The sequence below is a fragment of the Streptomyces sp. NPDC058246 genome, from assembly GCF_042881985.1.
GTDB lineage: Bacteria > Actinomycetota > Actinomycetes > Streptomycetales > Streptomycetaceae > Streptomyces.
In genome coordinates, this window is record NZ_JBHVWZ010000008.1 from 57,451 (window position 1) to 114,675 (window position 57,225).

The window sequence follows — 57,225 nt, forward strand, 5'->3', positions numbered from 1 at the left end:
GAAGAGCATCCGCTCGCGCAGGATGCCGGCCACGCACACGACGCCGTCGATCCGCCCGTACGACGTCAGCGCCGCGTCGACGACACGGCGGCCGCCCGCCATGGTCGAGATGTCGTCGGCCACCGCGACCGCGTCCCCGCCCGCCGCCTCGATCTCCTTGACGACGGCGTCGGCGATCGAGCTGGTCGGCTCGGCGCCCTCGATGGAGACGCCGTAGTCGTTGACGACGACGCGCGCGCCCTCGGCGGCCGCGGCGAGGGCGACGGCCCGGCCGATCCCCCGTCCCGCGCCCGTGACGGCGATGACCTTGCCTGCCAAGAAGTTCCCCACGCCCGGCCCCTTCCCGCAGTTTCTGACGGTCCGTTAGATTCAACTCGGATTCTACGACCCGTCAGATACCTGGAGACAAGCCCCCGGGGAGGACTCATGTCACTGCCGGCCGAGTTCCATGAGATCGCCAAGCGCGTGAACAACTGGGGGCGTTGGGGAGCCGACGACGAGATCGGGACACTGAATCTCATCACCGACGAGGTGGTACGGGAGGCAGCCGCCTGCGTCCGCAGCGGCCGTCGCGTCCCGCTCGCCCTCCCCCTCCAGCAGGACGGCGTACAGACCGGCATGATCCCCGGGCGGGTCAATCCGCTGCACGCCATGGTGCAGATCAACCAGGAGATCTTCGGACCCGGCACGGTCGCGTGCAGCGACGACGCGGTGACCATGGGGCTTCAGGCGGGTACCCATTGGGACGCGCTCACCCATGTCTCGCACTCCGGGAAGCTCTACAACGGCCGCCCGGCCGACACGATCACCCCGCACGGCGGCGCCGAGTTCAGCGGTATCGACAAGCCCCGGCACATCGTCTCGCGCGGCGTGCTGCTCGACGTGGCGCGGGCCCGCGGCCAGGACAGGCTCGACGGCGGGTACGCGGTGACACCCGAAGACCTCGACGCCGCGGAGGAGTTGGCGGGCACGCGGGTGCGGGCGGGCGACATCGTCCTCGTACGGACGGGGCAGATGCAGGTGTATCTCGCGGGCGACAGGAACGGATACGGGTATCCGTCGCCCGGACTGTCGGTGCGCACTCCGGAGTGGTTCCACGCGCGCGATGTCGCCGCGGTCGCGAACGACACCCTCACCTTCGAGATCTTTCCGCCGGAGATCGAGGACCTGTGGCTGCCTGTGCACGCGCTCGATCTGGTCGAGATGGGGATGCTTCAGGGCCAGAACTGGAATCTCGAAAAGTTGTCCACAGCCTGTGGAGAAGAAAGTTGCTACCGCTTCCTCCTCTCGGCGATGCCCGAGCCCTTCGTGGGCGGCACAGGGACACCGGTGGCACCGGTCGCCCTGCTGTAGTCGCCCTCCACCCAGGCCAACGGCCGTAGCCACAGGCCGCCCAGGAGGGGGTCGGCTGGCGGCGCGCCACTGCTCGCCCCGAGCACGGCACCGCGCGCCGCCATCCGGCTCCGGCGTGCCCGCCCTGCTCCTCCTGGCCATGGAGGAGCCGACGCCGAATCGCGACCCGCACTCGCCGAGGGCTCCCGTCACCGAAACCCTCGCCGTCCCCTCGCGGCGAATCGCTGAACACAAGCGTGATCAAACGGACACGTCACGTCAACACCCGTTCGGGGAATCATCACTTCACATCCCCTTTGTGACGGCGCGTACGGAAGCACGTCAGGGCGCACTCGGCCACAGCCGAGACCCGGGGAACGGAGTTCGTGCGGGTATGCACGAACTCATGCACCCGTGCCCCGGAGCCAGGCGACCGCCTCAGCCACTGAGCGCCGCCTCAGCGCCCCAGCGCATCCCCGCATCCGCGCTCTAGACCGCCTCGTACGCGAAGTCCTCGTAGGCCGGATACGCGAGCCTTGTCGCGGCACCCGAGGCACAGCGGTCCACCTCGCACCAGATGCGCTTGCCGGCGCCCTCGGGGTTCCAGCCCCACCGGTCCGCGAGGCCGTCGACCAGCTCCAGGCCTCGGCCGTTGGTGTCGTCGCCTTCGGCATGCCGGGGGATCGGGGGCCGGGCGCTGGAGTCGGCCACCTCCAGGCGGACGGTGGCGGCCTCGCCCCCGCCCGGCAGGGACAGCCGCAGCACGGCCGGACAGCCGGTGTGCACCACGGCGTTGGTGACGAGTTCGGAGACGAGCAGGATCAGTGTCTCGGCGAGTGGTTCATCGGCCTCTATCCCGGACCCGGCGAGCCGCGAGCGGGCCCACCTCCGGGCTCGCCCCACCTCTGCGGGGTCGGGCCGGATCTCCAGCTGCACTTGAAGCACCTGCACCGCTCACACCATCCGAACCGGCGGACACATCGCCTCGCGCCTCACAAGGGCCACGATCGTAGCCATTTTCTGCATGGCCAGAACAAGGATCACGGAACGTGATTCCCTTGCGAGACAGCATGGTTGACGTACAGTCACCCCAACAAGCGCTTCGGGCATATTCCAGCGCGAAGGAGTACGCGTGCGGCATACTGTGCGACGCTCGCCACGGGGAGTCGAACAGGCAGGCGCGGGGGTCCGCCCTGCCTCGCGAGCGGCGTGCATCGCCGGGTCCGGAGCCGCCTCAGGGGCAACACCGGGATGGCTCAGCCTCAGAACCACTCGCATCCCACACAAGGTACCGGAGCCCGGCGTCGACTCCAGGCCGTGACAAGTCACGCCTAGGACACAACCCGATATCAACGCTCCGTGATTCCGGTATGCCACGATCCGCGACATTCACTGCAGCCCTTCCCGCGCCGTGCCTGCACAGGGCCCCTTCAGCCCGTTCCGGCCAGAAGATCGCCCGCCAACAATTCCTCACTCTCCGTGACGCCACCGGGACGCTGCGTCCGCAGCCACGCCCTCTTGAGATACAGGTGAACGTCGGACTCCCAGGTGAAGCCCATGCCGCCGTGCACCTGGAGGCAGTCCCGGGCGCCCCGCACGGCGGCCTCGTCGGCCAGCAGCCGGGCCGCGGCGACGTCGGTCGGGTCCGCGGTGACGGCGGCCGCGTAGACGGCGGCCCGCGCCACCTCCACCCGCACCAGCATCCGCGCGCAGAGGTGCTTGACCGCCTGGAAGGCCCCGATCGGCTGCCCGAACTGCTCACGGGTCCGGGCGTGTTGCACCGCCAGCTCGCAGGTGCGCGCGGCGGTGCCGAGCTGCTCGGCGGCGGTGAGCAGGGAGGTCAGCAGCACGTCCCCGGCCGCCTGGGCGGAGGGCGCGGGCACCCGGTGCACCGGCGTCAGCGGATCGACCGACCTCAGCGGCTCGGCGCCGGCCGCGTCTCCCCGTACGACATCGGCGTGGTCCAGCCACTCCACCAGCCCCCCGGCACCGTCGACGGCGGTCACCACGGCCTCGCCAGTGGCCGCCCCCTCCACCGCGCCGGCCGCGAGGTGGGTGGCGATCAGCGGGCCGGGCAGCAGCACCCGGCCCGCCTCCTCGAAGACCAACACGGTCTCCGGCAGTCCGAGTCCGACGCCGCCGTCCGGCTCCGGCAGGCGCAGCGCGAAGAACCCGGCCTCGCCGAGTTCGCGCCACAGCGCCCGGTCGAGGTCCGGCGGCCCGTCGTGCACGGCGGCCCGCAGCCGGTCGCGGCCGAAGCGCGCGGTCAGCAGCTCCCGCACCCCAGCTTGCAGCGCTCGCTGGTCATCCGTGAGTTGAAAGTCCACTTCGGAGACCTCACCGTCCCTTCGGAAGGCCCAGGATCCGCTCGGCCACGATGTTCTGCTGGATCTGCGAAGTGCCGGCCGCGATGGTGTACGAGAGCGACGAGAGACGGTCGAGGGTCCACTCCCGGCCGAGGTCGAGCGCCTCGGGCCCGAGGACCTCGGCGGCGGCGTCGTACAGCTCCTGACGCGTGTGCGAGTAGCGCAGCTTGAAGACCGAGCCGCCGACGCCCGGCACTCCCCCGGTCCGCTGCGACTCACTCACGTTCCACTGGGTGAGCCGCCACAGGGCGCGGAGCTCGGCGTGGAGCCTGCCGAGACGGCGGCGCAGTGCGGCATCGTCCCAGCGGCCGTTCTCGCGTGCTTCGCGGGCGAGTTCGCCCAGGACGCGGCGGCAGGCGACCACCTCTCCCACGAAGGCGGTACCGCGCTCGTACGACAGGGTCACCATCGTCACCCGCCAGCCGTCGTTCTCGGCGCCGACGCGGTTCGCCACCGGTATCCGCACCTCGTCGAGGAAGACCTCGGCGAACTCGGTGGAGCCCGCGAGCGTGCGCAGCGGCCGTACGGTGATCCCCGGCGCGTCCATGGGCATCGCGAGCCACGAGATACCGCGGTGCTTGGGGGCGGTGGCGTCCGTGCGGACCAGCAGCTCGCACCAGTCGGCGACCTCCGCGTGGGAAGTCCAGATTTTGGACCCACTCACTACGTAGTCGTCGCCGTCCCGCCACGCGCGCGTGCGGAGCGCCGCGAGGTCCGAGCCGGCGTCCGGTTCGCTGAAGCCCTGGCACCAGACCTCCTCTCCGCGCAGCACGGGCGGCAGCCAGCGTGCCCGCTGTTCGGCGCTGCCTTCGGAGGCGATGGTCGGCCCGGCGTGCAGCAGTCCGACGAAGTTGGCCCCTACGTAGGGGGCGCCCGCCTTTTCGGTCTCCTCCAGGTAGATGAGGTGCTGCGTCGGGGTGGCGCCCCGGCCGCCCGCGTCGACGGGCCAGTGCAGCCCCGCGTACCCGGCGTCGTACAGCATCCGCTGCCAGCCGAGGTCGTACGCCCGTCTGCCCGGCCAGTCGTCCGGGGACGGCTTCGGAGGCAGCGACGGGAGCACCTTGGCGAGCCACTCGCGCAGCCGCGCCCGGAAGTCCTCCTCCTCGGGGGTGTACGCCAGGTCCACTAGCGGTCCAGGTCCAGGTCCAGCATGCGGATCGCGTTGCCGCGCATCAGCTTGTAGACCGTCTCGTCGTCGAGGCCCTTCACGTGGTCGAGGGCGACCTCCTTGGTGTGCGGGAAGGTCGAGTCGACGTGCGGGTAGTCGGTCTCGAAAGTCGCGTTGTCCCGCCCCACCACGTCCAGCGACGCGACGCCGTGCCTGTCGCGGAAGAAGCAGCAGAAGATCTGCCGGTAGTAGTACGTCGACGGGGGCTCGGGGATGAGATCGCGGACCCCGCCCCAGGCGCGGTGCTCCTGCCAGACGTCGTCGGCGCGCTCCAGGGCGTACGGGATCCAGCCCATCTGTCCCTCGGAGTAGGCGAGTTTGAGGCGGGGGAACTTCACGAGGACCCCGCTGAACAGGAAGTCCATCATCGACGCCATCGCGTTGTTGAAGGACAGCGAGGCCTGCACGGCGGGTGGGGCGTCCGGGGAGGCGGCGGGCATCTGCGAGCTGCTCCCGATGTGCATGTTGACGACCGTGCCGGTCTCCTGGCAGACGGCGAAGAAGGGGTCCCAGTAGCCGGAGTGGATGGAGGGCAGCCCCAGGTAGGTGGGGATCTCGGAGAAGGTCACGGCCTTCACGCCGCGGGCCGCGTTGCGCCGGATCTCGGCGACCGCCAGGTCGATGTCCCACAGCGGGATCAGGCACAGCGGGATCAGCCGGCCGCCGCTGTCGCCGCACCACTCCTCGACCATCCAGTCGTTGTACGCGCGCACACAGGCCAGCGCCACCTCCTTGTCGTGCGCCTCGGCGAAGGTCTGCCCGCAAAAGCGCGGGAAGGTGGGGAAGCAGAGGCTGGCCTCGACGTGGTTGAGATCCATGTCCTTGAGGCGCTCGACGGGGTCCCAGCAGCCGCGCCGCATCTCCGCGCGCGTGATGCCCTCCAGCGTCATCTCGTCGCGGTCGAAGCCGACGGCGGCGATGTTGCGTTTGTACGGGGACTTGAGGTCCTCGTAGATCCACCAGTCGGTGGGCGGACCGTCCGGGTCCATCGTGATCCGGTACTTGCCGCCGATGTAGGCGAGTTCACCGATTCCTGCCGTCAGGGGCTGCGGTCCGCGCTCGCGGTACTTCCGCGGGAGCCAGGTCTCGAAGAGGTGCGCGGGCTCGATCACATGGTCGTCGACGCTGACGATCCGCGGCAGTTCCGTCATGAATGGCCTCCGCTGGCTACATATCCGATGCCTCATATCTGATGGCCCGTCAGAAACCAGGCTAGCCCCGCACCTCTGGACCGACAAGGCGGTGCGCCCTACGCTCTGCCACGACCTGACTGTCCGTCAGTTACAGCGCCGGTTACTGGGGGTCGAAGTGAACGACACCGCACACGCACTGGGCACCTCGCGCACCCTCTGGGAACTGGTCACCCGCCGCGCCGGCCTCACCCCCGACCGGCCCGTCCTCCTCCAGGACGACCGCTCCCTGACCTTCGGCGAGCTGCGAGGACGCGCCGAACGGGTGGCGGCGGGCCTGTACGACATGGGCGTACGCCCCGGCACCGTGGTCGCCTGGCAGCTGCCCACCCGCATCGAGACCGCCCTGCTGTCCTTCGCGCTGGCCCGCCTCGGCGCCGTGCAGTCACCCGTCATCCCCTTCTACCGCGACCGCGAAGTCGGCTTCGCGGTACGGGAGTCCAAGGCCGAGTACTTCGCCGTACCGGGCACGTGGCGCGGCTTCGACCACACGCAGATGGCGCGGCGGCTCGGCGCGAAGGGTGTCTTCGAGGCGTACGAGACACTGCCGGACGGCGATCCCTCCGTACTCCCCGCCCCGCCCGCCGACGGCACCTCGGTCCGCTGGATCTACTGGACCTCCGGCACCACCTCCGACCCCAAGGGCGTCCTGCACACGGACCGTTCGCTGATCGCGGGCGGCTCGTGCCTGGCCCACGCCCTGCACCTGTCCGCCGACGACGTGGGCTCGATGGCCTTCCCGTACGCGCACATCGCCGGGCCCGACTACACGGTGATGCTGCTCCTGTACGGCTTCCCTGCCGTGATGTTCGAGCATTTCGCGCTGCCCGCCGCCCTGGACGGCTACCGCAAGCACGGCGTGACGGTCGCGGGCGGATCGACCGCCTTCTACTCGATGTTCCTCGCCGAGCAGCGCAAGCAGCCCGGTGAGAAGGTCATTCCCACCCTGCGGCTGCTCGCGGGCGGCGGAGCGCCGAAGCCGCCCGAGGTCTACCACTCCGTCGTACGGGAGATGGGCGTGCAGCTCACCCACGGGTACGGGATGACCGAGGTCCCGATGATCACGATGGGCGCGCCGGACGACACGGCCGAGAACCTGGCGACGACGGAGGGGCGGCCACCGGAGGGCATGGAGATACGGATCGTGGACGAGGTGGGGACGTCGCTGCCGTACGGCGTCGACGGGGAGGTGCGGCTGCGCGGGGAGGCCGTCTGCCAGGGGTACCTGAATCCCGCGCAGTCGGCGGACGCCTTCGACGCGGAGGGCTTCCTGATCACCGGTGATGTCGGGCACCTGACCGGCAGCGGCCATCTGGTGCTGACCGGCCGCCTGAAGGACATCATCATCCGGAAGGGCGAGAACATCTCGGCCAAGGAGATCGAGGACCTGCTGCATCAGCACCCGGCCGTGGGGGACGTCGCCGTGATCGGGCTGCCCGACGCCGAGCGCGGGGAACGGGTCTGCGCCGTGGTGGAACAGCCTCCGGGGGCCGAGGAGTTGACCCTCGCAGCCGTGACGGCCTACCTGCGCGCGGAAGGGCTGTCCGTGCACAAGCTGCCGGAGCAGCTGGAGGTGGTGGACGCCCTTCCGCGGAACGAGGCCTTGCGGAAGGTGCTCAAGTACAGGCTGCGCGAGCGTTTTTCGCGGTAGCGGTAGGCGGGTGTCGGGTGGGGCGGACGGCTGGGTGGAGCGGACGGTCGGTCGGGGGGACGGCCGGGGACGGCGGTCGGTCGGGGGCGGCCCGGACGGTCGGGCGGTTACTACTCCGGCACCGTGAAGTAGCGGGCGAACGCGGTCACGACCTCCGTCTCGCCGATCCTGCCGTCGGAGTCCGCGTCGAGGGCCGCGGCCGCGACAGCGGCGATGTCGTCGCTCACGCCGAGGGCCTTGAGGACGCGCACGCTCTCCCCGACCGTCGCCAGGCCGTCTCCGTCGGTGTCCGCGACGGCGAGGGCGGCGTGCAGGAAGGGGCGGGCGATCTCGGCGAACCGCTCGGGGTTGTCGCGCAGCCGCTTCACCGCGCCACTGACGAACTCCTCGCGGGTGATCCGCTGATCGCCGTCCCGGTCCGCTATGCCGGCCATGCCCTGCCAGAACGCCTCGGCTCCGACGTACAGGGCCTGGCCCTTGTCAGAACGGGCCGCCGTGTCGAACTCGGCGAGGACCGCCTTGGTCGCGGCGTTGAAATCCTCCCGGTCGATGTAGCCGTTGCCGTCCTGGTCGAAGCCGGCGAACCGGGCGGCAATCCTGCGCTCGTACTCGGTGCTGACCATGGTGTGTTCGGACCGCCTTACATCTCAGCCGGACTCTCAGCCGGACTGGGGTTCATCTGGGACGGAGCGTACGACGCCCGGGCCACCGCGGGAGCGGGAAAACGACGATTGTACCAAGACTGCGGGAATTCTGGGACAACTGTGTGGCGGAGAGCCGCGGACGTGACACGGCCTGCCGCGGGGCCGACTCGGGCCTCATGCGGAGCTGACTCGGGCCTCGCGCTGAGCTGACGCGGGCCTCGCGCGGGCCGGGTGACTGGCGCCGTGCGGGCGGGGGCGCGCGGGTGCAGCGTGGGCGCCGCGTGAGGGGAGGGCGCGTGGGCAGGGCGCGGGCGCGGTGGAGGCGAGGGGAGCGCGGGCAAAGGCGCGGGCGCCATGGGATGGGGCGTGCACGCGGGCGGGCGGGCAAGCGGAGGGCGCGCAAGCAGGCGGCGAGCGCAGGGCAGGGCGGGGAGCGTCACGCCGACAGGGGGCTCGACTCCTCGGTGACGGCCGTGGAGACGTCCGGGTACACGTCGAAGAGGCGGCGGACGCCGAGCGCCGCGAGGACGCGATTGACGTGCGAGCCGTCCACGGCGCCGTGAGCGGGCAGGATCAGGCGCAGGCTGCCCTGGCACGAGCGGATGAGCCGCCGGGTGGCGATGAGCACACCGACGCCGCTGGAGTCGCAGAAGAAGACCTCGGACAGGTCGAGGACGAGACCGTGCCGGCCGTCCGCCACAACGTCGTGGACCCGCTGTCGCAGCACCGGTGACGTCACGAGATCCAGCTCGCCCGACACGCGCAGCACAGCCCACCCACCCTCTTCCCCGTCAGTCACCTTGATCGTCACCGCAACGCCTCTCGCTCGCCTCGCCCAGCAAAAACGGAAGCAGTTCCTACGCTTCCTTTCAGCGCGGCTGCCCCACCCTGGTTCCATGAAACACCGGTCCGCGAAGGAAGAAACGTCGGTCTACGGTCGAAATTGGTGAGCGAGCGAGCTGTTTCGGACGCGATCGGGCGCGTACGGTCTGATTCGATCGGATTCGATGGGGAAGGCGATTGGCTTCTACCATCTACGGCCTTTCCGGGGGCGCACATTGACGTAAAGGGGCGTGCGCTGTCAGACGTGCCGACTACATTCGAGACAGCGGTGCACACAGGCTGGACAGCAGGAACGCAGGGTGAGGGGGCCGTATGGCGACAAAGGACGCACCGCCCCGCTGGGACCGCAAGATGCAGCAGCGGCTCGCACGCGGGGAGGCGGCCGCGCTCGGTGAGCTCTACGACCGATTCGCCTCGCTCGTCCACGGCCTCGCCCACCGCGTACTGGGCGACGAGCGGGCCGCCGACGGCATCACGCGCGAGGTCTTCGCCCACGTCTGGGAGAACCCCGAGGCGTACGACCCCAAGCAGGGCCCGCTGCGTTCCTGGGTCGCCACACTGACCCACCGTCTCGCCGTGCAACGGCTGCGCGCGACCGAGACCGCCGCGCTGGCCCGGCGCGGCGGCCCGGGCACCACCGATGAGCTGGAGCGGAAGGTGCGCAGCGCGTCCGTCGCCGCCCGCGCGGACTACATCGTCACCTCCATGCCCGCCCCCCTGCGCGCCGCCCTGGAGCTCGCGTACTTCCAGCGCCGCGACTACCGCCAGGCCGCCACCGACCTCGGCGTCACCGAGGACGAGGCCCGCCGCCGGCTCCGTCTCGGCCTCCAGCTCCTCTCCACCGCCCACGACGCCGGGCCCGCCGGCGCCCCGCCCGAATACGGGGGTGCGCGGTGAGCGGAGGAGCGGACCGGTCCGAGGCGTGCGGCCAGAGCGGCGAGGGAGAAGGTTTCGAGGGGTACGAGGGGTATGAGACGGACGATGCCGGCGATGTGGGCGGTGCGTACGAAGGACGTACGGGCCCCGGCGGCTTCGCCGGCTCCGCCGGCTCCGGGGATGGCGTAGAACCGGACGGCGCCGATACGGCAGCGGCAGGCGGCGGGACCTCAGAGCCGCACGGACCTGACGGGGCTGAGGGAGCTGCCGGATCTGGGGGAGCCGGCGGATCTGGCGGATCTGACGCCCCTGGTGGCCCTGGCCCCGCTCACGGTAGCGGCGCAGAGCCGGGCAAACCCCCGCGCATACCGCTGCCGCGTTCCTCCGTCGAGGACACCGGGCTGCCGTTGCCGCCGCCCGAGCCGGCCGCCGCTCCCGGACCGGTGCCGCTCGTCCTGGAGCACCGGGTGCTGAAGTCGCTGCTCGGCGCGTGGGCGCTGGCCGCCTGCTCGGCGGAGGAGACGGCGGCCGTCGAGGAACACCTCGGGGACTGCGGCTCCTGCGCGGACGAGGCGCTGCGGCTGCGCGAGGCGGTCGGGCTGCTGCACCCGGCCGAGACACTCGACCTCGACCCGACGCTGCGCACCCGGGTCCTGGAGGTCTGCCTCGACCGGCGCCCGCCGCGCATCCCGGTGCCGGAGTGGGCCGCTCCGTACGACGCGGAGGCCGCGCGCCTCGACGCGCTGTTGCAGGACATAGGCGGCGCCGAGTGGCACGCGCCCGTGCGGCTGCGCTGGTTCGAGGGCGACGGTCCGGTGAACCGCCGTACGACGGTCGCCGGGGTCATCGCCCATCTGCTGAGCGTCGACGGCCTGGTCGCCGTCGCCCTTGGCCTGGAGGACCCGCTGGGCCCGACCGGCCCGGCAGCCAAGTATCCGACCCACCCCGGGGAGCGCACCGAGGCGTACTGGCGCGCCTCGCACTTCCCGCCCACCCGGTCCGTGCGCGTGCCCTGGCGGGAACAGAGCCACAACATCGTCCGTACGGTGGCGTTCGCGGACGGGGGTACCTCCCGCGCGGGCGGAGCCGGACAGGAGGAAGGCTCCGGGCGTCTGCCCGTGTCGTACGGGGGCTTCGAGCTGCCGCTGCGCGACGCGATGCTGGACCGGGCCTTCGAGTGCTGGGTGCACGCGGGGGACATCGCGGACGCGGTGGACTACCCGTACGAGCCGCCGGCGCCGCGTCACCTCCACCGGATGATCGACCTGGCGGCGCGGATGCTGCCGAGTTCGCTGGCCGCCCGTCGCCGGGCGGGGCTCTCCGCCGCGCCGCCGCGTCACCTGGTGGCGGCGGGCGAGCCGGGGCGCAGCCTGCGTCTCGAGATCGAGGGATCCGGTGGCGGGGACTGGCTGATCCCGCTCGACTCGCCCGGTGCGGTGGGCTCCGCCGAGCGGGAGGTGGCCCATGTCGCGCTGGACGGCGTGGAGTTCTGCCGGCTGGCGGCCGGGCATGTGTCGCCGGAAGAGGCGGCCGCCGGCCAGGACGGGGATCGGGAAGCGATCAGGGACGTGCTGTTCGCCGCGGCGTCGTTGAGCCGGATGTAGGAGCGCGGCGAACCGCGCGATCTGTCGGCGGAGGGGGCGGAACCCGCCTACGCGAACACCACCGTGCGTCGGCCGTTCAGCAGGATCCTGCGCTCCGCATGCCACTTCACCGCACGCGCCAGCGCCTGGCACTCCACGTCCCGCCCGATGGCGACCAGCTGGTCGGGAGACACTTCGTGACCGACCCGCTCGACCTCCTGCTCGATGATCGGCCCCTCGTCGAGATCGGCCGTCACATAGTGCGCGGTGGCGCCGATCAGCTTCACGCCCCGGGCGTGCGCCTGGTGGTACGGCTTCGCGCCCTTGAAGCTCGGCAGGAAGGAGTGGTGGATGTTGATGATGCGGCCGCTGAGCGCCTTGCACAGGTCGTCCGACAACACCTGCATATAGCGGGCGAGGACGACGAGTTCGACGTTCTCCGCGCGGACGAGCTCCAGCACCTGCGCCTCGGCGTCCGCCTTCGTCTCCTTCGTCACCGGAATGTGGTGGAAGGGGATGTCGTACGAACCCACGAGTTCGGCAAAATCGGTGTGATTGGAGACCACGGCCGCGATCTCGACCGGCAGTGCGCCGATCCGCGCGCGGAAGAGCAGGTCGTTCAGGCAGTGGCCGAACTTGCTGACCATGAGGACGATGCGCATCTTGTCCTCGGCCCGGTGGATCTGCCAGTCCATGTGGAAGGAGTCACCGATCGCGGCGAAGCTCGCCCGCAGTTTCTCCACCGTCACCGGCGCCTCCGCCGAGAAGTGGACCCGCATGAAGAACAGACCCGTGTCGCGGTCGCCGAACTGCTGACTGTCCTCGATGTTGCAACCGGTCATGAAGAGGTAGCTCGACACGGCGTGCACGATGCCCTGCTTGTCCGGGCAGGAGAGGGTCAGGACGTACTGCTCGGAGGCCGGTGCGGCCTCGCGGACGGACTGCTCATTCATGCAGGACAGGGTCCCATACCCGGGCGCCGGGGACCGACTGCCGTCCCACCACGCGGACGCCGTCCGAGGGCCCCGCGCCCCGCCCGCCTACGCCGACCGGGTCAGGATCCGCAGCACCTCGAGCGTGCGCGGCACGGCGTCCGGGTCCTCCCCGTCGCTCACCGCCAGGCGTACGTGCGCGTCGCGCGCGGCGCGCACGGCCTCCGGCCACGCCTGGTGGTCCAGGTAGGCGGAGACGGGCGCGTCGGGCCCGACCTGGTGCATGATCCGCAGGACGCGCAGCACGGCCGTGTCGACGAGGGCCGCCTCCTGGGAGTCCCGGAAGATCGTGCCGACATACTTCTCGGCGGACCAATTGTCCAGCCAGGTGTCCTCGACCAGGCGGTACACGGCGTCGGTGACGTCTCCGTAGCCCTCGACACCGGCGAGCCAGACGTCACGTTGGAAGGCGGGGTCGGAGAGCATGTGCAGCGCGGAGCGCACATTGCTGCGCCAGCGCCACCACGGCATGTCGTTGAGTGGCATGCCGCCCATGGTGGATGAGCGACGGCCGCGACGGGAAGAGTTCTCCGAACCTTGCACGGTCACCGATCGTACGTTCCCGCCGAAAATCAGATCATCGGCCCCCGTAATTCACCTCTGAGTCACCTCACGTTGACCAACGGTCACACCCGGGTTCGCGGAGTGAGGGAATCGTGCGTGTCCATGACCGGCAGGCGACGCACACGCACGAGCTCACCCGTCCTCCCCCGGCCCGTCAAGGCCACGCTGCTGTCCGCGGGCGCGCTGGTCGCGTGTACGTCGATCGCCGTCGCATGCGGGGTCGTCCCTGGTGCCACGGGGGGCTCCGGGGACGGCTCCGTGACCGTCATGACCTGGGCACCCGAGAAGACCAGCGCCACCAACAAGCCCGGCATGCCCGCCATGGCGAAGGCATACGCCCGCTGGGTCAATTCCCACGGCGGGATCAACGGCCACCGGCTCAAGGTCCTCACCTGCAACGACCACAACGACTTCGTGGCGGCCGCGAAGTGCGCCCAGCGCGCGGTCGACGAGCACGCCGTTGCCGTCGTCGGCTCCTACAGCCAGCACGGCCGTTCGTTCCTCGCCCCGCTGGAGAGCGCGGGCATCCCGTACATCGGCGGCTACGGCGTCACCGACGACGAGTTCAGCAGCCCCCTCTCGTACCCCGTCAACGGCGGAGAGCCCGCGCTGATGGCCGGCCTCGGCGAGCAGCTCGGCAAGAACTGCGGCCCGGTCGCGCTCGTACGCGCCGACACCATCGCCGGCGACGAGCTGCCGGTACTGCTCAACTCCGGCCTGAAGTCGCAGGGGCATACGCCCGCCGCGGACCAGCGGGCCGCCGAGGACGCCACCGAATACTCGGGACAGACCCGGCAGGCACTGACGCGCGCGACCAGCGATCCGCTCAAGGAGGGCTGTGTGGTGCCCGCGCTCGGCGACCGCACCGACACCTTCATGGACTCCTTCCGGCGCGACAGCGACGACTACCCCAAGGTGCACACCGGCACCGTGCTCGGCAGCGTCGACCAGTCGCAGGTCGACACCACCGGCGGCAAGTCGGGCCCGTACGAGGGCGCGTACGTCACCGGCTGGTACCCGAACTCGAGTGACGCGCGCTGGGACGAGATGCGCAAGGTGATCAAGGAGCAGGCCTTCGGCGACAACCGCATCGATCCCGCGGACGCCGGAGTGCAGACCACCTGGATCGCGTACACCGTGCTGAGGACGGTCATCGAGTCGCTCGGCGACGGCGAGATCTCCGCACCGGCGATCCGGCGCGCCCTCGACAACGGCCTCAAGGTGACCACGGGCGGCCTCACCCCCACCCTCAGCTGGCGCTTCGAGGACCTGATCGCAGCCGTCGACTTCCCCCGCCTCGTCAACGCCGACGTCACCTTCCACGTCGTACGCCAGGGCCAACTGGTGGCGACACGACGGGGGTTCGTCAATGTGTCCAAGACCCTGGAGAACGCCGACTGAGGCCCCTTCGGAGGCCCGCCCGCCTCTCGGGGCGACCGGTCGGAGCCGGCCCGGCCGCGGGCAGTAAGGCCGCGGCTCGGGCCTCAGAGCGGAGGCCATAGGTCCGGCCGGGGCAGGAGGTCACAGCCCGGGCCGGGGTGCGGTAGGGCGCCGCCGCGGCGCCAGCCCGCCGGTTACAGCTGGGTGCGAGTGCGCTGGGTCAGGCCGTACTTCGCGGCGATGGAGTTCCACAGTTTGGCTGCTTTCTCCTTTTCCGCGGATGCCGTGCCGCTGGCACGGTTGCCGGCCTGGGTCTGGCTGGTGGTGCGGGCGTGGCCCTTCTTGCAGCCCTTCTTGCCGGCGGCCTGGTCGGCCCATGCCGCGTAGTGGTTGTCGGCCGACGCGGAGGCCTTCCAGCCGTTGGTGAGCGCGGTGGACAGCTCGGCGTGGTTGGGGAGCTTGTCGACGGAGAGGGCGGAGAGCCGGGTGACCAGCTCGCCGCGCTGCTTGGCCGCGTCGCGCAGATCACTGGCCGCCTGGTCCAGGTTGTTGCACGCCTTCACGTCCGCCACGGCATTGATCACCGAGTCGCGGCTGTTGCTGCTGTCCGCCAGGAGCTTGTCGAGCTCGACGGCCTGGGCCTTGACCGGGTCGGCGGCCGGAGACGCCGAGTCGGCCGTGGCAGGCGCCGTCGCCGACACGGTCTTGCTGCTGTCCTTCTTGTTGTTGGAGCCGCCACCGTCGCTGAGCAGGGCGCCGGCGCCGATGCCGAGCACGACGATGCCGATGCCCACGGCCGCGATCACAGGGACACGCGAGCCTCCGCGGCCACCGCGTCCACCACCACCGCCGTCTCCGTCGGACGCACCGGCGCGCCGTGCGGCGGCCCGGCCTCCCGGCGCGCCAGGAGCGTGCGCCCCCGGCGCACCGTACGGAGCCTGCGAACCGTACGGGGCTTGTGCGCCGTACGGGGCCTGCGAACCGTACGGGGCTTGCGCGCCGTGCGGGGGCGCCGACGGATCGATGCGCGGCATCTGCTGCGTGGAAGCGGGCCCCTCCGGCTCATTGCGGAACAGGCTGTCGAACTCCGCCGGGGGCTGCCGGTCCTCCGGCCCGCCCGGACGTATCCCGTACGGCGCCCCGGCCGGCGGCGCGGGCACGGGGGCGATGTACTGCGTGGCCTCGGCGTCCGGGGTCGCGGCGGCAGGCAGCGGTCCGGCGCCGCCCTGCGGCGGCTGCCCCAGAAACTGCGTCGCGTCCGCCGACACCTCGGGCGGCAGCGCACCCGGGGCCACCGGCGGAATGTACTGAGTGGCGCCCTCGTCCGGCGCGGCGGCGACCGGTGGGATGTACTGCGTGGCCCCTTCGTCGCCACCCGGGGCGGGCGGAATGTACGGGATGTACTGGGTCGCACCGTCATCGGCGGCGGGCGGCAAAGGCGCCGGCCGCGCGGCGGACGGCAGAGCGTGCGAGGGGGCCGACGGCCCGGAGGAGCCGTAGGGATCCCCCGCGGCCTGCGGGAGTGCGCTCCCGGCGTGCGGAGGCGTGGCGTGCGCCGCGTGCGGAGGCTGCGCGTGCGCGCCCTGCTGGCTCTGGGCCGCGTATCCGTTGTTCTCGCCGGTGTGCGCGCCCTGCGCTCCCGGCGCGAAACCGTTCTGCGCGCCGTACGACGGTATCTGCGCGCCCTCGGGCGGCAACGGTCCGGCTCCGGGCGCCGGCTGCTGCGCGAAGCCCTGCTGCGCGAAGCCCTGCTGCGGGTAGGCGTTCCCGTCGGGCTGCTGGTGGTAGCCGTTCGCGTCCGCCTGCTGCTGGGGCGTCCAGCCCTGGGATGCGCCCGAGGTGCCCCAGTCCGGGGCGGGGGCGGAGGACTGGGGCGGCTCGTCGGCCCCCCACGTCTGTGCTCCGTTCACCGGCGCTCCCCAGCCCTCGCCGGGCTGCGGGGCGGGCGCGGGTGCGGCCGACTGGTCGGGACCCCACGGCCGGCCCCAGGCCTGACCGCCCGCCGGGGTCGTACGGTCGCCCGTCATCCCCGGCAGCAGGGGCTCGCCGCCGTCGGAGGGCAGCACGATGCCTTCGCGCGCGGGCCGCGCCGAGGGCTCCTCGCCCTGTCCACTCTGCGTCACCGGGACTCCTACGAATGGGGGACCTTCGGGATCGTCGGCTCACGCTACCGGGTCCCCACAACCCGATGCCACGCAGCACAGGGCGCAACCCTCGCCCCCTGTGACATGGGTAACGAAACCGCCCCCCACTGCGCTGTATATGTCTCACCTCGCGCCCCGCGCCGCTGTTTCCCCATCGTTCACACCGGCGCCCGCCGTAAGTTCACGTGCGCCCGCGCACGCAGCACGCCCACGGACGCCCACGCACGCCGCGGGTCAGGAGCGCCCAGGCACCGCGGTGCCTTCACGAGCGTGCACACGCGCCCACGCGCGCGGTGCGCTCACCTCCACGCCCGCACGCCGCATATCAGCGGGCGCCACCACGACACCTTCACGCCGGGCGCCCCCACCACGTACACGCCGGGCGGTCTCGGCACACGTACACGCCGGGCACCACCACACGTACACGCCAGGCGCCCGCGCCCCGAGCTCACGCGGGGCGTGCACTGCCTACGTACACGCCCCGCCCTCAGACTCGCGCCCCTCCCTCACGCTCACGCGGCCGCCTGCAACTCCAGCCGTGCGCCGAACTCCCGTACCACCGGCTCGTCCTGGTACGGCTCCAGTCGCTGCTGGAAGTCCTCGAGGTACTCGGCGCCCCGGTTGGAACGCAGGGTGCCCAGCAGCTCCACCGCGCGCAGGCCGGTGTGGCAGGCCTGTTCCACCTCGCGCTGCTGGACCTGCGCCGTGGCGAGCAGCACGAAACCGATCGCCCGGCGGCGCGCCCGCGACTCGGGGTGCCCGGCGAGGGACTCCTCCGCGCACCGCGCGGCCGCCTCCGCCTGGCCCAGGTCCCGGTGGCAGTGCGCCAACTCGTCGGCGAGATACGCCTCGTCGAAGTGCGCGATCCAGGTCGGGTCGTCCCCGGAGGCCGCGTCGGCGCCCTCCAGGGCGGTGACGGCGCGCCCGGACGCCAGCTGGGCGGCGCGCGCGTCGCCCAGCAGCGCGTGCCCGCGCGCCTCCGCGGCGTAGAACATCGACTCCGCGCGCGGTGTCACCCGCCCGCGCGCCCCCTCCTGCGCCGCGCGCGCCAGCTGCGCGATCTCGCGCGGGTTGCCGAGCTGGGCGGCGAGGTGGCTCATGGACGCGGCGAGCACATAACCGCCGTAGCCGCGGTCGCCCGCCGCCTGGGCGAGCCGCAGCGCCTGGATGTAGTACCGCTGGGCGAGGCCCGGCTGGCCGGTGTCGATGGCCATGTAGCCGGCGAGTTCCGTCAACCGCGAGACGGCGGAGAACAGTTCGCGCCCGACCGCCTCCCGGTAGGAGCCCGCGAGCAGCCCGGAGACGACGCTGTTGAGGTAGTGCACGACGACCGGGCGCACATGCCCGCTGCCGTACTGGTGGTCAAGATCGGTGAGCGCCTGGGTCATCGCGCGGACCGCCGCCACGTCCGAAAGGCCGACCCGCGGGCCCGCCGCACGCGCCACCTGCGAGTCCGGCGCGGAGATCAGCCAGTCGCGGCTCGGTTCGACGAGCGCGGAGGCGGCGACGGACGAGCCGGAGAGGAAGTCCCGCCGCCCCACGTCGCTGCGCCACAGCTCGCAGACCTGCTCGATGGCCCCCAGTACGGTCGGCGAGAACTGGAGACCGACGCCGGAGGCGAGGTTCTTGCCGTTGGCCATGCCGATCTCGTCGATCGTGACCGTACGGCCCAGCTTGCGGCCGAGCGCCTCCGCGATGACGGCCGGAGCCCGCCCACGTGGCTGCTGTCCACGCAGCCAGCGCGCCACGGACGTCTTGTCGTACCGCAGATCGAGACCGTGCTCCGCGCCGCACATGTTGACCCGGCGGGCCAGCCCGGCGTTGGAGCAGCCCGCTTCCTGAATGAGCGCCTGCAACCGTTCGTTCGGCTGCCTGGCGACGAGAGGCCTTGCGGCCATGGCGTACCCCCTGTGGCTGCGGTGCCTGCCCACGCACCGAGTTGACGTGTCCTCAGCGGCCGACCGGATCGAAATGCATCGAAAGAAGTCGGCCATGAAGATCAATGCCCCGCCGACATACCGAAGATGCGAGACATGTGAGGATTGCCGGGGTAAGGGCGGCTGCCCGACCCCTCCCCTGGTTACCCATCCCCCGCTGTCGTTGCCCACGCGCGCCCCCACACGTGCATCCATGCGCCCCACACGAGGAATCGATGCTCCTCCCCCGCGCGCGTGTCCCCCGTAACCCGAGGTGGACCCGGGAGTTGAGTTCAGCGTGGAAGAGACCATCGCAGGCACCGAGACCGCACAGATCCCCCAGCAGCGCGGCGAATCGCTGCAGGAAACCGCCGTGCGCTACGCCGAGGAGCGCCACTGGGACGTGTTCCCCGGCACCTGGCTGGAAGCCGTCGACGGAGTGCAGCGCTGCTCCTGCGGGGACCTCGCGTGCGCCGTACCCGGCGCGCATCCGGCGCGCGAGGACTGGGCGACCCAGGCGACGGGCAGCGCGACCGTCGCGCGCCGGCTGTGGGCGAAGCAGCCGGCGGCGTCGATCCTGCTGCCCACGGGGCGCACGTTCGACGCGATCGAGGTGCCCGAGACGGCCGGCTGCCTCGCGCTCGCCCGGATGCGTCGCATGGAGCTGACCCTCGGCCCCGTCTCCTGCACCCCGGACCGGCGGATGCACTTCTTCGTGCTCCCCGGTGCCGCCGCGAAGGTTCCCGAGCTGGTACGGAAGCTGGGTTGGCCGGCCGCCTCACTCGACCTGGTCACGCTCGGGGAGGGGTCGTACGTCGCCGCCCCGCCCACCCGGTTCGGCTCGCGCGGCGCCGTGCAGTGGGCCTGCCGGCCGACGCCCGCGAACCGGTGGCTGCCGGATGCGGAGGAACTGATCTCGCCGCTCGCCTATGCGTGCGGGCGCGACCGGTGACAGCGCGCTGCCCGACCTGCCCGACCTGCCCGATCTGCCTGGTCCGCCTGGTCTGTCTGTCCGGCCAGCCTGGTCTGCCCGGCCCGGTCGCCCGGCGGCTGCGGACATCCGTGGCGGACATCCGTGGTCGCTCGCCAGGCGCGCGCGGTTCCCCGCGCCCCTGAAGGCAGCCCTTAGGGTGCTCACATGGCCGAGCAAACAAGGACGGATGTTCCCGCCGTACGCGTGCGCGGGCTCTGGAAACGATTCGGGGAGCAGGTCGCCGTCGCCGGCGTCGATCTGGATGTGCCCGCCGGCCAGTTCATCGGGCTGGTCGGGCCGAACGGGGCCGGGAAGACCACCACCCTGTCGATGGTGACCGGGCTGCTCAGGCCCGACCAGGGCACCGTCGAGGTCGTCGGCCACGACGTGTGGCGCGACCCGGTGGAGGTGAAGGCGCGCATCGGCGTCCTGCCCGAGGGGCTGCGGCTCTTCGAGCGGCTCTCCGGGCGCGAGCTGCTGGCGTACACCGGCCGGTTGCGCGGTCTGCCCGGCGCCGAGGTCGACAAGCGCGCCACCCAGCTCCTCGACGTCCTCGACCTCGCGGGCGCCCAGCACAAACTCGTCGTCGACTACTCGACCGGTATGCGCAAGAAGATCGGCCTGGCCTGCGCCCTCCTCCACAACCCCGAAGTCCTCTTCCTCGACGAGCCGTTCGAGGGCGTCGACCCGGTCTCCGCGCAGATCATCCGTGGCGTCCTGGAGCGGTACACGGGATCGGGCGCCACGGTCGTCTTCTCCTCCCATGTGATGGAGCTCGTCGAGTCGCTGTGCGACTGGGTCGCCGTCATGGCCGCGGGGCGCATCCGCGCGCACGGCCCGCTCGCGGACGTCCGCGGGAGCGCCCCCTCGCTCCAGCAAGCCTTCCTGGAACTGGTCGGCGCGGGCGGCCGCGCCGCCGGAGCGGACCTCGACTGGCTGGGCGGCGGGGCTGCCCGATGACCACCAACGCCGGTGCCTCAGCCGACGCTTCAGCCGGTGCCTCAGCCGCGCCGATCACCCCCGTCGCCCCGGTCACCTCCGTGACCCCCGTCCTCGTACGGCTGAAGCTGTCGCTGCTGCGCAACGGACTGCGGCAGTCGGCCGGGCGGCGGGCCGCGTACGTCACCTCCGTCGTCCTCGTCCTCCTCGTCGCCGCTCTCCAGTTGCTCGGCCTGATCGCGCTGCGCGGCAACGCGCACGCCACCGCCGTCACCGTGCTCCTCATCGCGATCCTGGCGCTCGGCTGGGCCGTGATGCCGCTGTTCTTCCCCAGCGGCGACGAGACGCTCGACCCGACCCGCCTGGTGATGCTGCCGCTGCACCCGCGCCCGCTCGTACGGGCACTGCTCGCGGCCTCGCTGGTCGGCATCGGACCGCTGTTCACGCTGTGCCTGCTCGTCGGTTCCGTGATCTCCGTGGCGCACGGCGCGGCGGGGTACGTGACCGCCGTCGTCGCGGTGGTCCTGGCCCTGCTCGTCTGTGTGGCCCTCGCGCGGGCGGTCGCCGCGGCCAACATCCGGCTGCTGTCCAGCCGCAAGGGCCGCGATCTCGCGGTGCTCAGCGGCCTCGTGATCGCGGTCGGCGCCCAGCTGGTCAACTTCGGGGCCCAGCGGCTCGGTGCGGCGGGCGGCCTGTCGCAACTCGATCCGGCGGCCGAGGTGCTGCGCTGGGTACCGCCCGCGTCGGCGATCGGCGCGGTGGATTCGGTGAGTTCGGGGTCGTACGGCGTCGGGGTCGCCCAACTGCTGCTGAGCGTGGCCGCGCTGGTGGGGCTGCTCGCGCTGTGGTCGCGTCACCTGACGCGGCTGATGACCTCGCCGGACGGGTCGACGTTGCAGGCTGCCGAGCCGACCGCGCGGGAGCGGGGCTCGGGCGCATCGGGGCTCGGCCGTCTGCTGCCGCCGGGCCGCACCGGAACGGTCATGGAGCGCAGTCTCCGCTACATCTGGCGGGACCCGAAGACCAAGGCGGCCTGGGTGACGTCCCTGGCGATCGGCCTGATCGTGCCGGTCTTCAACGCACTCCAGGGCACCGGCTCGATCTACTTCGCCTGCTTCGCGGCGGGGATGCTCGGGATCCAGATGTACAACCAGTTCGGGCAGGACACGTCCGCGTTCTGGATGGTCGCGATGACGATCTCGACGACGCGCGACGCGTACGTCGAACTGCGCGGGCGTGCGCTGGCGCTGCTGCTGATCACCCTGCCGTACGCGACCCTCGTGACCGTCCTGACGACCGCGCTGCTCGGCGACTGGCCCAAGCTGCCCGAGGTGCTCGGCCTCTCCTTCGCGCTGCTCGGCGCGATGCTGGCGACCGGAGCGTGGTCGTCGGCCCGCTTCCCGTACTCGATCCCGCAGGAGGGCTACAAGAACGTGGCCCCCGGACAGGCCGGCCTCGCCTGGATCGCCATCTTCGGCGGCATGGTCTCGGCCGCGCTCCTGGCCTCCCCCGTCATCGCCCTCACCATCTGGCTCAACGTGGTGGCCAACGGCGACGAGTGGACCTGGCTGCTGCTGCCGCTGGGAACCGGGTACGGGGCCCTGATCACGGTGCTCGGGCTACGGCTGGCGGCCCCGCGGACGGCGAGGCGCTTGCCGGAGATACTGGCGGCGGTCAGCAAGGGGTGACCGCCGCTCGGCCTGCGGGCGGTCGCACTCTCCCCCTGTTCGAGCGAAGCCGAGAACTTGGGGAGAGGTGGGCGCAGGTGGCGCTCAGCTCCCCGTGAGGACTCCGTCCAGAAACGGTTCGATCGCCGCGCGCCACGCCTCCGGCTGGTCATAGTGCACAAGGTGCCCCGCATCGGCGACCTCCGCGTACTGCCCGTACGGCAGGACCCGGACCATCTCCTGCGACTCGGCCCGCCCGAGCTCGCCGTCCAGCCCCCGTACGACCAGGGCGGGGCACCGCACCTGCGCGAGCTCCTCCCAGTGCGCGTCGTACACCCACGTCTGCCGGGACTTGAGCATCTGCTCGGGTCGGAAGACCGGACGCCACCCGTCCGGGGACTCGTGCATCACCTCGGCATAGAACTCGCCGCGGGACGGGTTCGGGCGCTCCACCCAGGGGTCGTCCTCGCCGAACCACTTGCGTACGTCGGCGAGCGTGGCGAAGGGGACGGGCCAGGCCTTGAACCAGTCCTCCCACTCGCGCTGCGACGCGGCCCCTAACGCCGACGCCCGCATGTCGCAGATGATGAGGGCGCGGACGAGGTCGGGGCGCTTGGCGGCGAGCTGCCAGGCGGTCAGCGCGCCCATGGCGTGGCCCACGAGGACGGCAGGGGCGAGGCCCAGCTGTTCGAGGGCGGCCTCGGCGTCCTCGACGTAAGCCTCGCGTGTGTACTCCGCCTCCGGCGGCTTGTCGCTCTGGCCGTGGCCGCGCTGGTCGAGGGCGACGGCGCGGTGCCGCTCGGAGAGCCAGCGGGCGGTGGACGCCCAGTGCGATGCGCGGCCCATGAGGCCGTGCAGTAACAGCACGCCGGGGGCCTGCGGACCAGCCTCCCCGGCTTGCCCGGCCGGCCCCGGATGCCCGGCCTGGTCCACCCTCAGCTCCGTCTTGGGAGGATCGGCGAACTCCCAGGCAGCGAGGCGTACCCCCCTCGCTCCCGTCACGTCGATGCGCCGCACCATCGGTAATGGCACCCCCCTAGCTCGCTCGGACCGGCTCGCTCCCGCTCGAACCGGCCGGTCCACTCGTACCGCTGCTTCCTACCGCTGTCGTACCGCTGCTCCTGCTGGTGTGCTGCTCTCTACATGTACCGCTCCTGCACCGCCACGTTATCGAATGAGGTTTCGAAAATGGCCTTCCTGGCTGCAACACCCCTCGTTCGAGTGACCACCTTCAAGGATTGACCGCCGTCGCCGAGGGGAGATCTTCAGCGGGGGGCGGACCGCTCGGGGAAAACGGTCCGAGGAGAATGACCCTGAGAGCTCGGGGCTCCGGGTCAGCACAGGGGAGGACAGGCCCCGGCGCCATCTGGCGCCGGGGCCCTCTCCACATCTGCGGCACATCCTCCCCGCCCCCTCCCCGACCGCGCCACTCACTCTCGGACACGGTCAAGAACCCTCAGGTCATATGCCTCACGCGACAGCCTCGCACGCAAACGGTCCCGGCGCTGCGATTCCGCACACTGAATCTTGGTTGCAGTGAGATCGCGGAGTCATCACAACTACCCCTGCGGTCGCGGGAGTTGACATCCCGGGCGCGCGGTGTGCGGCGGGCACCCGGGGCCGACGAGGAGGCCCGGCGAATGCCGGCCCCCTCGGTCGGCTCCCGGGAGCTGCCCCTCGCGGGTGCCGGAAAGTCAGTACCCCCGATCCGCACCTTCGAACAGAAAGTCGGTAGGTCCGGACGGTCGTAGGTCCGGACGCTCGGCGGGCCCGGACGGTCAGTGGGCCCGAGACGGTTCAGTAGCCCGAAGGCCGTGCCGACGCTCGGTGACGGTCACCGCGCTCCCGCGCTCCCGCGATGCCGGCGTCCAGCGCTCGGCGACGAAGACCGTCCAGCGGTCGGCGACGAACCGTCTAGCGCTTGGCGACGAACACATGGGAGGCGACGTCCGCCTCCAGCTCCGCGGCCTCGCCACCGCTGCCCACGAGTACCCCGCCCGCCGACTCCGTCACGCTCACCACGGAGCCGGGCTGCACGCCCGCCCGCCGCAGCGTGTACATCAGCTGGGCGTCCGTCTGGATCGGCTCGCCGATACGCCGTACGACCACGGTCTTGCCGTCGAGACCCGGGTCCAGCTCGGCCAGCGACACCATGCCCTCGTCCAGGAACGGGTCGGCGCCGTCCTTCTCACCGAGCTCCTCGAGGCCAGGGATCGGATTCCCGTACGGCGATTCCGTCGGGTGACGCAGCAGCTCCAGCACGCGCCGCTCCACGGCCTCGCTCATCACGTGTTCCCAGCGACACGCCTCGGCGTGCACCTGCTCCCACTCCAGACCGATCACGTCGACGAGCAGGCACTCCGCGAGACGGTGCTTGCGCATGACCCGCGTGGCCAGCCGCCGTCCCTCCTCGGTGAGCTCCAGGTGCCGGTCGCTGGCGACCGCCACCAAGCCGTCGCGCTCCATCCGCGCCACCGTCTGGCTGACCGTCGGCCCGCTCTGGTCGAGCCGCTCCGCGATCCGGGCGCGCATGGGGACCACGCCTTCCTCCTCCAGCTCGAGGATGGTGCGGAGATACATCTCCGTGGTGTCGATCAGTCCGGACATACGTGCCCCTCGATTAGCTCTGCCGGAGACTCGATGGTCCACCGGCTTGTGCGCTGGCCCTGAACTCAATTCTGACGCATACCACTGACAACCGTGCCTCGCCGTCGAAACCACACGGTTACGAGTGCCTCTGCGGCCGCACGGGCCCGGAGGGCCTGCCGAGGCGAAGGCAACCCAGGCAGATCGTGCCCGGTGCGTGACCCCTGTCCAGCCCGTTGTGGGGCCGGTGTCGTCCCCGGTGCGGGTGCTGGCCGGTGTCGTCCCGTGTGCGGGAGCGGTGACGTCCCCGGTGCGGGGCCGGTGTCGTCCACTGTGCGGGACCGACCGGTCTCGTCTCCGGCGTCGCGCCCGGCTCGTGCCCAGTGTCGCCCCTGCGGGCCGTATTGACAGCGCGCTGGTCCAGACCGCAACGTGATCCGCGACACGACACCGACCCGACGCCGACGAGACTTCTAAGGGGCTTCGCCGATGAGCGACAGCACGCTGGCCGGGCAGTTCTTCGACGCGGCGATCGGCCTGCTGCAGCGCGTGCGGGACGAGGACGCCGCGGACATCGAGGCGGCCGGCGCCCTGATCGCCGACACCGTCGCCGCCGACGGACGCCTCTTCGCCTTCGGCGCCGGGCACTCCTCGCTCGCCGCGCAGGACGTCGTCTACCGCGCGGGCGGCCTCGCCCTGATGAACCTGCTCGCCGTCCCCGGCGTCGTGGGCGTCGACGTCATGCCGGCGACGCTGGGCTCCGCTCTGGAACGGGTCGACGGCCTCGCGAGCGCGGTCCTGGACTCCAGCCCGCTACGGTCCGGCGACGTCCTCGTGATCATCTCGCTCTCCGGCCGCAACGCGCTGCCCGTCGAGATGGCCATGAACGCCCGCGCGCTGGGCGTGAAGGTCATCGGCGTCACCTCGGTCGCCTACGCCTCAGAGACGCAGTCACGGCACGTCTCGGGTACGTACCTGAAGGACCACTGCGACATCGTCCTCGACTCGAAGATCGCGATCGGCGACGCGGAACTCACCCTCGACTCGATCGCGGCGCCCTTCGCCCCCGCCTCCACGGTCGTCACCGCGGCCCTCCTCCAGGCCGTCATGGCCACGGCCGCGGGCGCGCTCGCCGACCGCGGCATCGAGCCGCCCCTCCTCCGCTCGGGCAACGTGGACGGCGGCCACGAGTGGAACGGCCGCGTGATGACGGAGTACGGCGACCGGATCTTCTACCGCCGCTGACCCGGGTTCTTCCCACCGGGGTTGGCTGTGGGCACGGGTTGGCTGTGGGCAGTCGTGCCGCTGGGGGGGGCGGCACGGGTGGGCACTGCAGCACCTTGCGCAGGGCCGGTGAGCCCCCCGGTCTCGGCACCCCCCGGTCTCGGCACTCCCCCGGCCTCGGAACCCACCCACCCCGGCCACGGCACCGGCCGGCCCTGGCACCAGCCAGCCCCGGGTACCGCGTCACCCGAGCCCCAGCAGACCCTCCAGATCCAGCGCCATGGCAATCCGTACGGCCACATCCTCCGCGTACATCGCGTCCGCCCGCTCGAACTGACTGCGCCCCGCCCCCCGCAGAAACGTCACGACACCCAGCGTCCGCCCCCGGCTGCGCAACACCGCGCACAGCGCGTGCATCGAGTCCTGCGGCCACTGCCGCGTCACGGCCCACTCCCGCGCCCGCTCGGCGTCGACGGCGCCCGCGCTGGCCCGTACCGACCCGGCGCGCTCCACGCACTGCAACGCGGGATGCCCGTCCCCGTACCGCACGGGCAGCCCCGCCTTCCCGGTGAGGATGCTCGGCCCGGGGGCACCGGAGGGCGTGGCGGCGGCCCGTACCAGCCGTACGGGACCTTCGCCGTCCCTCATGGAACCCCCCACCACCCGGTCGATCAGCGCGTGATCGGCGAAGCCGGCGAGCGCGAAGTCGAGGTGGACGGTTGCCACCTCCCCCGCGTCCTCGCACTCGGCCGCGGCCCGCGCCGCCCGGTGCAACTGGTTGGCCCGGAAGCGCAGCAGCGCCGCCTCCTGCTCGGTCTGCTTGGCCTCGGTCACGTCCTGGAAGAGCCATCCGACGCCCAGCGGGACGGGCTCCTCCGCGAGCGGCGAGGCCAGCCGCAGGAAGCCACTCCGCCAGCACCGCCGCTTCTCGCCCTCGGCCGTCCGCACGCTCACCCACATCTCGGCCGGCGCGGGCGGCGCACCCTCCGCCAGCACATGCGTGAGCGCGCTCTCCAGCTCCTCCACGCCCTGGGAGAGCAGATCTCCGAGCGGGCGCCCGAGCACCGACGTACGCCCGGTCCCCAAGGCCCGAGCCGCGTGGGCATTTACTACGGCGGGCCGCAGATCGGCGTCCACGAGCACCACACCCCAGCTCGCGTCCTCGAACAACGCCTCGCTCAGCGCGATGGACCGCTCGAGATCGATCTGGGCGTGCACCTCGCTGAACGCGCAGTACACCCCGGCGGGCTTCCCGTCGGGGCCGCGTACGGCGGCGGACTGCGTCCGTACGAGCACCCGCCCGCCGTCCTTGGTCAGGAGGGCGAACTCGTGCACCTGCCGCCCGGGAGCCTGCATGACGGACAGCAGCCGCCCCTCGACCTCCTCGGCGTCCGCGGTCCGCACGGCCCAACCGGCGAACCCGTGCCGCCCCACGGCCTCGGCCGCGGTCCACCCAAGAATCCGTTCGGCCTCCCGATTCCAATGGGTCACGACCCCATCGGCGTCAAAGGCACACAAGGCCGCGTCCATCCCGTCCAACAACGCGGCAAGCAGATCGGAACCATCCCGCTCGGGCTCGTCCGGCCCCAGCTCATCGGTGGTCCCACTACGCCGGGAAGCACTCACCTGGACCCCCTGCAGGCTGCGTCCGCACGTACGGCGCGAAAGTTCGCTCACTCGCAATCATTCAACTCGAACGTGACCCAGCCCACACCGGGTTCCCCAAAGATTGGACGAAATCGTTGTACGCCGGATTTCCGCCCCGCCCGCCCCACCCGACCCCCTCCCCGACCGCCCACCTCCCCCAGCCCACCCAGCTCACGGGTGGCGCAGGGCCGGATCAACGTCTCTCACTGGAACCTACGGCTCGTTCAGCGGGGCGACGGGTACGGGTACTCCACCCGGCGAGAGCTGGTGTGGCCACCGTTTCGAAAAACCCCTTGAGACGCGGTCGATCGGTTCCTAGGGTGGGCCACACGCCGAAGGGAGGTGATCGGGTACATGTATGAAACCCGGACTTGCGAGGTGGCTGCGGGCTAGCGGCCCGTCACCACATCCAGTGCGGTGCCGGACCAGTGCGTGAAACGTGCGTGCAGCCGGCCCAATCTCCAGCAGTCACCCGACCCGCGAGCTCGCCGGTACGTCCGGCCGGCTCCTCCGCCGCAAGGCCGAGGGACCCGAGCTCGCGGGTCGTCTGCGTCTCCGGGACCGCGTCGCTCCTGGGTCGCTGCCTTTCCGGGGGCCGTGCCGCCAGGGTCGCTGCCGTTCCGGGGGCCGTGCCGTCAGGGTCGCTGCCGTCCCCGGGGGCCGTGTGAGGTGGGGCACAGGGGGATCGGTCGCCCCGCAGTACTCTTGCGCCATGCTTCCGATGCTCGTTCGACGCCGCCACGTGGATTTCGTGCGCGTCACGAGCATGGGCTGTCGGCGCTCTGCCTGACCCAGCCCCCGTGCACTTCTCGCACCGCTTCTCACTTCCACTTGGCACCCGTGGCCCCGCCCCACCCTTGGCGGCTGCCCGGGCTCCCGTACACCCCCGCGGACGCGCCTCATGTCGACGAACACGTCATCCCAGTTCCAGCAGCACCAGTACCAGCAGTACCAGCAGCTTCCGATCATTGATCTTTCCGCGGCCGACCGTGGTCCCCAGGCCCGTGCGCTGCTGCACGCGCAGTTGCACAGCGCCGCGCACGACGTGGGGTTCTTCCAGCTCGTCGGGCACGGGGTGACGGACGCCGAGACCGGTGCTCTGCTTCAGGCCATGCACCGGTTCTTCGCGCTTCCGGAGGCCGACCGGCTCGCGATCGACAACGTGAACTCGCCGCATTTCCGTGGATACACGCGTACCGGCGACGAGCTCACCGGTGGCAGCCGGGACTGGCGGGATCAGCTGGACATCGGGGCGGAGCGGGCCGCGCGCGTACCTGGGCCGGGTGAGCCCGCGTACTGGTGGCTGGAGGGGCCGAACCAGTGGCCGGACGCCCTGCCGGAGCTGCGGGCCGCCGCGCTGGCCTGGATCGACCGGCTCAGCTCGGTGGCGGCGCGGCTGCTGCGTGAGCTGCTCGTGGCCATCGGGGCGCCCGGCGACTTCTACGAGCCGGTCTTCGGGGAGCGGGCCCATCCGCATCTGAAGCTGGTGCGGTATCCGGGGAGCGCGGGCGACGGCGCCGATCAGGGAGTGGGGGCGCACAAGGACTACGGGTTCCTGACGCTGCTGCTCCAGGACCAGGTGGGCGGGCTCCAGGTGCAGCGGGAGGACGGGCTGTTCCATGATGTGCCGCCGCTGCCGGGGGCGTTCGTGGTGAATCTGGGCGAGCTGCTGGAGGTGGCCACCAACGGGTATCTGATCGCCACCAACCATCGGGTGGTCAGTCCGGCAGGGGCCACCGAGCGGTTCTCCGTGCCCTTCTTCTACAACCCGCGGCTCGACGCGCGGGTCGAGCCGCTGCCCTTCCCGCACGCGTCCGCCGCGCCCGGGGTGACGACGGATCCGGCCAATCCGCTCTTCGCCGAGTACGGAAGGAACGAGCTGAAGGGCAAGTTGCGCGCTCACCCGCTGGTCGCCGCCCGTCATCACGCGGAGCTGCTCACGCCCGCGTGATGACCGGCGTACGGCATGGGACCGGTTCTCAGTGCGCGATGTCCTCGTAGCCCACGATCTCCTGGGGGCCGCGTGAGCCGGGGCCCACGTAGCGCGCGGAGGGGCGTACGAGGCGGCCCGTGCGCTTCTGTTCCAGGATGTGCGCCGACCAGCCCGCCGTACGGGCGCAGGTGAACATCGAGGTGAACATGTGCGCCGGGACCTCGGCGAAGTCGAGGACGATGGCCGCCCAGAACTCGACGTTCGTCGCCAGGACGCGGTCCGGGCGGCGGGCGTGGAGTTCGGCGAGGGCGGCCTTCTCCAGGGCTTCGGCGATCTCGAAGCGGGGGGCGCCGAGGTCGCGGGCCGTGCGGCGCAGCACCCGCGCGCGCGGGTCCTCGGCGCGGTACACCCGGTGGCCGAAGCCCATGAGGCGTTCGCCCTTGTCGAGGGCCTGCTTGACGTAGGCCTCGGCGTCTCCGGTGCGCTCGATCTCCTCGATCATGCCGAGGACGCGTGAGGGGGCGCCGCCGTGCAGGGGGCCGGACATGGCGCCGACGGCCCCGGAGAGGGCCGCGGCGACGTCCGCGCCGGTCGACGCGATCACGCGCGCGGTGAAGGTGGAGGCGTTCATGCCGTGCTCGGCCGCCGACGTCCAGTAGGCGTCCACGGCGGCGACGTGCTTGGGGTCCGGCTCTCCGCGCCAGCGGATCATGAACCGTTCCACGACGGACTGTGCCTTGTCGATCTCGCTCTGCGGGACCATGGGCCGGCCCTGGCCGCGGGCGGACTGGGCGACGTAGGAGAGGGCCATGACGGCAGCGCGGGCGAGGTCCTCGCGGGCCTGCTGCTCGTCGATGTCGAGGAGGGGTTTGAGGCCCCAGACGGGGGCGAGCATGGCGAGCGCGGACTGGACGTCGACGCGGATGTCGCCGGAGTGGACGGGGATCGGGAACGGTTCGGCGGGCGGCAGGCCGGGGTTGAAGGCGCCGTCGACGAGGAGCCCCCAGACGTTGCCGAAGGAGACGTGGCCGACCAGATCCTCGATGTCGACGCCTCGGTACCGGAGTGCGCCGCCCTCCTTATCCGGTTCGGCGATCTCCGTCTCGAACGCGATGACTCCCTCGAGTCCGGGTACGAAGTCGGACATCAGGCGGCTCCTCGTGATGTGTGCGACAGACAGATGGGTGGTGGGGGTGGATCAGGTGGTTCGTGGGGTGGGTCAGGCAGTTCGTGGGGTGGGGGATCGGGCGGTTCGTGGGGTGGGTCAGGTGGCTCGTGGGGGGTCAGCTAGCTGGTGAGGTGGATCGGGCGGTTCGTGGGCGTGGTTCCGGCGGTTGGTGGGGGTTCAGGCGGTGGACAGGCGGCGCTGAGGTGGTGTCGACCATGGTCGGACGGGGTGTGATCTCGTCCGGTTCGGTTCCACGGCCAGGTACGCGGACGGCTCGCGGTCCGAAACGGTCACCCCGGTGATGCCCCGTGCGGCTGGCGGTCATCCAACCGGAACGGCAGCAGCACGATATCCCTGAGTGTCACCTTTGGGGAGAGTGCGCGGCACTCAGTGCCAGGCAGTGATGAAGTACACGCCCTCCAGGAGTGGGCGCGAATACGGCAAGATGACTGCGTGAACGATCGTTTCCCGGACGAATCCGCCGCCGAACCCCTCATCCAGCGCGCCGCCGCGGCCGCCGAGGCCGACGCCGAGGACCTCGGCGCCGACCCTGCCGCGATGCGTGCGCACTATCGTGCCGAGGGGCTCGACGAGCACGATCTCGCCGTGCATCCCATGGAGCAGTTCTCGCGCTGGTTCAAGCAGGCCGCGCAGGCCGCGATGCAGGGCTTCGTGCACGAGCCGAACGCGATGGTCGTCTCGACGGCGGACGCCGAGGGCCGGCCGAGCTCGCGCACGGTGCTCTTGAAGCAGTACGACGACCAGGGCTTCGTCTTCTACACCAACTACGACTCCCGCAAGGCCCGCGAGCTGGCCGAGAACCCGTACATCGCGCTGCTCTTCCCCTGGCATCCGATGGCCCGGCAGGTCATCGTCACCGGCACGGCGCGGCGTACCGGGCGCGACGAGACCGCCGCGTACTTCCGCACCCGCCCGCACGGCTCCCAGCTCGGCGCCTGGGCCAGCGCGCAGTCCTCGGTCATCTTCTCCCGTACCGAACTGGACTCGTCGTACGCGGAGTTGAGTGCGCGCTACCCGGAGGGCGAGCAGGTCCCGGTGCCACCGAACTGGGGCGGTTTCCGTATCGCCCCGCAGATGGTGGAGTTCTGGCAGGGCCGCGAGAACCGCCTGCACGACCGGCTGCGGTACGTGGCCGAGCCCGACGGCGGCTGGCGGGTGGAGCGGCTCAGCCCGTGAGGCGGACGGTGTCGGCGGCACGGTCCAGTCCTTGAGGCCGACGGTGCCGGCGGCACGGTCCAGATCCTGAGGCCGACAGTGCCGGCGGCACGGTCCAGATCCTGAGGCCGACAGTGCCGGCGGCGCGGCTCAGCCCGTGAGGCCTCAGCGCGCGAGACCTCAGAGCCGGCTCATCCCAGCGCCTCCTCCATCAGCACCCCCCACTGCGCCACCACCCGCTCGCGTCGTCCCGCGTCGTCCGTGAGCAGGTTCGCGAGGCCCAGGCCCCGGGCCATGTCCAGCAGGCCCTGGACCGTCTCGCGTACCCCCGGACGGGATTCGTCGGCGCCCAGCAGCTCGACGGCGATGCGATGGGTCTCGCGGCCGACGCGGGCTTCGAGCTCGGTCACACGGGTGCGGAGCTGGTCCTCGTCGGAGGCGGCGACCCAGAGGTGCAGGGCGGCTCGGAAGAGGGGGCCGGTGTAGAGGTCGACGAGGGCGACGACGACGGCGCGGCGGTCGGCGGCGCCGTCGGGGAAGAGGGCGCGCAGGGCGGTGGAGCGTTCCTCGGCGACGTACTCGACGGCGGCGGTGAAGAGGTCCTCGCGGGTCGGGAAGTGGTGCTGGGCGGCGCCCCGGGAGACGCCGGCGCGTTCGGCGACGACGGAGACCGTGGAGCCCGCCCAGCCGTGTTCGGCGAGGCAGGCCACGGCCGCTGCCAGCAGCCGTTGCCGGGTGGCCCGGCTGCGGTCCTGCTTGGGGACATGCGGAAGACGCGCGGCGTGCTCCGTCGTGCTCACACCACCCATGGGGGATCCCGTCGTTCGAGGAAGGCCGTCATTCCCTCGCGGGCCTGCGCGGAGGAGAACAGCCGGGCCGAGAGCGCGGTCAGGTCGGCCGCGTCCCGGTCGAAGGTTTCCAGCACCTTAGCCGTGAGCAGGGCCTTGGTCTCGGCGAGGCCCTGGGGAGAGGCCCTCCGCAGTCCGTCGAGGACGGGGGCCAGTACGGCGTCGACGTCGTCGCCGGTGGCCGTCAGGAGCCCGGTGCGGACCGCCTCCGCCGCGTCGAAGCGTTCGCCGGTGAGGTAGTGGCGGGCGAGGGCGCGGGGGTCGGTGCGGGGGAGCAGGGTGAGGGAGATGACGGCGGGTGCGACGCCGATGCGTACCTCCGTGAAGGCGAAGGTGGCCTGCTGGGAGGCGGCCGCGATGTCGCAGGCGCCGAGCAGGCCGAGGCCGCCCGCTCGTACGTGTCCGGTGACCCGGGCGACCACGGGTCTGGGCAGTTCGACGATCTGCCGGAGCAGCGCGACGAGGGCGTCCGGGTGCGGGGGGTCGCGCAGGTCGGCGCCCGCGCAGAAGGTGTTCCCGGTGTGGGTGAGGACGATCGCGCGTACGTCGCCGTCCTTGCCGCAGTGGGTGAGCGCGTCGGTGAGTTCGCCCACGAGCGCGCCCGAGAGGGCGTTGCGGTTGGCCGGTGAGTCGAGGGTGAGCGTGGTGACGGCGCGTTCGTGCGCTCTGTGGACGACGGTCACGACAGGCCCCGCAGTTCCCGGCGCAGGATCTTCCCGGAGGCCGCCCGCGGCACGCCCTCGATGAAGGTGACGGCGCGGACCCTCTTGTAGGGGGCGACGCGTTCGGCGACGTACATCATGACCTCTCCCGCGGAGAGGTCGGCCGCGGACGGCTGGCGGACGACGTACGCGTGGGGGACTTCGTTGTTGTCCTCGTTGTAGACCCCGATGACGGCGGCGTCGGCGATGGCGGGGTGGGTGAGGAGCAGCGCTTCGAGTTCGGCGGGGGCGACCTGGAAGCCCTTGTACTTGATGAGTTCCTTGACGCGGTCGACTACGAAGAGCCAGCCGTCGGCGTCGACGTGGCCGACGTCTCCGGTGTGCAGCCAGCCGTCGGGGTCGATCATCGCGGCGGTGGCGTCGGGCCGGCCGAGGTAGCCCTTCATGACCTGGGGGCCGCGGATGGCGATCTCGCCGGCCTCGCCGACGCCGAGGTCCTTGTCGGGGTCGGCGAGGGAGACGATGCGCATCTCGGTGCCCGCGATGAGTTTGCCGACGGTTCCTGGGGGCGCGTCCGGGGTGTTCAGGGGCACCAGGTGGGTGCAGGGGGACAGTTCCGTCATGCCGTAGCCCTGGCCGATGGGTGGCAGGCCGAGCCGCCGTGAGCAGGCCTGGGCGAGCTTGGCGTCCAGGGGGGCGGCGGAGGAAATGATGTGTTTCAGGGAGGACAGGTCGTACCGGGTGACCGCGGGGTGCTTGGCGAGGGCGAGGACGATCGGCGGGGCGACGAAGAGCACGTTGATGCGGTGCTTCTCGATGGCCGCGAGGAAGGTGTCCAGGTCGAAGCGGGGCAGTACGACGACGGTGGCGCCCTGCCGCAGCGGGGCGTTCATCAGGGCCGTCAGCCCGTAGATGTGGAAGAACGGCAGCACGGCGAGGATGCGGTCGCCGGGGCCCAGGGGCATGGACGGCACGAGCTGCGCGAGGTTGGTGGCTATGGACCGGTGGGTGAGCATCACGCCCTTGGGGATGCCGGTCGTCCCGGAGGAGTACGGCAGGGCCGCGACGTCCGCCACGGGGTCGATGTCGATGCGCGGTTCGGGCGCGGTGGTGGCGAGCAGGTCGATCAGCGAGCGGTGGCCCGGTGCCTGGTCGCAGACGAAGATCTCCCGTACGCCGCCCGCGAGTTCGGCCGCCGCCCGGGCGGTGTCCAGGAGGGGTGAGACGGTGACGATCCAGGCGGCCGCGCTGTCGCGCAGTTGCTTGGCGAACTCCTCGGGGGTGGCGAGCGGGTGCACGGTCGTGACCGACGCCCCGGCGCGCGTGGCGGCGTAGAAGGCCGTCGGGAAGGCGATGGTGTTCGGGCTGTGCAGGGCGAGTACGTCGCCCTTGCGGACGCCCGCGTCGGCGAACGCGGCGGCCAGCAGCCGGTGGAAGCGGTCCAGTTGTGCGTACGTGAGCGTGGTCCCGTCCACGCCGTCGACGAGCGCGGGGGTCTCGCCGCGCTCGGCGGCGCGGCCCAGGACGGCGTCGTGGATGGGCTCCTCGACGGCCGGGACGTCTGCGTACTGGCTGCGGAACACGGTTCCTCCTGGAGGGGCTCGTCGAGCGGCTCGCTAGTACGACTTGGGCAGGCCCAGGGTCTGGTGGGAGACGTAGTTGAGAATCATCTCCCTGCTGACGGGTGCGATACGAGACACGCGTGAGGCCGTAATCAGTGAGGCGAGGCCGAATTCGCGGGTGAGGCCGTTGCCGCCGAGGGTGTGTACGGCCTGGTCGACGGCCTTCACACAGGCTTCGCCGGCCGCGTACTTGGCCATGTTGGCTGCTTCTCCGGCGGCTATGTCGTCCCCGGAGTCGTACAGGAACGCCGCTTTCTGCATCATCAGGCGGGCGAGTTCGAGCTCGATGTGGGCTTGCGCGAGGGGGTGGGCGATGGCCTGGTGGGCGCCGATGGGGGCCTTCCATACGGTGCGCTCGCGGGCGTACTCGACGGCCTTGGACAGCGCGTAGCGGCCCATGCCGATCGCGAACGCGGCCGTCATGACGCGCTCGGGGTTGAGGCCGGCGAAGAGCTGGAGCAGGCCCGCGTCCTCGTCGCCGACGAGTGCGTCGGCGGGCAGCCGCACGTCGTCCAGGGTCAGTTCGAACTGCTTCTCCGCGCCCTGGAGTTCCATGTCGATCTGCCGTCGCCCGAAGCCTTCGGCGTCGCGCGGGACGATGAACAGGCAGGGCTTGAGACGGCCGGTCCGCGCGTCCTCCATACGTCCCACGACGAGCGTCGCGTCGGCGATGTCGACGCCGGAGATGAACACCTTGCGGCCGGTGAGGACCCAGGTGTCGCCGTCGCGGCGGGCGGTGGTGGTGATGCGGTGCGAGTTGGAGCCGGCGTCGGGTTCGGTGATGCCGAAGGCCATGGTGCGGGTGCCGTCCGCCAGGGCGGGGAGCCACTGCTGTTTCTGCGCGTCCGTGCCGAAGCGGGCGATCACTGTGCCGCAGATCGCCGGTGAGACGACCATCATCAGCAGCGGGCAGCCGGCCGCGCCCAACTCCTCGAGCACTATGGAGAGTTCCGCCATGCCGCCGCCTCCGCCGCCGTACGCCTCCGGCAGGTTGACGCCGAGGTAGCCGAGCTTGGCCGCCTCCGACCAGAGTTCGTCGGGGTGAGCGCCGTCGGCGATGACCTTGGTGAGGTATGCGCGGCCGTAGCGTTTGCCGAGGGCGGCCACAGCGGAGCGGAGGGCCTTGTGTTCGTCGGTTTCGATGAGAGCGGTCATCGGGGCTCCTCAGGGGGAGAGGGGTTCGGCCGTCTGGAGGGTGCGGGTCTTGTGTGGCCTGTCGCGCCCACGCGGCGGAGCCGCATGTGTCAGCGCCGCGGGGCCCTTACGGGGCGCTTTCCTGGACGACGGCCAGCAGCGCGCCGACCTCCACCTGCTGTCCGGGGACGACGTGCAGGGCGCTGAGCGTCCCTGTCGTCGGCGCGGAGATCTTGTGCTCCATCTTCATCGCCTCCAGCCACAGCAGCGGCTCTCCGGCCCGTACGGCGGCTCCTGCGGCCAGTCCCTCGGCGACCCGGACGACCGTGCCGGGCATGGGAGCCAGCAGGGAGCCGGGGACCCGCTGGGCGGCGGGGTCGGGGAAGCGGGGCAGGGCGGTGAGGGCGGTGGCGTTCACGAACACCTGGTCGCCGTAGCGGGCGACCTCGAAGTTCCGGCGCACGCCGCCCACGTCGAGGACGACGAGACGGGCGTCGGCGTGCACCACGCGCACCCCGTCGGCCTCGGCGGTCAGGCCTTGGCGTGTGTGGTGGTAGTGGACCTCGTGCTCGTCGCCGTGCATCAGGTAGGTCTTGGTCTGCGGCCGCGAGGCAAGGTTCCGCCAGCCGCCGAACCGGGAGCGCCCGTGCGCGTCGGCCAGGGCGGCGGCCAAGGGGGCGTACGGGTCGGGCGCGGGCTCGGTGAGCTCGGCCAGGTGGCGGTCGTAGAACCCGGTGTCCATGCGGGCTTCGGCGAACTCCGGGTGCCGCAGCGACCGTACGAGCAGGTCCCTGTTGGTGACCGGGCCGTGGACCGTGGCCCGTTCCAGGGCGCCGGACAGTCTGCGGAGGGCCTGCGCGCGCGTGGGGGCGTGGGCGACGGCCTTGGCGAGCATCGGGTCGTAGTGGATGCCTATGGGGTCGCCGTCGGTGTAGCCGGTGTCCAGGCGGACGCCGTCCGGGACGGCCAGGCGGTGCAGGATGCCGGTCTGCGGGGCCCACTCGCGTGCCGGGTCCTCGGCGTACAGGCGGGCCTCGATCGCGTGGCCACGCGCGCGTGGGGGATCCTTTTCCAGGGCGGCGCCCTCGGCGACCTGGATCTGCAGGGCCACCAGGTCGATGCCGAACACGGCCTCCGTGACGGGGTGTTCCACCTGGAGGCGGGTGTTCATCTCCAGGAAGTGGGCCGTGCCGTTCGCGACCAGGAACTCGACCGTTCCGGCGCCCACGTAGTCGACGGCCCGGGCGGCGCGCACGGACAGGTCGTACAGCGTCTGGGTGAGGTCGCCCAGCCCGGGGGCCGGCGCTTCCTCGATGACCTTCTGGTGGCGGCGCTGGAGGGAGCAGTCGCGGGTGCCGAGCGGCCATACCGTGCCGTGGGTGTCGGCGAGGATCTGCACCTCGACGTGCCGGCCGCCCTCCACGTAGGGCTCGACGAAGACCTCTCCGTCGCCGAAGGCGCTGAGCGCCTCGGCGCGGGCTGCCGTCAGTTCCGCGTCCAGTTCGGCCAGTTCGCGTACGACGCGCATGCCGCGCCCGCCGCCGCCCGCGGCCGCCTTGACGAGTACCGGGAGGTCGTCCGCGGTGACCGTCTCCAGGGGGTCGAGGCCCATCAGCTTCTTGGCGCGTGTCTTGGAGGCCATCGCCTCTATCGCCTCGGGCGGCGGCCCGATCCACACGAGACCCGCGTCGAGGACGGCGCGGGCGAAGTCGGCGTTCTCGGAGAGGAAGCCGTACCCGGGGTGCACGGCGTCCGCGCCGGCGCTCAGGGCCGCCTTCACGATCAGGTCGCCGCGCAGATACGTGTCCGCGGGCGTCGCGCCCGGGAGCCGTACCGCCGTGTCGGCCACGCGCGCGTGGAGGGCGTTCTCGTCGGCGTCCGAGTGCACGGCGACGGTTCGGATTCCCCACTCACGGCAGGTGCGGAAGACCCGGCAGGCGATCTCGCCGCGGTTCGCCACAAGGACGGAAGCAATCACTGGGACCTCACATCCGGAAGACGCCGAAGCCACCGCGCGCGCCCTCGTAGGGCGCCGTGTGGATCGCGGACAGGCACAGGCCGAGAACGGTGCGGGTGTCGCGCGGGTCGATGACCCCGTCGTCGTACAGCCGCCCGGACAGGAACATCGGCAGCGACTCCGACTCGATCTGCTGCTCCACCATGGCGCGCAGCGCCGCGTCGGCGTCCTCGTCGTACGGCCGGCCCTTCGCGGCCGCCGACTGCCGGGCGACGATCGAGAGGACGCCCGCGAGCTGCTGGGGGCCCATGACGGCGGACTTGGCGCTGGGCCAGGCGAACAGGAAGCGCGGGTCGTAGGCGCGCCCGCACATGCCGTAGTGGCCGGCTCCGTAGGAGGCGCCCATGAGGACGGACAGGTGGGGGACCTTCGAGTTGGAGACGGCGTTGATCATCATCGCGCCGTGCTTGATGATGCCGCCCTGTTCGTACTCCTTGCCCACCATGTAGCCGGTGGTGTTGTGCAGGAAGAGGAGCGGGATGTCCCGCTGGTTGGCCAACTGGATGAACTGGGCGGCCTTCTGGGACTCGGCGCTGAAGAGCACGCCCTGGGCGTTGGCGAGGATGCCGACCGGGTAGCCGTGGAGCGTGGCCCAGCCGGTCGTGAGGCTGGTCCCGTAGAGGGGCTTGAACTCGTCGAAGTCGGAGCCGTCGACGACGCGGGCGATGACCTCGCGCGGGTCGAAGGGGTGCTTCAGGTCGCCGGGGACGATGCCGAGCAGCTCGTCCTGGTCGTACTTGGGGGGCGCCGCCGGGCCGGGATCGCCATGCGCCTTGCGGTGGTTGAGGCGGGCGACCACGCGCCGGGCCTGCCGGAGGGCGTCCTGCTCGTCGGCGGCGAAGTAGTCCGCGAGACCCGACACGCGCGCGTGCATCTCGGCGCCGCCCAGGGACTCGTCGTCGCTCTCCTCGCCGGTGGCCATCTTCACCAGCGGCGGCCCGCCCAGGAAGACCTTGGCCCGCTCCTTGACCATGATCACGTGGTCGGACATGCCGGGGATGTACGCGCCGCCGGCGGTGGAGTTCCCGAAGACGACGGCCACGGTGGGGATTCCGGCGGCGGAGAGCCGGGTGAGATCGCGGAAGATGGCACCCCCGGGGATGAAGATCTCCTTCTGGGACGGCAGATCGGCGCCACCGGACTCGACGAGGCTGATGCAGGGCAGCCGGTTGGCGAGCGCGATGTCATTGGCCCGTAGGGCCTTCTTCAGGCTCCAGGGGTTGCTGGCGCCGCCGCGCACGGTCGGGTCGTTCGCCGTGATCAGGCACTCCACGCCCTCGACGACCCCGATCCCGGTGACCAGCGAGGCGCCGACCGTGTACTCGGGGGACGCGCTCCCCCAGGCCGCCAGCGGCGACAGCTCGAGGAACGGTGTGTCCGGGTCGAGCAGCAGCTCGATGCGCTCCCGGGCGAGCAGCTTGCCGCGCTCGCGGTGCCGGGCCACGTACTTCTCGCCGCCGCCCGCGAGCGCCTTGGCGTGCTCGGCGTCCAGCTCGGCGAGTCTGCCGAGCATGGCTTCTCGGTGGGCCGTGTAGTCGGGGCTGTCGGTGTCGAGGGCGGAGGAGAGGACGGTCACAGGAGGGTCTCCGGTATGTCCAGATGGCGGGAGCGGAGCCATTCGCCGAGGGCCTTGGCCTGGGGGTCGAAACGGGCCTGGGAGGCGACGCCTTCGCCGAGGATGCCTTCGACGACGAAGTTGAGGGCGCGGAGGTTGGGAAGAATGTGTCTGACAACTTTCAGATGACGGCTTTCAGGTATCAGATTCCGAAAGCTGTCCTCCGTCAGTCGATGAACCAACCAGCGCCAGGCGTCGTCCGAACGCACCCACACCCCGACATTGGCGCTTCCCCCCTTGTCACCACTGCGCGCCCCGGCGACGCATCCGAGAGGAGCCCGGCGCGTCGGCCCGGGCGGCAAAGGCTCGGGCAGTCGCGGTTCTTCCAACACCTCCAGTACGAGGGTGTCGTCGGCCGGCGCCACATGGACCCGTTGCCCGTCGTGGAGGATCGCCACATGGTCCACGGCGCCATGGGGGACGTACACATCCTCGAAGACCCCATAGGGCGAGCCCGTCCCAGGGGGCGCCATCACATGGAATCCGGGGTAGCTCGCCAGGGCCAGTTCGATGGCGGCGCCGCTCAGCGCGCGGCCGACCGTCTTCTGGTCCGGGTCCCGTACGACGAGCCGGAGCAGGGCGCTCGCGGTTTCCTCGGTGGGGGCGTCGGGGTGGTCGGTGCGGGCGAGGTCCCAGCGGACCTCCGCCGGGCGGGACTTGGCGTTGTCGAGGGCGGCCTCCATCTGGTCCCGTACGAGGGCGGCCTTCTGCTCGATGTCGAGCCCGGTGAGGACGAACACGACCTCGTTGCGGAAGCCGCCGAGCCGGTTGAGGCCGACCTTGAGCGTGGGGGGCGGGGCCTCGCCGCGCACCCCCTCGATCCGTACCCGGTCGGGGCCCTCCTGGGTCAGCCGGACCGAGTCCAGCCGCGCGGTGACGTCGGGGCCCGCGTACCGGGCGCCCTGCGTCTCGTACAGGAGCTGGGCGGTGACCGTGCCGACGTCGACGAGGCCGCCGGTGCCGTCGTGTTTGGTGATGACGCTGCTGCCGTCCTCGTGGAGTTCGGCGAGCGGGAAGCCGGGGCGGCGCAGGCGCGCCGGGTCGTGGTCGGTGAAGAAGGCGTAGTTGCCGCCGGTGGCCTGGGTGCCGCACTCCAGGACGTGTCCGGCGACCACGGCGCCCGCGAGCCGGTCGTGGTCGCGCGCTCCCCAGCCGAAGTGGGCGACGGCGGGCCCGGTGACGAGCGCCGCGTCCGTCACCCGCCCGGTGACGACGACGTCCGCGCCCTCGCGCAGGCACGCGGCGATACCGGCGCCGCCGAGGTAGGCGTGCGCGGCGAGACTCCCCGCGTACCGGTGCGTCAGGTCGTCGCCCTCGACGTGCGCGACGCGCGCCGGGATGCCGAGCCGGTCGGCCAACTCCCTTACGGCGTCGGCGAGTCCGGCCGGGTTGAGGCCGCCCGCGTTCGCGACGATACGGACGCCCCGCTCGTGCGCGAGGCCGAGGCACTCCTCCAGCTGGCCCAGGAAGGTCTTGGCGTACCCGCGCTTCGGGTCCTTCAGCCGGTCGCGGCCCAGGATCAGCATCGTCAGCTCGGCGAGATAGTCACCGGTGAGGACGTCCAGCGGGCCGCCGGTGAGCATCTCGCGCAGGGCGTCGAAGCGGTCGCCGTAGAAGCCGGAGGCGTTGCCGATGCGCAGCGGCCGTACGGGGGTCACCGCCCGCCCCCCTGCGGCGCGCGTCCGGCGCCCGGCGGGCCCGCGAAGGCCTGTGCGATGTCCAGCCAGCGGTCGGCGTCGGGACCTTCGGCCCGTACGGCGAGATCGGCGCGGTTCGCCCGTTGGGTCACCAGCAGGCAGAAGTCGAGGGCCGGGCCGGTGACCCGCTGGGCGGCATCCGCAGGGCCGTACGTCCACAACTCGCCCAAGGGGCTGACGAGTTCCACGCGGAATTCCTCCCCGGGCACGGCCAGCCCCCGTACCCCGAAGGCGAAGTCACGGGCCCGCACCCCGATGCGGACCACATGCTTCAGCCGGTCCGTGGGGGTGCGCACCACACCCAGAGCGTCGGCCACGTCCTGTCCATGGGCCCACGTCTCCATAAGACGGCCGGTGGCCATAGAGGCGACCGACATGGGCGGCCCGTACCAGGGGAACCGGGTTCCGGTGGGTGCCGCGCGCAGGGCCTCCTCCAGCGCGGCCCGCCCCTCGCGCCAGCCGGCGAGCAGCCGGGCGGGCGGCAGCGCGGCTCCCTCCTCCGCTCCGTCGTCCACGAACCCGTCGGGCGAGGCGAGCGCCTTCTCGACCTCCTTCGCGAAGGCCTCGGCGTCCGTCACGGCGAGCAGCGCGGAACGGTCGGTCCAGGCGAGATGGGCGATCTGGTGGGCGACGGTCCATCCGGGAGCGGGCGTCGCGAGCGCCCACCGCCCTGCCTCCAACTCCCCCACCAACCGGTCGAGTTCCTCGCTCTCCCGGTGCAGATCGTCGATCACGGACGACGGGTCGGACACGATGCGCTCCCCTCGGGGCACGACGTTGTGTGCCCCGGAGCATGACAGCGGCCAGAGAAACAAGCAAGCATGCTTGCATTAATTGGCGCGGATGCAGGACGGATACGGATCCGATACAGATACCGATACCGATACGGATACGCAGACAGCTACGGATACAGCCACGGCTGCCGGCTGTGCTGCGCGCGGGCGCCGGTCGCGGTGGCGGTCGGGCCGCGGATCCAGCTGACGGAGAGTCACCGGCGACTTCGCCATGCACAGGTCACCCCACTAGGATTTCCCGCCATGCTCCCCCCTTCCCCACTCCACCCCGGCCCCGACGCGACCGTCTACCGCTTCGGAATGCGCCGGCTCCGGACCGGCCTGCCGGGCACGCTGATCGCGCTCCTCCTCGCACCGCTCCCGCTCGTCGTCACGGCGGGCAAGGGCGGGGCAGGCGTCGGACAGTGGATCTTCGCCGGGGTGTGGCTGCTGCTCTGGGGCGGGCTCGGGGTGCTGATGGCGTGCGCGCTGTGGGCGGGGCGCGGCACACTGCTGGCCTTCGACGCGCACGGGGTGTGGTGGCGGCACAGCCAAGAGCGGCAGACGGTGGTGCCGTGGCAGTCGCTGGCCGGGGTCGGGCTGTACTGGGCGCACAAGGGCAGCGCCAAGGCCGGCCAGAAGATCATGAGCCTTGAACTGTGTCCGTACGGCGATGTCGACGACGCCGATCCCGTGCTCAAGCCGCTCATCGTGCGGGACCAGCCGCTGCGGCCCGGCCTGCCGGACCGCCGCTACCGGATCGGCGTCCCGATGTACGCCGGCCGCCGCTGGGGGCGCGAACTCGCCCAGGCCGCGTACGAGCGCGCGCCGCAGCTCTGGTTCGGCGAGCACGAGCGGCCGTACGGCTACATGGGGGTCCTGCGGCGCATGAGGTGAACGGCCGGCGCGGCCGGGCAGCCGGTCAGCCGCCGGTCCCGAATTCCCCGTCCGATTCCAGCCCCTTGGCCTTCCCCCGCCCCACCTGCGTCCGCACCGCCCCTATGCTCGCCGCGATGACCAGGGCGATGGCCAGGGCCTCGGTGGCGGAGAGTGCCTGGTTCAGGACGAGGAAACCGGCGGTGGCGGCGAGGGCCGGTTCGAGGCTCATCAGGACGGCGAAGGTGGACGCGGGCAGGCGGCGCAGGGCGAGGAGTTCGAGGGTGTAGGGCAGGACCGAGGAGAGGACGGCCACCGAGGCGCCCAGCGCGACCGTGGTCGGGACGAGGAGCTTCGAGCCGGACTCGACGATCCCCAGGGGCAGGAAGGCCACCGCCGCGACCGCCATGGCGAGGGCGAGCCCGTCGGCCTGGGGGAAGCGTCGGCCCGTACGCGCACTGAAGATGATGTATGCCGCCCACATGGTGCCGGCGCCCAGGGCGAACGCGACACCGGCGGGGTCGAGACTGCTGAAGCCTCCGCCGCCGAGCAGGAAGACGCCGCAGAGCGCGAGACCGGCCCAGATCAGGTTCACGGCGCGGCGGGAGGCGAGGACGGAGAGCACCAGCGGGCCGAGCACTTCGAGGGTGACGGCGGGGCCCAGCGGGATGCGGGCGACCGCCTGGTAGAAGAGCCCGTTCATCGCGGCCATCGTCACGCCGAAGACGACGACCGTGCCCCAGTCGGCGCGCGAGTGTCCGCGGACCCGGGGGCGGCAGACCGCGAGCAGCACGATCGCGGCGACCAGCAGCCGCAGTGTCACGACGCCGAGGGCGCCGACCCGTGGCATCAGGGTCACCGCCAGGGCGCCGCCGAACTGCACGGAGACTCCTCCGGCGAGCACCAGACCCAGCGGGCCGAGGGAGCCGCCCCGCCGGCCCGGGCCGTCCGTCGTGGGCACAGCCGCCGTGGGGACACCCGTCGTAGGCGCGCCGCCCGTGGGCACGGATGCCGTCGCGGGGGCGGCCGGGGCCGGGGAGGACGAGGCGGCGCTGGGCGTGTTCACGGGGCCTTCCAGGGAATCGACTCAGGGTTCGTTCATCATGGTGTACCTGTCGGTCCAGGGTAATGGACTTCGTCAGGTGTGTGAACCCGTTGCGCAACTGTCCTGGGGTGACGGGAGACGGTCAGCCCACCTTCTTTGACACGTCGACGGATGGTCCGGTCAGAGCATCCGGGGCTGGAGACCCGTTCGTAGCCCGAGCCGTGGACCAAAGCGAGCACCACCCTGGTGAATGACGCAACGGTGTTGGGCACCAGCTCCTCAGGCACTCCAGTGCGCCTCGAGGCCTGAAGCGACCTCGGCCGGCTTCTGGAGCACCGTCCAGTTGGGGGATGTCTAGCGGCGGGACATGTACAGCCCCAGCGCCTTGTGCAGCAGCCGGTTGAGGGGGAAGTCCCACTCGCCGAGGTATTCGACGGCCTCGCCGCCCGCGCCCGCCTTGAAGCGGAGGAGGCCGAGGAGGTGGTTGGACTCCTCCAGCGTGTCGGTGATGCCGCGGAAGTCGTAGACGGCGGCGCCTAGTTCGTGGGCGTCGGTCATCATGCGCCACTGGATGGCGTTGTTGGGCTGGACCTCGCGCTTGCGGCTGGTGGAGGCGCCGTAGGAGTACCAGACGTGGGTGCCGACGGTCAGCATGGTGGCCGCCGCGAGGACCTCGCCGTCATGGTGGGCGAGGTAGAGCCGCATACGGTCCGGATCCTCTGCGGTCAGCGCGGTCCACATGCGCTGGAAGTAGGGCAGCGGGCGCGGGATGAAACGGTCGCGTTCGGCCGTCTCCGCGTACAGCTCGTAGAAGGCGGGCAGGTCGTCGTGGCCGCCCCGCACCACCTTCACGCCCGCCTTCTCGGCCTTCTTGATGTTGCGCCGCCACTGCTGGTTGAGGCCCCGGTGGATGTCCTCCACCGACCGCCCGGCGAACGGCACCTGGAAGACGTACCGCGGCTGTCCGGCCGCGAAGCCCTCCTCGCCGCCGGGCTCGGTGCGCCGCCAGCCCATCCGCCGCAGCCGCTCCGCCACCTCCTCGGCCCCCGGCTCGTACGTCGTCGCCGCCACGTCCGCGAGTCGCCGTGCCGTCGGATCGGCGATCGCCTCCTTGACCGCGTCCGCGCTCCACCGGCGGGCGACGACCGGCGGCCCCGTCTTCACCGAGAACGCGCCGCGCGACTTGAGGTACGCGAGCATCGGGGCGAGCCAGCGCTCGGCGAGGTCCGCCGCGTGCCAGTCGATGACCGGTCCCTCGGGCAGATACGCGAGATACCGCTTCACCTTCGGCAGCGGACGCAACAGCACCAGCCCGACGCCGGCCAACTGCCCCCGCTCGTCGAACCACCCCAGGCTCTCCGCCCGCCAGTCCGGCTTGACGTCACCCCACGACGGCACCTGCATATGGCTGACCGAGGGCCGCGTCCTGATGAACGCCAGGTGTTCCTCGCGGGTGATCGCCTGAAGACGGAGACTCATGCGTGCTGCTCCTCGGGGCCTCGTGTCGGGTCGCTCGCCAGCGTACTTACGGCTGACCCTCCGTCAGCTCCGCCGCCAGCACCTCCGCCAGGTGTCGCCCCCTGCGCCCCGCCAGTTGCTCCAGCTGCGTGCGGCAGGAGAAGCCGTCCGCCAGGATCACCGTGTCGTCCGTGGCGGCCCGGACCGCCGGGAGCAGTTGCTCCTCCGCGCAGGCCGCGGACACCTCGTAGTGGCCCTTCTCGAAGCCGAAGTTTCCCGCCAGGCCGCAGCAGCCGCCCGCGAGGGTGCCGGTCAGGCCCGCCGCCTCGCGCAGCCGGCGCTCCGCCGCGTCGCCGAGGACGGCGTGCTGATGGCAGTGGGTCTGGCCGACGACCGGACGGTCGAGGCGGGGCGGGGTCCAGTCGGGAGCGTGCCGTTCCAGAGCCTGCGCGAACGTCAGCACCGCCGCCGCGAGACGCGCCGCGCGGGGGTCGTCGTGCAGCAGCTCCGGCAGGTCCGTGCGGAGGGCGGCGGCGCAGCTCGGTTCCAGGACGACGACCGGGATGCCGTCCATCTCCAGGTACGGCTCCATCAGGTCGAGCGTGCGGCGCAGCACGGCGCGGGCGCGGTCGAGCTGACCGGTCGAGACGTACGTCAGCCCGCAGCAGACGCGGTGGCGTCGGCGGCCGCGCAGGACCGTGCGGATGCCGAGGGGGCCCGACCGCCCGTCCCCGATCGGCCCGTACTTCATCCGGGGCGGCGGCAGCAGCACCGTCAGCCCCGCCGCCTCCAGGACCCGTACGGCCGCTTTGCCGACGGCGGGCGAGAGGTGCTCGGTGAAGGTGTCGGGCCACAGGACCACGGTGTCCCCACCGAAGCCACCACCTTCCGGGGGCGCCCCGCGCTCCGCCTTGCGCGCCTTCGCCCGCGCCCGGTCCCGGAACCCCCGCGACCACCACCCGCTGAACGTCTCCCGGGCCACCCGGGGAATCCCCCGCTCGGGCGCGATGCCGCCCACCCGCTTGCCCACGGCGGCCAACGGCCGTACGGAGGAAAGGAAGTTGACCAGTCGAGCCGAGTGCGTCCGGGTGACTGCGGCCAGCCACACCGGGAGCCACCCCATCGCGTAGTGCGCCGCCGGCCGCCTGCGCCCCTCGTAGTGGTGGTGCAGGAACTCCGCCTTGTACGTGGCCATGTCGACGCCGACCGGGCAGTCGGACTTGCAGCCCTTGCAAGAAAGACACAGGTCCAGCGCGTCACGGACCTCCGTCGACCGCCAGCCGTCCGTCACCACCTCGCCCGCGAGCATCTCGTGCAGCAGCCGCGCCCGCCCGCGCGTGGAGTGCTCCTCCTCGCCGGTCGCCCGGAAGGACGGGCACATGACACTGCCCGAAGCGGCCTCCGTCGTACGGCACTTGGCGACCCCCACGCACCTGCGCACCGCCGCCGAGAAGTCGCCGCCGTCCGCCGGATATCCGAAGGCCACGTCCACCGGCTTTCGCGGCAGCACCGCGAACCGCAGGTTCTCGTCCAGCCGGTGCGGGCGTACCAGCATGCCGGGGTTGAGCAGGTCGTCCGGGTCCCAGAGGTCCTTGGCACGCTCGAAGAGGCCGACCAGTTCGGCGCCGTACATCCTGGGCAGCAGCTCCGCCCGTGCCTGGCCGTCCCCGTGCTCGCCGGACAGCGAGCCGCCGTGGGACACGACCAGTTCGGCGAGGTCCTCGGAGAAGCGCCTGAAGCGGCCCACGCCCGCCGCGGTCATCAGGTCGAAGTCGATGCGGACGTGGATGCAGCCGTCGCCGAAGTGCCCGTACGGCGTGCCGCGCAGGCCGTGGGCCGTGAGCAGGCCCCGGAAGTCGCGGAGGTAGGCGCCGAGCCGGGCCGGTGGCACCGCGCAGTCCTCCCAGCCGGGCCAGGCCTCGCTGCCGTCCGGCATCCGGGTCGCCATACCGCTCGCGTCCTCGCGCAGCCGCCACAGGGCACGCTGCCTGGCCGGATCGGTGACCACCATCGCGTCCAGGACGTCCGCGGCCCGCACGATCGCGTCCGCACGCGCGCGTGCCTCCGCCTCCGCATCGCCGCCGGTCTCCACGAACAGCCAGGCGCCGCCGCGCGGCAGCCCCGCGTCGGCCGGCACGAGGTCCGCGGCCATCCCCTCCACGGTCAGCGGCCCTCCCCCACTCTCGGCTTCGCTCGGGCGGGGGGACCCCCATGGCGACAGGCCTGCCGCCGCCTCCGCCGCCGCGCTCTCGTCCGCGTACGCCAGCACGGCCAGCGCCCGCGCGCGGGGCGCCTCCACGAGTCGTACGACCGCCTCGGTCAGCACCCCGAGCGTGCCCTCGGAGCCGCAGAAGGAGCGGGCGACGTCCGCGCCCTTCTCGGGAAGGAGGGCATCCAGCGCGTACCCGGAGATCCGGCGCGGCAGCTCCGGGAAGCCGGTCCGCAGGCGCGCCAACTCGCCCTCCACCAGGGCCCGGAGGCCGTCCGGAGCGCCAGCCCACCGCTGCCCCAACCGCGCGGACGCCCCTCGGGCGGTGACGACCGACAGCTCCCGCACGCTGTCCGCCGTGGTGCCCCAGGCCACCGAGTGGGACCCGCACGAGTTGTTGCCGATCATCCCGCCGAGGGTGCAGCGGCCGTGGGTCGAGGGGTCGGGGCCGAAGCGCAGGCCGTGCGGGGCGGCGGCGTCCTGGAGGCGGTCCAGGACGACACCGGGCTGGACGACGGCCGTACGGGCCCGCGGGTCGAGCGAGACGATGCGGTTCATGTGGCGGGTGAAGTCCAGGACGATGCCCGTGCCCGTGGCTTGGCCGGCGATCGACGTGCCGCCGCCGCGCGGCACGACCGGCACGCCGTGCGCGCGGCACACGGCGAGGGCCGCCGCCACGTCCTCGGCGTCGCGCGGGGCCACGACGCCGAGCGGGACGCGCCGGTAGTTGGACGCGTCCATGGTGGTCAGCGCCCGTGCGGTCGCGTCGAAGGCGACCTCGCCGCGCACGGCCTTCGCCAGCCCGGCCCGCAGCGCCCGCGCCGCCTCCGCGGAGTCCGTCGCCGACGACGGCACCGATGTGCTCTGGTCCCCGAGATCCGTCATGCCTCCAGGATGCCGCCCTGCACCGACAGCGACCCTCGGCCGCGCGCCTCATATCGCGGCCCGCAGCACGCCTCACACGGGTCACTCCGCAGCCCCCGGGGAGGGGTAGGGGCGGAGGGGGCGAGAAAGCCCCCGGCGTGGACACGGCGTCTCACCGGACGGACTCCGTTTCCGACACGTTTCACAAAACAGCTACGCTCCGTCCGTGGCTGATATCCAGATCCCCGCTGACATCAAGCCCGCCGACGGACGATTCGGCGCGGGCCCCTCCAAGGTGCGGACGGAGGCGCTGGACGCGCTGGCCGCGACCGGCAGTTCCCTGCTCGGCACCTCCCACCGCCAGGCCCCGGTCAAGAACCTGGTCGGCAAGGTCAGGGAAGGCATCAGCGAGCTCTTCTCGCTGCCCGACGGGTACGAGGTCGTCCTCGGCAACGGCGGCTCCACCGCGTTCTGGGACATCGCGACCCACGGTCTGATCGAGAACAAGTCGCAGCACCTCACCTTCGGCGAGTTCAGCTCCAAGTTCGCCAAGGCGGCGGGGCTCGCCCCGTGGCTCGCCGAGCCCACCGTGATCTCCTCCGACCCCGGCACGCACCCCGAGCCGGCCGCGGAGGCGGGCGTCGACGTCTACGCCTTCACCCACAACGAGACCTCGACCGGTGTCGCGGCCCCGATCAAGCGCGTGCAGGGCGCCGACGAGGGCTCCCTCGTACTCGTGGACGCCACCTCGGGCGCCGGCGGCCTGCCGGTCGACGTCGCCGAGACCGACGTCTACTACTTCGCCCCGCAGAAGTCCTTCGCCTCCGACGGCGGCCTGTGGATCGGCGTCTTCTCCCCGGCCGCGATCGAGCGCGCCGAGCGCGTCCACGCGAGCGGCCGCCACGTGCCGGAGTTCTTCTCGCTCCCCACGGCGATCGACAACTCCCGCAAGAACCAGACGTACAACACCCCGGCCCTCGCCACCCTCTTCCTGCTCAACGAGCAGCTGGAGTGGATCAACGGCCAGGGCGGCCTGGCGTGGTCCACGGCCCGCACCAAGGACTCCTCCACACGCCTGTACACCTGGGCCGAGGAATCCAAGTACGCGACCCCGTTCGTGACCGACCCGGCCAAGCGCTCGCAGGTCATCGGCACGATCGACTTCTCGGACGAGATCGACGCCGCCGCCGTCGCCAAGACCCTGCGCGCCAACGGCATCGTCGACACCGACCCCTACCGCAAGCTCGGCCGCAACCAGCTCCGCGTCGCCATGTTCCCGGCCATCGACCCGGCGGACGTCGAGGCGCTGACGAAGTGCGTCGACTACGTGATCGAGAAGCTGTAACTCTTTCGGGTAAGGCGCGTTCCGGTACGCCGACGGGGGCGCCCGGCACTGTCACAGTGCCGGGCGCCCCCGTTCTCGGTTCTCGCGGGTCAGTTGCGCCGCAGCAGTCGCTTGAAGCCGAGGACGACGGCGAAGACGGCGGCGATCGCGATGGCGCCGACCTTGAAACCGTCGCTCGTGCCGTTGCCGGAGCCGCCACCGTCGGCGGCCGAACCGCCGCCCTGGGAGGGCGACTTGGATCCGGAGCCGCTGTAGCCGGGCGCGTCCTCCGGCTGTACGGGGCTGTTCGCGCCCTCGCTGCCGTACATGAGCTTCGATCCGTCGGGGGTGTAGGTGACGGACTCGCCCTGCCCCTGGAGGGGGACGTTGAGCCGGCCCCGCCGCTTGATCTTCCCGCCGTTCCAGTCGTACGCGATCCCGCCGAAGTAGCCGCGTACGGCGAGCTGTTCGCCGTCGGGCGAGAAGGCGCCGTCGGTGACCCAGAGGTCGATGGTGGCGACGGGCTCGAAGATGTTGGTGCCGGAGGCGGAGAGCTGGGCGGGGCCCTCGTAGAGGTGGCCGCCGTCCTCGTTCTTGTCGGCGATGTAGACCCGCCCGGTCTTCGGATGGACCATCAGGGCCTCGGCGTTGCGCGGGCCGTCCGCGTACTTCACGACGTACTGCGTGGCGCGGATCGTCTGGTCCTTCAGGACCTTCGGCTCGGGGAGCTTGTAGATCCACACGTGGTCCCACTTGCCGCCGAGGTTGTCGCCGATGTCGCCGACGTAGAGGTTGTCGTCCGGGCCGATGGAGATGGCCTCGACGTCCCGGGGCGCGCCGACCCCGGTCATGGTGACGGTGGCGACGGTGCGGCCCGTCCTGCTGTCGACGGCGTACAGGTAGGCCCCGTCGTCGCTGTCGTTGTGGGTCCAGTAGATGCCGGGGTGGGCGTGCGAGGCGGCGAGTCCACTGGACTCGGTGATCCTCGGGTCCTTGATGGTGAACCCGTCGTCCCCGCCGGCGGCGAGGGCCGGGGTCGCCAGGGCGACGACGAGGACGGCTCCGGCAAGGCACGGCAGCGATCGGCGCATGGCCCCAAGCTTGCCATCCCGGCCGACGGTTCAGGCGGGCCCGGCCCTGCCCGCCGGCCCGTCCGGTGGCGGGGCGCTCGCCGGCCCGTCCTCGGCGGCGTGCCCGCCCCCCGGGCCGCCGCCGCGGCGTGTCCAGCCTCACACCCGTACGGAGCCCGTGGCACCCCCGCCGATCGTCCATGATGAGCGGATGCTCAGGTTCATGCCCGTCGGCGACTCCATGACGATCGGTAGCGCGGGCGAACACACTTGGCGTTACCGAATGTGGCAGCACCTGCGCGCGACGTACGGAGGCCCGTTCAAGATCGTCGGTCCGCGCGAGACGCTCTACGACCAGGCGACGGAGTCCCCCGACTCGTACGACTACGCCGACCCGGACTTCCCCCGCGCCCATCTGGCCGGCTGGGGCGAGGGCTGGATCCACATGGCCCCGCTGATCCGCGAGGCGGTCCGCGCGCAGCGCGCCGACGTCCTGCTGGTCTCCCTCGGCCTGATCGACCTCGGTTTCTATACCAACGCGCCCCAGACGGCGGCGAACGCCCGCACCTTCGTCGAGGAGGCCCGCGCCGCCAACCCGCGCGTTCGCATGGTGATGCTGCCGGTGATCCCGAACGTCCGCGCCGAGTCCGACGCCCCCTTCGCCGCCGAACTCGCCGCCTTCAACGAGCTCCTCGCCAAGACGGTGGCCGACCTCGACGAACCCCGCTCCCCCCTCCTGATGGCCTCCCCGCCGCCCTCGTACGACATCCACTTCGACACGTACGACGGCACCCACCCGAACGCGAGCGGCGAGCACAAGATCGCGGAGGGCTTCGCGGAGGCGATGTACCAGGCATGGGACCTGGGCGAGCCGTACACGGCCGAAACCGCCTGACCGGATCCGGGCGTGGCCTGGTCACCGTGCGTATCGTTGTACCGCGCGGCTGCACTTGTCGTAGGGGCGGCCGGGGAGGAGCGCCACGATGACCGTCCTTGAAGACAGGATCGAGATGGCCGAGGAAAGCGGCGAGCTGACTCTGGACGTCATGTTCGAGGGGCTCGAGAAGATGCCCATCCCCGAGGGAACCAAGGTCGAGATCGTCGGGGGGAACATCTTCATGTCACCGCAACGGCAAACCCATTGGGAGATCATCCTCGACATCGTGGAGCAACTGCGCGGCAGGTACGCCCGTAAGCGGTTGGCGTCCGACGTACGGATCGACTTCCCCGGGCACCTGAACGGTTTCGCCTGCGACGTGGCGGCGCTGGCCGATCGATCGGTGAAAGACGACAAAGGCCGCTGGCGCTACCAGGACGTCGAGTTCGTGGCCGAGATCATCTCCAAGGACACCGCCGCCAATGACTACGGCCCCAAGAAACTCACGTACGCCCTCGCCGAGGTCCCCGTCTACCTCATCGTCGACCCCTACCAGGGCAGGTGCCGCCTGTTCACTCAGCCCAAGGACGGCGACTACGCCACCGAGACGAAGAGCGCATTCGGCGACCCTGTGGACCTCACCGGCACGGTAGTCGGCCTCACCCTCACCACAGACGAATTCCCCCGGGACTGAATGCCGGCCGTACGGCACGATGCCGCGACGATCGCGGCCTCGCCCGTACCTCCCGTCGTTGCTCAAGGCCGGATCTGGGTCCCCCAACGAGCAGGGGGCGGTCCGCCTGCCCAGGAAGCCGACCCACCCGACGACGGTGCGCTTGCCTAGAGCGCACTCCACGCCGTTGGCTAGGGACTCATGAAGTACACGCAGCTCGGACGCACGGGACTCAAGGTCAGCCGGCTCGTCCTCGGCACCATGAACTTCGGTCCGCAGACCGACGAGGCCGACAGCCACGCCATCATGGACGCGGCCCTGGACTCGGGGATCAACTACTTCGACACCGCGAACGTGTACGGCTGGGGCGAGAACAAGGGCCGTACGGAAGAGATCATCGGGAACTGGTTCGCCAAGGGCGGCGAGCGGCGCGACAAGGTCGTGCTCGCCACCAAGGTGTACGGGAACATGGCCGCCGACGGCGACGCCTGGCCCAACCACGACAAGCTCTCCGCGCTCAACATCCGGCGCGCGGTCGACGCCAGCCTCAAGCGGCTGCAGACCGACTACATCGACGTCTACCAGTTCCATCACATCGACCGCGCCACTCCCTTCGAGGAGATCTGGCAGGCGATCGACGTGCTGGTGCAGCAGGGGAAGATCCTCTACGTCGGGTCGTCCAACTTCCCCGGCTACAAGATCGCCCAGGCCAACGAGATCGCCGCCCGGCGTCACGGCACGATCGGGCTCGTCAGCGAGCAGTGCCTCTACAACCTCGCCGAGCGGCGCGCAGAGATGGAGGTCATCCCGGCCGCGCAGGAGTACGGGCTCGGGGTCATCCCCTGGTCCCCGCTGCAGGGCGGTCTGCTCGGCGGGGTCATCAAGAAGGAGGTCCAGGGCGGGCGCCGGGCGAGCGGCCGGGCCGCCGACTCCCTCGCCAACGCCTCCGTCCGCGCCCAGATCCAGGCGTACGAGGATCTGCTCGACAAGCACGGCCTGGAGCCCGGCGAGGCCGCGCTGGCCTGGCTGCTCACCCGGCCCGGCGTCACCGGGCCCATCGTCGGCCCGCGCACCGCCGAGCAGTTGGAGTCCGCGCTGCGCGCCGTCGAGCTGGAGCTGTCGGAGGAGGTCCTGGAAGGGCTCGACGAGATCTTCCCGGGACCGGGGCCGTCGCCGGAGGCCTTCGCCTGGTGACCCAGGTGCCTTCCGGGCACCCCGGAGCGCGGCGGTGGCGGTCGGTTATCTGACCGCCGCCGCCAGCGCCACCACGACGAACATCAGCACGAGCACACCGGCCATGATCCGGTTACGGGTCTTCGGGTTCACGCCATCGAGGTTAACCGGCGGCCGTGCCGGGCCCGTCGGCCGCCCCCAGCGGCCAGCTCGCGACCGTCTCGTAGCGGGGCTGCTCGCCCGGCACCCCCGACTGCGGCAGATTGCTGCGTACGAGACACAGTTCCCCCACCGTCCACTCCCGCCCGGCGAACGCGTCCAGGGCGCTGAGGTACGCCGCGAAGTCCACGGAAGCCGGACCCGGGGCCGGGGCGGCGGATCGGGAAGCGCGGGTGCGCGCGACCGTCAGATGCGGGCGATAGCGGCGGTGCACCTCCATCGGGAGGCCCGTCTTGCGCGCCGCCGCCTCCGCCCGGTCCGCGAGCAGCCGCAGTGCCGGTACGTCACCCTCCGCGCCCACCCACAGCGCACGGTCGCCGAAGTGGCCACCGCCGTGCAGGGCCAGCGGGAAGGGGGCGGTGCGGCGGGCCGCGCGCGCCAGCCGTTCCGACAGCTCCGGGACGGTCTCCTCGGCCACCTCGCCGTAGAAGGCGAGGGTGAAGTGCCAGCCGGGGCGGCCCGTCCAGCGCAGTCCGTCCGCGCCCGGCAGCCGGTGCAACTCGTCCACCGCCGAGCCGAGTTCACGTACCGCGTCCTTCGGTGGCAGCACGGCCGCAAAGAGTCTCATGGCGTCACCCTTCCAGGGAACGGATCATCCGGCGACCCCCGCCCGCCATGGAGATACGCACACCCCGCCGGCGCAGCTGAAGCCTGGCGGGACGAGAAGGCCGGGCGAAGCGCCGTCCGTCACGCCCGTCACGCCGTCACGCCCGTCACGCCCGTCACGCCGTCACGCCGTCACGCCGTCACGGCGAGCTGCTCTCTCCGTTCTCTCGGTACGAAGCGGACCCGGGGGTGGCCGTGGTGCCAGCCGACCGAGAGGCGCAGGCCTCCGACGCGGGACAGGACCAGGCCGATGGTGACCGCGGCCACCATGGAGATCAGGCCGCCGAGGGCGAAGCCGACGCGGGCGCCGTAGGCGTCGGTGATCCAGCCGACGAGGGGCGCGCCCAGCGGTGTGCCGCCCATGAAGACCATCATGAAGAGGGCCATGACGCGGCCGCGCATGGCGGGGTCGGTGGCCATCTGGACCGCGGTGTTCGCGGTGACGTTGACCGTCAGGCCGAAGATCCCGATCGGAACCATGAGGAGCGAGAAGAGCCAGAGGGAGGGGGCCACCGCCGCCACCACTTCCAGGGCTCCGAAGGCGACGGCTGCCGCGATCAGGATGCGCAGCCGGGCCGTGCCGCGGCGGGCCGCAAGCAGGGCGCCGGCCAGCGAGCCGATCGCCATCAGCGTGTTGAAGAGGCTGTACGCGCCTGCGCCCGCGTGGAAGGTGTCGTCCGCGTACGCCGAGAGCCAGACCGGGAAGTTGAAGCCGAAGGTGCCGATGAAGCCGACCAGGACGATCGGCCAGATCAGCTCGGGACGGCTCGCGACGTACTTCAGGCCCTCGCGGAGCTGGCCCTTGCCGCGTGGCGCGCGCTCGACCACGTGCAGTTCGCGGGCGCGCATCATGAGCAGGCCCGCGATCGGGGCCACGAAGGACAGGCCGTTGAAGAGGAAGGCCCAGCCGGTGCCGACGCCGGTGATCAGCACGCCCGCCACGGCGGGGCCGACCAGACGGGCGGACTGGAAGTTCGCCGAGTTCAGGCTGACCGCGTTCTGCAGCTGGCCCGGGCCGACCATCTCGGAGACGAAGGACTGGCGGGCCGGGTTGTCCACGACCGTGGCGAGGCCGACGGCGAAGGCGGCCAGGTAGACGTGCCAGACCTGGACGTGGCCGGAGAGGGTGAGGAAGGCGAGCGCGAGGCCGGTGACGGCCATCGCCGTCTGGGTCACCAGCAGCGCGGGGCGCTTGGGCAGGCGGTCGACGAGAACGCCGCCGTACAGCCCGAAGAGCAGCATCGGCAGGAACTGCAGCGCGGTGGTGATGCCGACCGCGGTGGACGAGCCGGTCAGGCTCAGCACCAGCCAGTCCTGGGCGATGCGCTGCATCCAGGTGCCGGTGTTGGAGACGACCTGGCCGAGGAAGAACAGGCGGTAGTTCCGGATCTTCAGCGAGCTGAACATGGATGAGGAGCGGGAGGCGCGCTCAGGGGTGGGCGGGGAGTCGTGGGTGGCTGGTGCGGGGGCGGAATCTGCTCCGGGTCCCGTACTCAAAAGGGCTCGCCTCCTAGGCAGTCGTCTACGTCGGCGTCAGGTGACGTCGGCGTGTCGAAGGCGGCCCCGGTGAGCAGGGCCGCCCGGTGGATCACAGTTGTGCGAGCTTTTCCAGGACGGGCGCGGCCTCGCGGACCTTCGCCCATTCGTCCTCGTCGAGGGCCTCGACCAGTCCGGCCAGGAACGCGTTCCGCTTGCGACGGCTCTCTTCGAGCATCGCCTCGGCCTTGTCGGTCTGGGTGACGACCTTCTGGCGTCGGTCCTCGGGATGTGGCTCCAGCCTGACCAGGCCCTTGGCCTCGAGGAGCGCGACGATGCGCGTCATCGAGGGCGGCTGCACATGCTCCTTGCGGGCGAGCTCGCCGGGCGTGGCCGTGCCGCAGCGGGCGAGGGTGCCGAGCACCGACATCTCGGTGGGGCTCAGCGACTCGTCGACCCGCTGGTGCTTGAGTCGACGCGACAACCGCATCACTGCGGAGCGCAAGGCGTTCACGGCGGCCTCGTCGTCGCCATGGGTGAGGTCAGGCATGTCTTTAGCGTAACTCATTACTCTCCCTAAAGACCACCGCTGTGCCCGTGAACCGCGCCACCCAACCCTGCCATCACTCATACGAGTGAGTCCGCTCCGGAAAGTGACACCTCACCCGCCGGGGTCCGGCGACCCTCGACTCCATGGGGACCAGCGTGCTCAGCCTGCGGATAGACGGGGAGCTGCTCGACCGGCTCCGGCACCATGCCGCCAAACGCGGAATGAGCGTCCAGGACTATGTCGTCCGGACGCTCATTCGCGATGACTTCGACGAGCGGTTCCAGACCGCGGTCGAGGAGACGGAGAAGTTCTACGGGGTCACCTGAGACCCCGCGCCCCCGCTTACGTCAGGCCCAGGGCCGGCATCAGGTAGTAGAAGCCGAACACCGCCGCCACCACGTACATCGCGATCGGGATGCCGCGACCGCGCCCGGCGGCCAGGCGCAGCACCACGAAGGTGATGAAGCCCATACCG

48 protein-coding genes and 1 pseudogene (2 of these 49 cut by a window edge) are annotated in these 57,225 nt (G+C 71.5%); 17 read left to right on the top strand and 32 right to left on the bottom strand.

The annotated features are described in order from the left end of the window. A protein-coding gene (locus tag ACFVXA_RS14265; RefSeq protein WP_390025132.1) for an SDR family oxidoreductase crosses the window boundary here: on the bottom strand, positions 1–330 show its start. 582 nt of this gene lie to the left of the window's left edge; 330 of the gene's 912 nt are visible here — the first part of the coding sequence; it begins with the start codon at positions 328–330; the stop codon falls past the left edge of the window. Positions 331–426: 96 nt separating this feature from the next. On the opposite strand from ACFVXA_RS14265, the gene ACFVXA_RS14270 reads away from it, so the two are divergent. Then, complete coding sequence (locus tag ACFVXA_RS14270; RefSeq protein ID WP_390025134.1) at positions 427–1,353, top strand: cyclase family protein; 927 nt, start codon at positions 427–429, stop codon at positions 1,351–1,353. A gap of 468 nt (positions 1,354–1,821) precedes the next feature. On the opposite strand, the gene ACFVXA_RS14275 is transcribed toward ACFVXA_RS14270, so the two are convergent. The 4 genes from ACFVXA_RS14275 to ACFVXA_RS14290 all read right to left on the bottom strand — a co-directional run bounded on the left by ACFVXA_RS14275 (position 1,822) and on the right by ACFVXA_RS14290 (position 6,017). Beyond that, on the bottom strand, positions 1,822–2,283 hold the full coding sequence (locus ACFVXA_RS14275; RefSeq protein ID WP_383737249.1) for an ATP-binding protein: 462 nt from the start codon (positions 2,281–2,283) through the stop codon (positions 1,822–1,824). 479 nt (positions 2,284–2,762) lie between these two features. Further along, the gene (locus tag ACFVXA_RS14280; protein ID WP_389512011.1) at positions 2,763–3,659 is read right to left on the bottom strand and encodes an acyl-CoA dehydrogenase family protein; all 897 of its coding nucleotides are present in this window, start codon (positions 3,657–3,659) and stop codon (positions 2,763–2,765) included. A gap of 10 nt (positions 3,660–3,669) precedes the next feature. After that, on the bottom strand, positions 3,670–4,824 hold the full coding sequence (locus tag ACFVXA_RS14285) for an acyl-CoA dehydrogenase family protein (RefSeq protein WP_362016653.1): 1,155 nt from the start codon (positions 4,822–4,824) through the stop codon (positions 3,670–3,672). Beyond that, positions 4,824–6,017: an amidohydrolase family protein gene (locus tag ACFVXA_RS14290; RefSeq protein WP_362016655.1), complete on the bottom strand. Its 1,194-nt coding sequence runs from the start codon at positions 6,015–6,017 to the stop codon at positions 4,824–4,826. Before ACFVXA_RS14290 ends, ACFVXA_RS14285 begins: the two co-directional genes overlap by 1 nt. Before the next feature lie 157 nt (positions 6,018–6,174). On the opposite strand from ACFVXA_RS14290, the gene ACFVXA_RS14295 reads away from it, so the two are divergent. Next, the gene (locus ACFVXA_RS14295) at positions 6,175–7,707 is read left to right on the top strand and encodes a class I adenylate-forming enzyme family protein (RefSeq protein ID WP_390025136.1); all 1,533 of its coding nucleotides are present in this window, start codon (positions 6,175–6,177) and stop codon (positions 7,705–7,707) included. A 110-nt stretch (positions 7,708–7,817) separates the two neighbouring features. On the opposite strand, the gene ACFVXA_RS14300 is transcribed toward ACFVXA_RS14295, so the two are convergent. Both ACFVXA_RS14300 and ACFVXA_RS14305 read right to left on the bottom strand, forming a co-directional pair. Continuing rightward, positions 7,818–8,330 carry an EF-hand domain-containing protein gene (locus ACFVXA_RS14300; RefSeq protein ID WP_362016659.1) on the bottom strand — a complete coding sequence of 171 codons (513 nt, stop codon included), beginning with the start codon at positions 8,328–8,330 and terminating at the stop codon, positions 7,818–7,820. Between the two features lie 457 nt (positions 8,331–8,787). Continuing rightward, positions 8,788–9,162, bottom strand: coding sequence for an STAS domain-containing protein (locus ACFVXA_RS14305; RefSeq protein ID WP_362016661.1), 375 nt, complete (start codon positions 9,160–9,162; stop codon positions 8,788–8,790). Positions 9,163–9,506: 344 nt separating this feature from the next. Between ACFVXA_RS14305 and ACFVXA_RS14310 the strand changes: the two genes are divergently transcribed. Further along, on the top strand, positions 9,507–10,091 hold the full coding sequence (locus ACFVXA_RS14310) for a sigma-70 family RNA polymerase sigma factor (protein ID WP_362016663.1): 585 nt from the start codon (positions 9,507–9,509) through the stop codon (positions 10,089–10,091). Between the two features lie 344 nt (positions 10,092–10,435). Next, positions 10,436–11,674, top strand: coding sequence for a zf-HC2 domain-containing protein (locus ACFVXA_RS14315; protein ID WP_362016921.1), 1,239 nt, complete (start codon positions 10,436–10,438; stop codon positions 11,672–11,674). Positions 11,675–11,721: 47 nt separating this feature from the next. On the opposite strand, the gene purU is transcribed toward ACFVXA_RS14315, so the two are convergent. Then, positions 11,722–12,606, bottom strand: coding sequence for a formyltetrahydrofolate deformylase (gene purU, locus ACFVXA_RS14320; protein WP_362016665.1), 885 nt, complete (start codon positions 12,604–12,606; stop codon positions 11,722–11,724). Between the two features lie 87 nt (positions 12,607–12,693). Beyond that, positions 12,694–13,194, bottom strand: a complete 501-nt coding sequence (locus ACFVXA_RS14325; protein ID WP_362016667.1) for a hypothetical protein — start codon at positions 13,192–13,194, stop codon at positions 12,694–12,696. A 117-nt stretch (positions 13,195–13,311) separates the two neighbouring features. On the opposite strand from ACFVXA_RS14325, the gene ACFVXA_RS14330 reads away from it, so the two are divergent. Continuing rightward, complete coding sequence (locus ACFVXA_RS14330; RefSeq protein ID WP_383737236.1) at positions 13,312–14,610, top strand: ABC transporter substrate-binding protein; 1,299 nt, start codon at positions 13,312–13,314, stop codon at positions 14,608–14,610. Positions 14,611–14,783: 173 nt separating this feature from the next. Here the strand turns inward: ACFVXA_RS14330 and ACFVXA_RS14335 are convergent, their stop codons facing one another. Both ACFVXA_RS14335 and ACFVXA_RS14340 read right to left on the bottom strand, forming a co-directional pair. Continuing rightward, complete coding sequence (locus tag ACFVXA_RS14335) at positions 14,784–16,712, bottom strand: hypothetical protein (RefSeq protein ID WP_390025138.1); 1,929 nt, start codon at positions 16,710–16,712, stop codon at positions 14,784–14,786. Between the two features lie 533 nt (positions 16,713–17,245). Then, on the bottom strand, positions 17,246–18,631 hold the full coding sequence (locus tag ACFVXA_RS14340) for a transcriptional regulator (protein ID WP_362016673.1): 1,386 nt from the start codon (positions 18,629–18,631) through the stop codon (positions 17,246–17,248). 316 nt (positions 18,632–18,947) lie between these two features. Here ACFVXA_RS14340 and ACFVXA_RS14345 point away from each other — a divergent pair, with 316 nt between their 5' ends. The 3 genes from ACFVXA_RS14345 (at position 18,948) to ACFVXA_RS14355 (ending at position 22,249) form a co-directional block, all read left to right on the top strand. After that, positions 18,948–19,601 carry a bifunctional DNA primase/polymerase gene (locus ACFVXA_RS14345; protein WP_383737228.1) on the top strand — a complete coding sequence of 218 codons (654 nt, stop codon included), beginning with the start codon at positions 18,948–18,950 and terminating at the stop codon, positions 19,599–19,601. Between the two features lie 186 nt (positions 19,602–19,787). Continuing rightward, positions 19,788–20,582 carry an ABC transporter ATP-binding protein gene (locus ACFVXA_RS14350; RefSeq protein WP_362016677.1) on the top strand — a complete coding sequence of 265 codons (795 nt, stop codon included), beginning with the start codon at positions 19,788–19,790 and terminating at the stop codon, positions 20,580–20,582. Continuing rightward, the gene (locus ACFVXA_RS14355) at positions 20,579–22,249 is read left to right on the top strand and encodes a transporter (RefSeq protein WP_362016679.1); all 1,671 of its coding nucleotides are present in this window, start codon (positions 20,579–20,581) and stop codon (positions 22,247–22,249) included. Before ACFVXA_RS14350 ends, ACFVXA_RS14355 begins: the two co-directional genes overlap by 4 nt. An 84-nt stretch (positions 22,250–22,333) precedes the next feature. On the opposite strand, the gene ACFVXA_RS14360 is transcribed toward ACFVXA_RS14355, so the two are convergent. Together ACFVXA_RS14360 and ACFVXA_RS14365 are read right to left on the bottom strand one after the other, a co-directional pair. After that, entirely contained in the window at positions 22,334–23,248 is a 915-nt protein-coding gene (locus tag ACFVXA_RS14360; protein WP_384022339.1) for an alpha/beta fold hydrolase, read from the bottom strand. A gap of 894 nt (positions 23,249–24,142) precedes the next feature. After that, positions 24,143–24,835 carry a metal-dependent transcriptional regulator gene (locus tag ACFVXA_RS14365; RefSeq protein ID WP_327429616.1) on the bottom strand — a complete coding sequence of 231 codons (693 nt, stop codon included), beginning with the start codon at positions 24,833–24,835 and terminating at the stop codon, positions 24,143–24,145. A gap of 468 nt (positions 24,836–25,303) precedes the next feature. Here ACFVXA_RS14365 and ACFVXA_RS14370 point away from each other — a divergent pair, with 468 nt between their 5' ends. After that, a complete protein-coding gene (locus ACFVXA_RS14370) occupies positions 25,304–26,059 on the top strand; it encodes an SIS domain-containing protein (RefSeq protein ID WP_384022336.1) in 756 nt (251 codons plus the stop codon). Positions 26,060–26,281: 222 nt separating this feature from the next. Here the strand turns inward: ACFVXA_RS14370 and ACFVXA_RS14375 are convergent, their stop codons facing one another. Continuing rightward, the gene (locus ACFVXA_RS14375; protein ID WP_362016686.1) at positions 26,282–27,664 is read right to left on the bottom strand and encodes a PAS domain-containing protein; all 1,383 of its coding nucleotides are present in this window, start codon (positions 27,662–27,664) and stop codon (positions 26,282–26,284) included. A 922-nt stretch (positions 27,665–28,586) separates the two neighbouring features. Between ACFVXA_RS14375 and ACFVXA_RS14380 the strand changes: the two genes are divergently transcribed. Further along, a complete protein-coding gene (locus ACFVXA_RS14380) occupies positions 28,587–29,636 on the top strand; it encodes an isopenicillin N synthase family dioxygenase (protein WP_383737216.1) in 1,050 nt (349 codons plus the stop codon). Between the two features lie 28 nt (positions 29,637–29,664). On the opposite strand, the gene ACFVXA_RS14385 is transcribed toward ACFVXA_RS14380, so the two are convergent. Further along, entirely contained in the window at positions 29,665–30,765 is a 1,101-nt protein-coding gene (locus tag ACFVXA_RS14385) for a citrate synthase 2 (protein WP_362016690.1), read from the bottom strand. 579 nt (positions 30,766–31,344) lie between these two features. Here ACFVXA_RS14385 and pdxH point away from each other — a divergent pair. Then, on the top strand, positions 31,345–31,983 hold the full coding sequence (gene pdxH, locus ACFVXA_RS14390) for a pyridoxamine 5'-phosphate oxidase (RefSeq protein ID WP_383737493.1): 639 nt from the start codon (positions 31,345–31,347) through the stop codon (positions 31,981–31,983). A gap of 170 nt (positions 31,984–32,153) precedes the next feature. On the opposite strand, the gene ACFVXA_RS14395 is transcribed toward pdxH, so the two are convergent. From ACFVXA_RS14395 to ACFVXA_RS14430, 8 genes are all read right to left on the bottom strand, one after another. Next, on the bottom strand, positions 32,154–32,771 hold the full coding sequence (locus tag ACFVXA_RS14395) for a TetR/AcrR family transcriptional regulator (RefSeq protein WP_362016693.1): 618 nt from the start codon (positions 32,769–32,771) through the stop codon (positions 32,154–32,156). After that, complete coding sequence (locus ACFVXA_RS14400) at positions 32,759–33,493, bottom strand: enoyl-CoA hydratase family protein (RefSeq protein WP_362016695.1); 735 nt, start codon at positions 33,491–33,493, stop codon at positions 32,759–32,761. Before ACFVXA_RS14400 ends, ACFVXA_RS14395 begins: the two co-directional genes overlap by 13 nt. Beyond that, entirely contained in the window at positions 33,490–35,055 is a 1,566-nt protein-coding gene (locus ACFVXA_RS14405; protein WP_389754405.1) for a 4-coumarate--CoA ligase family protein, read from the bottom strand. Before ACFVXA_RS14405 ends, ACFVXA_RS14400 begins: the two co-directional genes overlap by 4 nt. A 33-nt stretch (positions 35,056–35,088) precedes the next feature. After that, positions 35,089–36,249 (bottom strand): acyl-CoA dehydrogenase family protein, encoded by a 1,161-nt coding sequence (locus ACFVXA_RS14410; RefSeq protein ID WP_390025141.1) that lies wholly within the window; start codon positions 36,247–36,249, stop codon positions 35,089–35,091. 106 nt (positions 36,250–36,355) lie between these two features. After that, a complete protein-coding gene (locus ACFVXA_RS14415) occupies positions 36,356–38,206 on the bottom strand; it encodes an acetyl/propionyl/methylcrotonyl-CoA carboxylase subunit alpha (protein ID WP_390025143.1) in 1,851 nt (616 codons plus the stop codon). Between the two features lie 7 nt (positions 38,207–38,213). After that, positions 38,214–39,821, bottom strand: coding sequence for an acyl-CoA carboxylase subunit beta (locus ACFVXA_RS14420; RefSeq protein WP_390025145.1), 1,608 nt, complete (start codon positions 39,819–39,821; stop codon positions 38,214–38,216). After that, the gene (locus ACFVXA_RS14425) at positions 39,818–41,518 is read right to left on the bottom strand and encodes an acyclic terpene utilization AtuA family protein (RefSeq protein WP_362016705.1); all 1,701 of its coding nucleotides are present in this window, start codon (positions 41,516–41,518) and stop codon (positions 39,818–39,820) included. The genes ACFVXA_RS14420 and ACFVXA_RS14425 overlap by 4 nt, the downstream gene beginning before the upstream one ends. Next, positions 41,515–42,309: a TIGR03084 family metal-binding protein gene (locus tag ACFVXA_RS14430; RefSeq protein ID WP_362016707.1), complete on the bottom strand. Its 795-nt coding sequence runs from the start codon at positions 42,307–42,309 to the stop codon at positions 41,515–41,517. The genes ACFVXA_RS14425 and ACFVXA_RS14430 overlap by 4 nt, the downstream gene beginning before the upstream one ends. A 285-nt stretch (positions 42,310–42,594) precedes the next feature. Here ACFVXA_RS14430 and ACFVXA_RS14435 point away from each other — a divergent pair, with 285 nt between their 5' ends. Next, on the top strand, positions 42,595–43,227 hold the full coding sequence (locus ACFVXA_RS14435; protein WP_362016709.1) for a hypothetical protein: 633 nt from the start codon (positions 42,595–42,597) through the stop codon (positions 43,225–43,227). Between the two features lie 25 nt (positions 43,228–43,252). Here ACFVXA_RS14435 and ACFVXA_RS14440 read toward each other — a convergent pair whose 3' ends face one another. The 4 genes and pseudogenes from ACFVXA_RS14440 to ACFVXA_RS14455 form a co-directional block, all read right to left on the bottom strand. Then, positions 43,253–44,272: a DMT family transporter gene (locus ACFVXA_RS14440; RefSeq protein WP_390025148.1), complete on the bottom strand. Its 1,020-nt coding sequence runs from the start codon at positions 44,270–44,272 to the stop codon at positions 43,253–43,255. Positions 44,273–44,403: 131 nt separating this feature from the next. Then, positions 44,404–44,502 (bottom strand): annotated as a pseudogene (locus ACFVXA_RS14445) (IS5/IS1182 family transposase); the annotation flags it as partial. A 103-nt stretch (positions 44,503–44,605) separates the two neighbouring features. Beyond that, complete coding sequence (locus ACFVXA_RS14450) at positions 44,606–45,730, bottom strand: peptidoglycan bridge formation glycyltransferase FemA/FemB family protein (RefSeq protein ID WP_362016713.1); 1,125 nt, start codon at positions 45,728–45,730, stop codon at positions 44,606–44,608. Positions 45,731–45,776: 46 nt separating this feature from the next. Next, on the bottom strand, positions 45,777–48,803 hold the full coding sequence (locus ACFVXA_RS14455; RefSeq protein WP_390025150.1) for an FAD-binding and (Fe-S)-binding domain-containing protein: 3,027 nt from the start codon (positions 48,801–48,803) through the stop codon (positions 45,777–45,779). A 205-nt stretch (positions 48,804–49,008) separates the two neighbouring features. Here ACFVXA_RS14455 and serC point away from each other — a divergent pair, with 205 nt between their 5' ends. Next, positions 49,009–50,127 carry a phosphoserine transaminase gene (gene serC, locus ACFVXA_RS14460; RefSeq protein ID WP_383737190.1) on the top strand — a complete coding sequence of 373 codons (1,119 nt, stop codon included), beginning with the start codon at positions 49,009–49,011 and terminating at the stop codon, positions 50,125–50,127. 89 nt (positions 50,128–50,216) lie between these two features. Here the strand turns inward: serC and ACFVXA_RS14465 are convergent, their stop codons facing one another. Beyond that, positions 50,217–51,197, bottom strand: a complete 981-nt coding sequence (locus ACFVXA_RS14465; protein WP_383900637.1) for a WD40 repeat domain-containing protein — start codon at positions 51,195–51,197, stop codon at positions 50,217–50,219. Positions 51,198–51,387: 190 nt separating this feature from the next. Here ACFVXA_RS14465 and ACFVXA_RS14470 point away from each other — a divergent pair, with 190 nt between their 5' ends. The 3 genes from ACFVXA_RS14470 to ACFVXA_RS14480 all read left to right on the top strand — a co-directional run bounded on the left by ACFVXA_RS14470 (position 51,388) and on the right by ACFVXA_RS14480 (position 53,920). After that, complete coding sequence (locus ACFVXA_RS14470) at positions 51,388–52,071, top strand: SGNH/GDSL hydrolase family protein (protein WP_384026368.1); 684 nt, start codon at positions 51,388–51,390, stop codon at positions 52,069–52,071. 88 nt (positions 52,072–52,159) lie between these two features. Further along, positions 52,160–52,747, top strand: a complete 588-nt coding sequence (locus ACFVXA_RS14475; protein ID WP_362016724.1) for a Uma2 family endonuclease — start codon at positions 52,160–52,162, stop codon at positions 52,745–52,747. Between the two features lie 180 nt (positions 52,748–52,927). Continuing rightward, a complete protein-coding gene (locus tag ACFVXA_RS14480; protein ID WP_362016726.1) occupies positions 52,928–53,920 on the top strand; it encodes an aldo/keto reductase in 993 nt (330 codons plus the stop codon). 142 nt (positions 53,921–54,062) lie between these two features. On the opposite strand, the gene thpR is transcribed toward ACFVXA_RS14480, so the two are convergent. From thpR to ACFVXA_RS14495, 3 genes are all read right to left on the bottom strand, one after another. Continuing rightward, the gene (gene thpR / locus ACFVXA_RS14485) at positions 54,063–54,686 is read right to left on the bottom strand and encodes an RNA 2',3'-cyclic phosphodiesterase (protein WP_383737182.1); all 624 of its coding nucleotides are present in this window, start codon (positions 54,684–54,686) and stop codon (positions 54,063–54,065) included. Between the two features lie 170 nt (positions 54,687–54,856). Then, positions 54,857–56,221, bottom strand: a complete 1,365-nt coding sequence (locus ACFVXA_RS14490; RefSeq protein WP_383737179.1) for an MFS transporter — start codon at positions 56,219–56,221, stop codon at positions 54,857–54,859. Between the two features lie 91 nt (positions 56,222–56,312). Further along, positions 56,313–56,750 carry a MarR family transcriptional regulator gene (locus tag ACFVXA_RS14495; RefSeq protein ID WP_327429665.1) on the bottom strand — a complete coding sequence of 146 codons (438 nt, stop codon included), beginning with the start codon at positions 56,748–56,750 and terminating at the stop codon, positions 56,313–56,315. Between the two features lie 143 nt (positions 56,751–56,893). On the opposite strand from ACFVXA_RS14495, the gene ACFVXA_RS14500 reads away from it, so the two are divergent. Beyond that, positions 56,894–57,076 (top strand): hypothetical protein, encoded by a 183-nt coding sequence (locus ACFVXA_RS14500; RefSeq protein WP_054235178.1) that lies wholly within the window; start codon positions 56,894–56,896, stop codon positions 57,074–57,076. 16 nt (positions 57,077–57,092) lie between these two features. On the opposite strand, the gene ACFVXA_RS14505 is transcribed toward ACFVXA_RS14500, so the two are convergent. Next, positions 57,093–57,225, bottom strand: the 3' end of a protein-coding gene (locus ACFVXA_RS14505) for an NCS2 family permease (RefSeq protein ID WP_390025153.1). 1,319 nt of this gene lie beyond the right edge of the window; the window shows 133 of its 1,452 coding nt (coding positions 1,320–1,452); the start codon falls outside the window, past its right edge; it ends in the stop codon at positions 57,093–57,095.

Excerpts from the sequence above, each read along its gene's own strand:
- ACFVXA_RS14270 (WP_390025134.1), top strand. The coding sequence starts at position 427 with ATGTCACTGCCGGCCGAGTTCCATGAGATCGCCAAGCGCGTGAACAAC.
- ACFVXA_RS14290 (WP_362016655.1), bottom strand. The coding sequence starts at position 6,017 with ATGACGGAACTGCCGCGGATCGTCAGCGTCGACGACCATGTGATCGAG.
- ACFVXA_RS14300 (WP_362016659.1), bottom strand. The coding sequence starts at position 8,330 with ATGGTCAGCACCGAGTACGAGCGCAGGATTGCCGCCCGGTTCGCCGGC.
- ACFVXA_RS14310 (WP_362016663.1), top strand. The coding sequence starts at position 9,507 with ATGGCGACAAAGGACGCACCGCCCCGCTGGGACCGCAAGATGCAGCAG.
- purU (WP_362016665.1), bottom strand. The coding sequence starts at position 12,606 with ATGAATGAGCAGTCCGTCCGCGAGGCCGCACCGGCCTCCGAGCAGTAC.
- ACFVXA_RS14330 (WP_383737236.1), top strand. The coding sequence starts at position 13,312 with ATGACCGGCAGGCGACGCACACGCACGAGCTCACCCGTCCTCCCCCGG.
- ACFVXA_RS14340 (WP_362016673.1), bottom strand. The coding sequence starts at position 18,631 with ATGGCCGCAAGGCCTCTCGTCGCCAGGCAGCCGAACGAACGGTTGCAG.
- ACFVXA_RS14350 (WP_362016677.1), top strand. The coding sequence starts at position 19,788 with ATGGCCGAGCAAACAAGGACGGATGTTCCCGCCGTACGCGTGCGCGGG.
- ACFVXA_RS14355 (WP_362016679.1), top strand. The coding sequence starts at position 20,579 with ATGACCACCAACGCCGGTGCCTCAGCCGACGCTTCAGCCGGTGCCTCA.
- ACFVXA_RS14360 (WP_384022339.1), bottom strand. The coding sequence starts at position 23,248 with ATGGTGCGGCGCATCGACGTGACGGGAGCGAGGGGGGTACGCCTCGCT.
- ACFVXA_RS14365 (WP_327429616.1), bottom strand. The coding sequence starts at position 24,835 with ATGTCCGGACTGATCGACACCACGGAGATGTATCTCCGCACCATCCTC.
- ACFVXA_RS14370 (WP_384022336.1), top strand. The coding sequence starts at position 25,304 with ATGAGCGACAGCACGCTGGCCGGGCAGTTCTTCGACGCGGCGATCGGC.
- ACFVXA_RS14380 (WP_383737216.1), top strand. The coding sequence starts at position 28,587 with ATGTCGACGAACACGTCATCCCAGTTCCAGCAGCACCAGTACCAGCAG.
- ACFVXA_RS14385 (WP_362016690.1), bottom strand. The coding sequence starts at position 30,765 with ATGTCCGACTTCGTACCCGGACTCGAGGGAGTCATCGCGTTCGAGACG.
- pdxH (WP_383737493.1), top strand. The coding sequence starts at position 31,345 with ATGCGTGCGCACTATCGTGCCGAGGGGCTCGACGAGCACGATCTCGCC.
- ACFVXA_RS14395 (WP_362016693.1), bottom strand. The coding sequence starts at position 32,771 with ATGGGTGGTGTGAGCACGACGGAGCACGCCGCGCGTCTTCCGCATGTC.
- ACFVXA_RS14410 (WP_390025141.1), bottom strand. The coding sequence starts at position 36,249 with ATGACCGCTCTCATCGAAACCGACGAACACAAGGCCCTCCGCTCCGCT.
- ACFVXA_RS14435 (WP_362016709.1), top strand. The coding sequence starts at position 42,595 with ATGCTCCCCCCTTCCCCACTCCACCCCGGCCCCGACGCGACCGTCTAC.
- ACFVXA_RS14450 (WP_362016713.1), bottom strand. The coding sequence starts at position 45,730 with ATGAGTCTCCGTCTTCAGGCGATCACCCGCGAGGAACACCTGGCGTTC.
- ACFVXA_RS14455 (WP_390025150.1), bottom strand. The coding sequence starts at position 48,803 with ATGACGGATCTCGGGGACCAGAGCACATCGGTGCCGTCGTCGGCGACG.
- ACFVXA_RS14465 (WP_383900637.1), bottom strand. The coding sequence starts at position 51,197 with ATGCGCCGATCGCTGCCGTGCCTTGCCGGAGCCGTCCTCGTCGTCGCC.
- ACFVXA_RS14470 (WP_384026368.1), top strand. The coding sequence starts at position 51,388 with ATGCTCAGGTTCATGCCCGTCGGCGACTCCATGACGATCGGTAGCGCG.
- ACFVXA_RS14475 (WP_362016724.1), top strand. The coding sequence starts at position 52,160 with ATGACCGTCCTTGAAGACAGGATCGAGATGGCCGAGGAAAGCGGCGAG.
- ACFVXA_RS14480 (WP_362016726.1), top strand. The coding sequence starts at position 52,928 with ATGAAGTACACGCAGCTCGGACGCACGGGACTCAAGGTCAGCCGGCTC.
- thpR (WP_383737182.1), bottom strand. The coding sequence starts at position 54,686 with ATGAGACTCTTTGCGGCCGTGCTGCCACCGAAGGACGCGGTACGTGAA.
- ACFVXA_RS14495 (WP_327429665.1), bottom strand. The coding sequence starts at position 56,750 with ATGCCTGACCTCACCCATGGCGACGACGAGGCCGCCGTGAACGCCTTG.
- ACFVXA_RS14500 (WP_054235178.1), top strand. The coding sequence starts at position 56,894 with ATGGGGACCAGCGTGCTCAGCCTGCGGATAGACGGGGAGCTGCTCGAC.